Source organism: Amycolatopsis oliviviridis (assembly GCF_014654365.1).
GTDB lineage: Bacteria > Actinomycetota > Actinomycetes > Mycobacteriales > Pseudonocardiaceae > Amycolatopsis > Amycolatopsis oliviviridis.
Window position 1 is genome coordinate 519,043 of the sequence record NZ_BNAY01000001.1, and the last position, 56,584, is coordinate 575,626.

General features: G+C 69.4%; 54 protein-coding genes and 1 pseudogene (2 of these 55 running past the window's edge). 22 read left to right on the plus strand and 33 right to left on the minus strand.

Features of this window, described 5'->3' with window-relative positions; translation table 11 throughout:
• Nucleotides 1-157, minus strand: the 5' portion of a protein-coding gene (locus IE302_RS01910) for a metallophosphoesterase (protein ID WP_191251107.1). 1,964 nt of this gene lie to the left of the window's left edge; the window shows 157 of its 2,121 coding nt (coding positions 1-157); its start codon is at nt 155-157; its stop codon lies off the left edge, out of view.
• A gap of 190 nt (nt 158-347) precedes the next feature.
• Here IE302_RS01910 and IE302_RS01915 point away from each other — a divergent pair, with 190 nt between their 5' ends.
• Both IE302_RS01915 and IE302_RS01920 read left to right on the plus strand, forming a co-directional pair.
• Complete coding sequence (locus IE302_RS01915) at nt 348-1,247, plus strand: helix-turn-helix domain-containing protein (protein ID WP_191251109.1); 900 nt, start codon at nt 348-350, stop codon at nt 1,245-1,247.
• Between the two features lie 71 nt (nt 1,248-1,318).
• Nucleotides 1,319-2,968, plus strand: a complete 1,650-nt coding sequence (locus tag IE302_RS01920; RefSeq protein WP_191251111.1) for a choice-of-anchor A family protein — start codon at nt 1,319-1,321, stop codon at nt 2,966-2,968.
• Here the strand turns inward: IE302_RS01920 and IE302_RS01925 are convergent.
• Together IE302_RS01925 and IE302_RS01930 are read right to left on the minus strand one after the other, a co-directional pair.
• Complete coding sequence (locus IE302_RS01925; RefSeq protein ID WP_191251114.1) at nt 2,943-3,839, minus strand: DUF2268 domain-containing putative Zn-dependent protease; 897 nt, start codon at nt 3,837-3,839, stop codon at nt 2,943-2,945. The two genes, IE302_RS01920 and IE302_RS01925, sit on opposite strands and share 26 nt — an antisense overlap.
• A 110-nt stretch (nt 3,840-3,949) precedes the next feature.
• The gene (locus IE302_RS01930) at nt 3,950-5,335 is read right to left on the minus strand and encodes an alpha/beta fold hydrolase (RefSeq protein ID WP_191251116.1); all 1,386 of its coding nucleotides are present in this window, start codon (nt 5,333-5,335) and stop codon (nt 3,950-3,952) included.
• Between the two features lie 132 nt (nt 5,336-5,467).
• On the opposite strand from IE302_RS01930, the gene IE302_RS01935 reads away from it, so the two are divergent.
• Entirely contained in the window at nt 5,468-6,361 is an 894-nt protein-coding gene (locus IE302_RS01935; RefSeq protein WP_191251118.1) for a helix-turn-helix domain-containing protein, read from the plus strand.
• 7 nt (nt 6,362-6,368) lie between these two features.
• On the opposite strand, the gene IE302_RS01940 is transcribed toward IE302_RS01935, so the two are convergent.
• Both IE302_RS01940 and IE302_RS01945 read right to left on the minus strand, forming a co-directional pair.
• On the minus strand, nt 6,369-7,040 hold the full coding sequence (locus tag IE302_RS01940) for a GntR family transcriptional regulator (protein WP_191251120.1): 672 nt from the start codon (nt 7,038-7,040) through the stop codon (nt 6,369-6,371).
• Complete coding sequence (locus IE302_RS01945; RefSeq protein ID WP_191251122.1) at nt 7,037-8,470, minus strand: aldehyde dehydrogenase family protein; 1,434 nt, start codon at nt 8,468-8,470, stop codon at nt 7,037-7,039. The genes IE302_RS01940 and IE302_RS01945 overlap by 4 nt, the downstream gene beginning before the upstream one ends.
• Before the next feature lie 138 nt (nt 8,471-8,608).
• On the opposite strand from IE302_RS01945, the gene IE302_RS01950 reads away from it, so the two are divergent.
• Nucleotides 8,609-10,054 (plus strand): GMC family oxidoreductase, encoded by a 1,446-nt coding sequence (locus IE302_RS01950; RefSeq protein WP_191251124.1) that lies wholly within the window; start codon nt 8,609-8,611, stop codon nt 10,052-10,054.
• Here the strand turns inward: IE302_RS01950 and IE302_RS01955 are convergent.
• The 3 genes from IE302_RS01955 to IE302_RS01965 are packed head-to-tail and all read right to left on the minus strand — an operon-like array spanning nt 10,038 to nt 13,030.
• Entirely contained in the window at nt 10,038-10,961 is a 924-nt protein-coding gene (locus tag IE302_RS01955; protein WP_191251126.1) for an alpha/beta hydrolase, read from the minus strand. The two genes, IE302_RS01950 and IE302_RS01955, sit on opposite strands and share 17 nt — an antisense overlap.
• Nucleotides 10,958-11,917, minus strand: a complete 960-nt coding sequence (locus IE302_RS01960; protein ID WP_191251128.1) for an aldo/keto reductase — start codon at nt 11,915-11,917, stop codon at nt 10,958-10,960. Before IE302_RS01960 ends, IE302_RS01955 begins: the two co-directional genes overlap by 4 nt.
• 9 nt (nt 11,918-11,926) lie before the next feature.
• Nucleotides 11,927-13,030, minus strand: coding sequence for a zinc-binding dehydrogenase (locus tag IE302_RS01965; RefSeq protein ID WP_191251130.1), 1,104 nt, complete (start codon nt 13,028-13,030; stop codon nt 11,927-11,929).
• A 50-nt stretch (nt 13,031-13,080) separates the two neighbouring features.
• On the opposite strand from IE302_RS01965, the gene IE302_RS01970 reads away from it, so the two are divergent.
• Nucleotides 13,081-14,460, plus strand: a complete 1,380-nt coding sequence (locus IE302_RS01970; protein WP_191251132.1) for an amidohydrolase — start codon at nt 13,081-13,083, stop codon at nt 14,458-14,460.
• Here IE302_RS01970 and IE302_RS01975 read toward each other — a convergent pair.
• Complete coding sequence (locus IE302_RS01975) at nt 14,377-15,093, minus strand: SDR family NAD(P)-dependent oxidoreductase (RefSeq protein ID WP_191253032.1); 717 nt, start codon at nt 15,091-15,093, stop codon at nt 14,377-14,379. The genes IE302_RS01970 and IE302_RS01975 overlap by 84 nt on opposite strands.
• A gap of 69 nt (nt 15,094-15,162) precedes the next feature.
• Between IE302_RS01975 and IE302_RS01980 the strand changes: the two genes are divergently transcribed.
• A complete protein-coding gene (locus IE302_RS01980; protein ID WP_191251133.1) occupies nt 15,163-16,104 on the plus strand; it encodes an aldo/keto reductase in 942 nt (313 codons plus the stop codon).
• Nucleotides 16,105-16,287: 183 nt separating this feature from the next.
• On the opposite strand, the gene IE302_RS01985 is transcribed toward IE302_RS01980, so the two are convergent.
• Genes IE302_RS01985 through IE302_RS02005 form a run of 5 tightly spaced genes read right to left on the minus strand, consistent with a single transcriptional unit; the run spans nt 16,288 to nt 22,212 of the window.
• Nucleotides 16,288-16,980 (minus strand): alpha/beta fold hydrolase, encoded by a 693-nt coding sequence (locus IE302_RS01985; protein WP_229907551.1) that lies wholly within the window; start codon nt 16,978-16,980, stop codon nt 16,288-16,290.
• A gap of 36 nt (nt 16,981-17,016) precedes the next feature.
• Nucleotides 17,017-17,937, minus strand: a complete 921-nt coding sequence (locus IE302_RS01990) for an ABC transporter permease (RefSeq protein WP_191251135.1) — start codon at nt 17,935-17,937, stop codon at nt 17,017-17,019.
• Nucleotides 17,934-18,878, minus strand: a complete 945-nt coding sequence (locus IE302_RS01995) for an ABC transporter permease (RefSeq protein ID WP_020636398.1) — start codon at nt 18,876-18,878, stop codon at nt 17,934-17,936. Before IE302_RS01995 ends, IE302_RS01990 begins: the two co-directional genes overlap by 4 nt.
• Complete coding sequence (locus tag IE302_RS02000; protein ID WP_191251137.1) at nt 18,875-20,455, minus strand: ABC transporter substrate-binding protein; 1,581 nt, start codon at nt 20,453-20,455, stop codon at nt 18,875-18,877. The genes IE302_RS01995 and IE302_RS02000 overlap by 4 nt, the downstream gene beginning before the upstream one ends.
• Nucleotides 20,452-22,212, minus strand: coding sequence for a dipeptide ABC transporter ATP-binding protein (locus tag IE302_RS02005; protein WP_191251139.1), 1,761 nt, complete (start codon nt 22,210-22,212; stop codon nt 20,452-20,454). Before IE302_RS02005 ends, IE302_RS02000 begins: the two co-directional genes overlap by 4 nt.
• Nucleotides 22,213-22,446: 234 nt before the next feature.
• On the opposite strand from IE302_RS02005, the gene IE302_RS02010 reads away from it, so the two are divergent.
• Both IE302_RS02010 and IE302_RS02015 read left to right on the plus strand, forming a co-directional pair.
• On the plus strand, nt 22,447-23,433 hold the full coding sequence (locus IE302_RS02010) for a methyltransferase (RefSeq protein ID WP_191251141.1): 987 nt from the start codon (nt 22,447-22,449) through the stop codon (nt 23,431-23,433).
• The gene (locus IE302_RS02015) at nt 23,430-24,365 is read left to right on the plus strand and encodes an alpha/beta hydrolase (RefSeq protein ID WP_191251142.1); all 936 of its coding nucleotides are present in this window, start codon (nt 23,430-23,432) and stop codon (nt 24,363-24,365) included. The genes IE302_RS02010 and IE302_RS02015 overlap by 4 nt, the downstream gene beginning before the upstream one ends.
• A 200-nt stretch (nt 24,366-24,565) precedes the next feature.
• Here IE302_RS02015 and IE302_RS02020 read toward each other — a convergent pair whose 3' ends face one another.
• The 4 genes from IE302_RS02020 to IE302_RS02035 are packed head-to-tail and all read right to left on the minus strand — an operon-like array spanning nt 24,566 to nt 29,500.
• Nucleotides 24,566-25,153: a TetR/AcrR family transcriptional regulator gene (locus tag IE302_RS02020; protein WP_191251144.1), complete on the minus strand. Its 588-nt coding sequence runs from the start codon at nt 25,151-25,153 to the stop codon at nt 24,566-24,568.
• A 41-nt stretch (nt 25,154-25,194) separates the two neighbouring features.
• Nucleotides 25,195-26,829 (minus strand): amidohydrolase, encoded by a 1,635-nt coding sequence (locus IE302_RS02025; protein WP_191251146.1) that lies wholly within the window; start codon nt 26,827-26,829, stop codon nt 25,195-25,197.
• A 3-nt stretch (nt 26,830-26,832) separates the two neighbouring features.
• Nucleotides 26,833-27,624, minus strand: a complete 792-nt coding sequence (locus IE302_RS02030; protein ID WP_191251148.1) for a molybdenum cofactor biosynthesis F family protein — start codon at nt 27,622-27,624, stop codon at nt 26,833-26,835.
• A 10-nt stretch (nt 27,625-27,634) separates the two neighbouring features.
• A complete protein-coding gene (locus IE302_RS02035) occupies nt 27,635-29,500 on the minus strand; it encodes a primary-amine oxidase (RefSeq protein WP_191251150.1) in 1,866 nt (621 codons plus the stop codon).
• Between the two features lie 122 nt (nt 29,501-29,622).
• On the opposite strand from IE302_RS02035, the gene IE302_RS02040 reads away from it, so the two are divergent.
• On the plus strand, nt 29,623-30,342 hold the full coding sequence (locus IE302_RS02040) for an SDR family NAD(P)-dependent oxidoreductase (protein WP_191251151.1): 720 nt from the start codon (nt 29,623-29,625) through the stop codon (nt 30,340-30,342).
• Nucleotides 30,343-30,356: 14 nt separating this feature from the next.
• Nucleotides 30,357-31,154: an SDR family NAD(P)-dependent oxidoreductase gene (locus tag IE302_RS02045; RefSeq protein ID WP_191251153.1), complete on the plus strand. Its 798-nt coding sequence runs from the start codon at nt 30,357-30,359 to the stop codon at nt 31,152-31,154.
• A 61-nt stretch (nt 31,155-31,215) separates the two neighbouring features.
• On the opposite strand, the gene IE302_RS02050 is transcribed toward IE302_RS02045, so the two are convergent.
• The 9 genes from IE302_RS02050 to IE302_RS02090 form a co-directional block, all read right to left on the minus strand.
• Entirely contained in the window at nt 31,216-31,911 is a 696-nt protein-coding gene (locus tag IE302_RS02050; protein WP_191251155.1) for an ABC transporter ATP-binding protein, read from the minus strand.
• The gene (locus tag IE302_RS02055; RefSeq protein ID WP_191251157.1) at nt 31,908-33,623 is read right to left on the minus strand and encodes a branched-chain amino acid ABC transporter ATP-binding protein/permease; all 1,716 of its coding nucleotides are present in this window, start codon (nt 33,621-33,623) and stop codon (nt 31,908-31,910) included. Before IE302_RS02055 ends, IE302_RS02050 begins: the two co-directional genes overlap by 4 nt.
• On the minus strand, nt 33,610-34,470 hold the full coding sequence (locus IE302_RS02060) for an ABC transporter permease subunit (RefSeq protein WP_191251159.1): 861 nt from the start codon (nt 34,468-34,470) through the stop codon (nt 33,610-33,612). The genes IE302_RS02055 and IE302_RS02060 overlap by 14 nt, the downstream gene beginning before the upstream one ends.
• A gap of 12 nt (nt 34,471-34,482) precedes the next feature.
• Complete coding sequence (locus tag IE302_RS02065) at nt 34,483-35,661, minus strand: ABC transporter substrate-binding protein (protein WP_191251161.1); 1,179 nt, start codon at nt 35,659-35,661, stop codon at nt 34,483-34,485.
• Nucleotides 35,658-36,050: a nuclear transport factor 2 family protein gene (locus tag IE302_RS02070; RefSeq protein ID WP_191251163.1), complete on the minus strand. Its 393-nt coding sequence runs from the start codon at nt 36,048-36,050 to the stop codon at nt 35,658-35,660. Before IE302_RS02070 ends, IE302_RS02065 begins: the two co-directional genes overlap by 4 nt.
• Nucleotides 36,051-36,097: 47 nt before the next feature.
• Nucleotides 36,098-36,865: a MoaF C-terminal domain-containing protein gene (locus IE302_RS02075; protein ID WP_191251165.1), complete on the minus strand. Its 768-nt coding sequence runs from the start codon at nt 36,863-36,865 to the stop codon at nt 36,098-36,100.
• Nucleotides 36,866-36,905: 40 nt separating this feature from the next.
• A complete protein-coding gene (locus IE302_RS02080) occupies nt 36,906-37,904 on the minus strand; it encodes an AraC-like ligand-binding domain-containing protein (RefSeq protein WP_191251167.1) in 999 nt (332 codons plus the stop codon).
• A 72-nt stretch (nt 37,905-37,976) separates the two neighbouring features.
• Complete coding sequence (locus IE302_RS02085; RefSeq protein WP_191251169.1) at nt 37,977-38,462, minus strand: hypothetical protein; 486 nt, start codon at nt 38,460-38,462, stop codon at nt 37,977-37,979.
• A gap of 10 nt (nt 38,463-38,472) precedes the next feature.
• On the minus strand, nt 38,473-39,618 hold the full coding sequence (locus IE302_RS02090) for a glycoside hydrolase family 113 protein (RefSeq protein WP_191251171.1): 1,146 nt from the start codon (nt 39,616-39,618) through the stop codon (nt 38,473-38,475).
• Between the two features lie 39 nt (nt 39,619-39,657).
• Here IE302_RS02090 and IE302_RS02095 point away from each other — a divergent pair, with 39 nt between their 5' ends.
• A complete protein-coding gene (locus tag IE302_RS02095; RefSeq protein WP_191251173.1) occupies nt 39,658-40,302 on the plus strand; it encodes a TetR/AcrR family transcriptional regulator in 645 nt (214 codons plus the stop codon).
• Here the strand turns inward: IE302_RS02095 and IE302_RS02100 are convergent.
• The gene (locus tag IE302_RS02100) at nt 40,230-41,204 is read right to left on the minus strand and encodes an LLM class flavin-dependent oxidoreductase (RefSeq protein ID WP_191251175.1); all 975 of its coding nucleotides are present in this window, start codon (nt 41,202-41,204) and stop codon (nt 40,230-40,232) included. The two genes, IE302_RS02095 and IE302_RS02100, sit on opposite strands and share 73 nt — an antisense overlap.
• Nucleotides 41,205-41,513: 309 nt before the next feature.
• A complete protein-coding gene (locus IE302_RS02105; RefSeq protein ID WP_191251176.1) occupies nt 41,514-42,848 on the minus strand; it encodes a cytochrome P450 in 1,335 nt (444 codons plus the stop codon).
• A gap of 128 nt (nt 42,849-42,976) precedes the next feature.
• On the opposite strand from IE302_RS02105, the gene IE302_RS02110 reads away from it, so the two are divergent.
• The 4 genes from IE302_RS02110 to IE302_RS02125 all read left to right on the plus strand — a co-directional run bounded on the left by IE302_RS02110 (nt 42,977) and on the right by IE302_RS02125 (nt 48,129).
• Nucleotides 42,977-44,257, plus strand: a complete 1,281-nt coding sequence (locus IE302_RS02110) for a hemolysin family protein (RefSeq protein ID WP_191251178.1) — start codon at nt 42,977-42,979, stop codon at nt 44,255-44,257.
• A gap of 64 nt (nt 44,258-44,321) precedes the next feature.
• The gene (gene ilvD / locus IE302_RS02115; RefSeq protein WP_191251180.1) at nt 44,322-46,001 is read left to right on the plus strand and encodes a dihydroxy-acid dehydratase; all 1,680 of its coding nucleotides are present in this window, start codon (nt 44,322-44,324) and stop codon (nt 45,999-46,001) included.
• A 50-nt stretch (nt 46,002-46,051) separates the two neighbouring features.
• Nucleotides 46,052-46,804: an NPP1 family protein gene (locus tag IE302_RS02120; RefSeq protein ID WP_191251182.1), complete on the plus strand. Its 753-nt coding sequence runs from the start codon at nt 46,052-46,054 to the stop codon at nt 46,802-46,804.
• 176 nt (nt 46,805-46,980) lie between these two features.
• Nucleotides 46,981-48,129, plus strand: a complete 1,149-nt coding sequence (locus IE302_RS02125; RefSeq protein ID WP_191251184.1) for a PucR family transcriptional regulator — start codon at nt 46,981-46,983, stop codon at nt 48,127-48,129.
• A gap of 3 nt (nt 48,130-48,132) precedes the next feature.
• Here IE302_RS02125 and IE302_RS02130 read toward each other — a convergent pair whose 3' ends face one another.
• The gene (locus IE302_RS02130; RefSeq protein WP_191251186.1) at nt 48,133-50,445 is read right to left on the minus strand and encodes an ATP-binding protein; all 2,313 of its coding nucleotides are present in this window, start codon (nt 50,443-50,445) and stop codon (nt 48,133-48,135) included.
• A gap of 90 nt (nt 50,446-50,535) precedes the next feature.
• On the minus strand, nt 50,536-50,769 hold the full coding sequence (locus tag IE302_RS02135; RefSeq protein ID WP_191251188.1) for a hypothetical protein: 234 nt from the start codon (nt 50,767-50,769) through the stop codon (nt 50,536-50,538).
• Nucleotides 50,770-50,950: 181 nt separating this feature from the next.
• On the opposite strand from IE302_RS02135, the gene IE302_RS02140 reads away from it, so the two are divergent.
• From IE302_RS02140 to IE302_RS02165, 6 genes are all read left to right on the plus strand, one after another.
• Nucleotides 50,951-52,135, plus strand: a complete 1,185-nt coding sequence (locus tag IE302_RS02140; protein ID WP_191251190.1) for a sensor histidine kinase — start codon at nt 50,951-50,953, stop codon at nt 52,133-52,135.
• Complete coding sequence (locus IE302_RS02145; protein WP_191251192.1) at nt 52,136-52,807, plus strand: response regulator; 672 nt, start codon at nt 52,136-52,138, stop codon at nt 52,805-52,807. It begins immediately after the preceding gene.
• Between the two features lie 84 nt (nt 52,808-52,891).
• A complete protein-coding gene (locus IE302_RS02150; RefSeq protein WP_191251194.1) occupies nt 52,892-53,467 on the plus strand; it encodes a dihydrofolate reductase family protein in 576 nt (191 codons plus the stop codon).
• Nucleotides 53,468-53,541: 74 nt separating this feature from the next.
• A complete protein-coding gene (locus IE302_RS02155; RefSeq protein WP_191251196.1) occupies nt 53,542-54,366 on the plus strand; it encodes an ABC transporter ATP-binding protein in 825 nt (274 codons plus the stop codon).
• Nucleotides 54,367-54,497: 131 nt separating this feature from the next.
• Complete coding sequence (locus tag IE302_RS02160; RefSeq protein WP_191251197.1) at nt 54,498-55,022, plus strand: DUF4232 domain-containing protein; 525 nt, start codon at nt 54,498-54,500, stop codon at nt 55,020-55,022.
• Nucleotides 55,023-55,047: 25 nt separating this feature from the next.
• Complete coding sequence (locus tag IE302_RS02165; RefSeq protein ID WP_191251199.1) at nt 55,048-55,599, plus strand: DUF4232 domain-containing protein; 552 nt, start codon at nt 55,048-55,050, stop codon at nt 55,597-55,599.
• Between the two features lie 7 nt (nt 55,600-55,606).
• On the opposite strand, the pseudogene IE302_RS02170 reads toward IE302_RS02165, so the two are convergent.
• Nucleotides 55,607-55,990 (minus strand): annotated as a pseudogene (locus tag IE302_RS02170) (ATP-binding protein); the annotation flags it as partial.
• 194 nt (nt 55,991-56,184) lie between these two features.
• Between IE302_RS02170 and IE302_RS02175 the strand changes: the two are divergent.
• On the plus strand, nt 56,185-56,535 hold the full coding sequence (locus IE302_RS02175) for an STAS domain-containing protein (protein WP_191253036.1): 351 nt from the start codon (nt 56,185-56,187) through the stop codon (nt 56,533-56,535).
• Nucleotides 56,536-56,543: 8 nt separating this feature from the next.
• Here the strand turns inward: IE302_RS02175 and IE302_RS02180 are convergent, their stop codons facing one another.
• Nucleotides 56,544-56,584: the 3' end of an STAS domain-containing protein gene (locus tag IE302_RS02180; protein WP_191251203.1), read on the minus strand. It continues 418 nt past the right edge of the window; 41 of the gene's 459 nt are visible here — the last part of the coding sequence; its start codon lies off the right edge, out of view; it ends in the stop codon at nt 56,544-56,546.

The window sequence follows — 56,584 nt, forward strand, 5'->3', positions numbered from 1 at the left end:
GTTGCGGAACCTGATCGGCCACTTCGGGAACGGCGGGCGGTGCGGCTTCGCCCGGCTGTGGCTGGGCGGCGACCAGGAAGGCCCCGGCCGCCAGAGCGGAGGTCGCGACGGCGAGCGTCCGGTGGCGCCATCGTCGCTGTCTTGTCGCTGAGCACATGGGAATCCTCTTCCGGCTATGAAGGGAGGACGATCAATTCGGGAATATGCAGGGAATCCCGGGATTCCTCCGACCCTAATCACGGCCGGGCCGTCGTCAACGAAAAGCCGTTCGGGACGCTGGACAACTCTGAACGGACCAGGGTTCACCCGACGAAAGTCGGGCGTTTCGGGCGGTACGCTACGCCTTCATGACGAGCACCGTTCCGGCGGAATTCGGAGCCGCTCTGCGCGCCGCGATCGAGCGCAGCGGGCTGAGTCTCAACGAGATCAGCCGTCGTCTGCGCGCCAGGGAGACGCCGGTCAGCATCAGCGCGCTCAGTTACTGGCAGAACGGGGAGAACCGGCCCGAGCGGGCCAGTTCGCTCGCCGCCGTCACCGCGCTGGAAGCCATTCTCGGTCAGCGGCCCGAAACGTTCACCGGCCTGCTGGGACCGCGGCGGCCACGCGGCAAGGTGAACCACCGATCAGTGGCCTACGACCAGGTGTGGCGCCATCCGGAGACGTTCGCGCGCGCGTTGGCCAAAGTGGATGCGACGCCGGAGGATCTCGACACTCCACACCGGATCTCGCAGTACGTGTCGTTCCGGGTCGACGGCGGCGGTCACGAAGAGTCGATGCGGGTCCGGCGGCTGATCCGCGCCGATCACGACGGCACTCACCGGTTCCTGTTCGTGATCCGTTGCTCCAGTCTCACCAGGGAACCGGTGGTGCTGTTCACCGAGGGCTGCAGCCCTTCGCGGTTCCGCGCGGACGTCCCGTCGTCCACCTGCGCCTTCGAATTCATGTTGGATCGGACCCTGTCCGCGGGAGAGCTGGCTTTCGTGGCGTTCGGCGTCCGGTTCCCGCCGGGACAGACCGGGATGCACACTCAGATGGCCATCTTCCGGCCCGCGAGAGATCTCGCGTTGAGCATCGAGTTCGAACCGGACCGCCTGCCCCGGCGATGCGTCGCGTTCTTCCAGCCGCGCTGCGCCGCACCGCTGGAAGAACGCGGAGAGACGACCTTCGACCAGGGAAACTCCACTTTTCAGTTCATCACCCTCGACCCGCTTCCCGGGCAATACGGAATTCGGTGGAGCTGGACCTGAAACCACCCGGTCGGGGGTATTTCCGGATTCCGATTGTGTTCATCCGGTCGATGGGCATGAGAATCGCCCACATGCGTGCAAGGCGATTCGCGTCCATTTCTGCCGGTGCCGCCGCCGCGGTGTGCGTGGCGGCCCTGGTGGTCACCGATGGCGCGGTCGCCGCCCCCTTGCCGGGCGGACTGGGACCGTGCGTCGGTTCGGCCTGTCCCGGCAAGTACCCGCCGGTGAACAATCAGGACTACGCCGGCCGGGACAACGGCATCAACGTCTATGTCGGCGGTGAATTCCAGGTACGCGAAGCGGCGGCGGAAGCCGAAGGCCGAGTCGTCGTCCTCGGTGATTTCGACATGGCGAAACGAGCGGGTGCGTCCGCCATCTACAACGTCGGCATCGCCGGTGTCGGATCACGGGTCCCGCCGCCGGACGGCGCGGACTTCCTGACCACCGGGGGCAACGTCAGCGTCGCGGCCGACCAGCGGCTGCTCGCCGACGGCGGCGTCGTCCGGCACGCGGGAACCGTCACCGGGACGGTGACCGGCACGCTCGAAAAAGACCCCGACGCGGCGAAACCCTACGTGGGCCTGCGCGAGGATCTTCGGGTGGCGAGCAAGTGCTACGCCAGGGAAGGCACCACGCCGCGCCCGGCCACGGGCACGGCACGCAACGAGGGATACCGCACCCTGTTCACCGGGGACGGGAAATCCGCGTTGCAGGTGTTCAACGTCGACTTCGACCTGGCGTCGGCCACTGGCGGCATGCAGGGCATCGAATTCGAAGGCATCCCGGCCGGGGCGACGATCCTGGTCAACATGGTGGGCGCAGCCCGGACGATCAACACCTACACCGGTGACCTCAACGACCAGGACCCGCTGAACAAACTGCGGGAACGGCTGCTGTGGAACTTCCCGGACGCCACCAAGGTGAAGATCGCCGGTGGCGCCCAGTTCCAGGGAAGCGTGCTGATCGGCGAGCCGGGCAGCACCGCGACCGTCACCGCGTCCGGCATGAACGGCCGCTTCTTCACCACGGGTTCGCTGGTCCACAGCTCCGAGGCAGGCGGTGGTGGCGGGCAGGAGTTCCACGCCTACCCGTTCACCGGCGACCTGCCCGAATGCGGCAGCACGCCGACCACGACACCGAGCAGCTCGACCTCGACCTCCACGTCATCTTCGTCGTCGTCCAGTTCGACGAGCCCGACCACGACCAGCAGCTCGCCGACGAGCAGCAGTTCGACCACGACCAGCAGCAGCTCGACTTCGCCGACGTCGACTTCCAGCTCGCCGACCTCGACCACGTCCACGTCCACCACTCCGACGTCGACCACGTCGTCGAGCCAGACGAGCAGTTCGACGTCCAGCAGCACCACGTCGAGCAGCAGCTCGTCCAGCCCGACGTCGTCGAGCAATACCTCGTCGAGTTCCACCTCCAGCAGCAGCGCCACCACGTCGTCGAGCCCGACCAGTTCGAGCAGCGCGTCGTCGAGCAGCACTTCGCCGACCACCAGCAGTTCCTCGAGCACCACGCCGGGACCTGGAGTGACCACGTACACGACACCGGGGCAGCCGGGGGCGAGCACTCCGGGCGGCGGGCCGACCGACAGCGGCCCGCTGGCCTCCACCGGTAGCGACATCCGCGGACTGCTGGTCTCCGGCGGGTTCCTGCTGCTCCTCGGCGGCGCGCTGGTGGCCCTCACGATCAGGTCGAGGCGCCGAGAGTCCTGAGCGCGGTGTCGATGACGTCGCGGCGGTCCGCCAGCAGGGCCTCCGCGGCGGTGCGGCCCGTCGCGGCCAGGTAGGCGTCGACGAGGCGGTTGCCGACCGCGTACCCGGCGCCGGTCGGCAAGCCGACGGGAGTGGCGCCGTAGCGAGCGGCGGTCTCGTCGCCGTGCACCCAGGCCGTGAAGTTCCGCATGCCGGTGATCTCCAGCCCGGAGACGACCTTTACGAACACGGCGTCGTCATGCAGATGCGGCACGCCGATGCGGGCGTAGCCGAGTTCGTCGCCGTACAACTGACGGGCGAACGCGTCGGCCAGCCCTTCGGACACGATCTGCTCGCCGACGGTGACCGTCGCCGGATCCCAGATCACCCCGCCGGGGCTGTAGCGGAGGTTGTGGTTCAGTTCGTGGACCGCCGTGGCCTCCAGACGTGCCAGGTTCTCCGGATACGGCCAGAAGTTGAGGTGGATGTAGCCGGACACACTGCCGTTCGCCGTCATCCCCAGGTTCGGGCCCATGAAATGCCCGTCGCCCGGATCACCCAGCACGGTGAGGACGGTGATGTCCGGGACCGCGAGCCCGGGTGTCGCCGCGAGCTGCGCGGTGACAGCGTCGTCGAGCGCTCTCCGGATACGGTTCCAGGCGTCGGCTTCGTGCAGGGCTTCCAGCGCTTCGAGGCAGCGTTCCTCGTCGCGGTCGAGCGGGAACCCGGAACTCATCGCGTGCATCGCGACGAGGTCGACGTCGCCGGGGAAGTAGTGGTACATGCCGGCGGCGGGTTCGGCCATCGCCTTGAACAGGGCGGCGCGGTCCGCCTGCGGCGCGCGCAGGATCTCGCGCATCGCGGGGTAGGTGTCGAGGACCTTGATCGTCATGAGAGTGACGGTAAAGCCTCCAGTAGGGGGAGACTCAAGTCCTGGCGTCACGTGTCGTCCACTCGATCACGTGAAAGCACCGGCTCGGCCGAAATCGGGAGACCGAGGCTTCACCCGGCGAGGAACTCCGCCACCGCCTTCCGCCCGGCGTCACCCGGCTCGCGGTTCTGGATGGAATGCGCCGCCCCTTCGACGATCACGACCTTCCCCCGCGGCGCCGTCTTCGCTTCCTCGTAGGCCCATTCCATCGGCGTCGACAGGTCGTGGTCGCCGTTGAGCAGCAGCACCGGGACGTCCGGGAGCTTCCCGACCGGATTCGAACTCGGCGGCACGACAGGCCACGGCAAGCAGGTCTGGACGAACCCGACCCCGGTCGCGACTGCCGCGGTGAACGGCCACGTGTCCCGGGCGCTCAAGCGTTTTCCGGCCAGTTTCAGCAACGGCTCGCGGGCGAAGGCCGGTGTTCCGGCGTCGCCCCAAGGGAAACGCATGTCCGTGCACAGTGTGGCCGCGTGCAGGCCCGAACTGTACGAAGTGAGCGGATCCCCGCCCGACGCGAGATTCCGTAGTAGTGAGTCGAGTTTCGCGGTGTCGCCGTCGCGCGCGGCGCGCAGAGCGGTGATCAGATCGGTCCCCAGCGCCGAAGGGTTCCGATAAGTCGGGTCGACGAACTCGTAGGTGACGATCATGTCGAACAGCGCGACACCGGCCGCGGTGTCCCGGTTCCGGACCAGCCACGCGAGGTCCTCGGCCGGGTCGGATCCGCACGCGGGCGGCTTGGCGCACGCGTCGCGCAGCACTCGCGCGGTCGCCTTCAGTCCCTGGAGGTATAACGACTGGTCGATCGTCGCGTGGTGCGGGAGAACGGAATCGAGGATCACCTTGGAAACGTTGCCCGGATGCGCGACGGCGTACCGCGCGGCGGTTAGGGAGCCGTAGGAAACCCCGTCCACCACCATTTTCCGCGCTCCGAGTGCCCGGCGGAGCAGGTCGAGGTCGGCGACCGTCGAGTCGCTGCCGTAGAACCGCGCCTTGTCGCCGAGCGCCGCGGCACAGGCGGTGACCGCCTCGCGGGTCGGCGGTTCGATGTCGGAACTGCCGACCTGAGCCTGTAGTTCCGGGCAGTCGATGGCGTTCGCGCCGGTGCCCCGCTGGTCGATCATCACCAGCCGGTGACCGGCGAACACTTCCGGCATCCGGTCGAAAAGGCCGGTGCTGAACGGGACGCCGGGCTGCCCCGGGCCGCCGGTGAGGAACAGCAGCACCTCTCGGGGCGCGTCCGCGTTGTTCGCGGTGGCGACCTGGAGTTTCAGCGTGCCGCGGGTGCGGCCGCGATGGTCGAGCGGAACGGTCAACGTCGAGCAGGTGAACCGCGCGTCGTGCGCGCAAGGCCGAGGCTCCTCGAGCCGTGGGCCCGCGGCGACGGCGGTGGCCGGTCCGGCGAGTCCGGCCGACAGGGCGACGATCGCGGCGAGGACGAGCGTTTTCGATCGCATGGACCGATTCTGACCAGGTCCGTTCGGCGCCACGCGAGGTTTCACCCAAGTTGCTCCGGTCGGACGACCCTGAGGCGGAACCCGGGAAAAGCCCGGATGGCCAGAGCGCCACCCGCCCCTAACGTCGTGATCATGATCCGACGGATACTGCTGACGCTGCTCGCCGGCGCGGCGGTCTTGCTGGTGCCCTGGACGGTCTACCTCGCGCATACGCTGCCCGACCGGTACGACACCGGCCAGTGGCGCGCGGCCTGGGTCGGCTTCGACATCGCCCTCCTGCTCTGCTTCGCGGCCGGCGCGTGGCTGGGGTCGCGCCGCCGCCGGGCGGCCGTGCCGCTGCTGTCCGCGACGGCCGCGATGCTGTGCTGCGACGCGTGGTTCGACGTCATGCTCGGCTGGACGTCGGCCGAACGGTGGACGAGCGTCGCCCTCGCCGTCTTCGTCGAGATCCCGGTCGCCGTCCTGCTGGCCCTCGCCGCGCGGCGGCTGCTGAGCGGAGCGATGCCGAGGAGAACGGTGAACCTGCGCGACATCGCCATGCGCGAGGACCCGCGATACCACCGGGTGACGCGGGAGCTTCCCGGCGGCGCCGAGGAGATCGCACGCCGGACGGGGCTCGACCGGACCGAGGTCACCGCATGCCTGAAAACGTTGCAGGAAACCGGATTCGTGCGCAGGAACCGGCAAGGGACCTGGACGTCGATCCCGCAGGACCTGCGTGAGCCGAGTCCGGACGACTACGACGGCGCGGACCGGGCGCGGGTCACCGCGTTCCTCGACGCGAAATACGCGAACGAAGTCGCACTGCTGTCCTGGGCCGCGGCGCACCGCGACGAGTTCGGCCCGTGGTCGACGGCTCAGCGGACTTCGACGCGGCTGACCGAAGAGGAATTCCGCGAACTGGACACCGAGTACCGCGAGCTGATCGCGCGGTACTGCCAACGCCGTCGGCGTCCGGCGGCGGACGAGAAGGAACTCTCGGTGCGCTTCTACGCGTTCCCGCCGCCGGAGACCGTGCCGTCCTAGGACCGGACTAGGGGTGCCGCCAGGCCAGGAACGTCTCCAAGGTGGTCAACCGGTGCTCGCGCACGGCCAGTTCGATCTCCCCGGCGGGCGCGTTCCGGTCGAACAGGTCGAGGATCTTCTGGTGCTCCTGCACGGATTCGTGCGCCCGGCCGGGGACGAAGCTGAACGTCGACGTGCGCAGCCCCGCCAGCCGGTTCCAGCCGCGGTTGACCAGGTCGAGCACCTGCGGATTGGGACAGGTGCCGAACAGGACGCGATGGAAGTCGCGGTTCAGCGCGGTGAACCGCGACGGCTCGAAGTTGTCCAGGCAGGCGGTCAGCTCCGCGTTGAGCCCTTTGGCCTCGTCGAGCACCTCGCCGGGCAAGGACGGCGCCGCCAGCGCGGCGGCGTAGCCCTCGACCAGTGCGAGCGTCTGCATCGTGTGCTGGTAGTCGCTCTCGTCGACCATCGCGACCTGCGCGCCGATGTTGTGCTCGTAGGTGACCAGCCCTTCGGCCTCCAGCCGCCGGACCGCCTCCCGGACGGGCACGGTGCTGACCCCGAGTTCCTGCGCGATCTGCCCGAACACCAGCCGGTAGCCGGGGGAGAAGGTGCCGTCGTCGATCCGCGCCTTGATCCAGTGGTAGGCGATCTGCGACTTGCTCTTCGCGGTCGAGTTCACCGCGTCGCCTGCGGTCACGAGTAGTGCAGCCAGACTGATTTGATCTCGGTGTACGCGTCGATCGCCCACGGGCCCATCTCGCGCCCCCAGCCCGACGCCTTGTACCCGCCCCACGGCGCGGCCATGTCCGGGATCGGCGGCATGTTGACGAACACCGCGCCCGCCCGGATGCCGTTCGCGAACCGCTGCGCGACGCCGAGATCGCGCGTCCACACGGTGGCCGCGAGCCCGTATTCGGTGTCGTTGGCGCGGGCCAGCAGTTCGTCCTGATCGTCGTAGGCGGTGACGGCGAGGACCGGGCCGAAGATCTCTTCGCGCATGATCGTCATGTCGTCGGCGACGCCGGCGAACAGCGTCGGCGAGTAGAAGTAGCCGTCGCGGTCGACGGCCTGGCCGCCGGTGACGAGGTCCGCGCCCTGTTCGCGACCGGTCGAGACGAGGAAGTCCACGTGCTCGCGGTGCTTCGCGGACACCAGCGGCCCGAGCTGGGTGGACTCGTCCAGGCCCGGTCCGAGCTTGAGACCCTCCAGCCCCGCGGCCAGCTTGGCGACGAACTCCTGTTCGCGCTTGCGGTCCACGAAGAACCGGGTGTACGCCGCACAGACCTGCCCGCTGTTCAGCGTCGCGCCCGCGAGGTTGCCCGCGACGGCGGCGTCGATGTCGGCGTCGCGTGCGATGATGCTGGGCGCCTTGCCGCCGAGTTCGAGGGTGAGCCGTTTGAGGTTCGACTCCGCGCTGGCGGCCGTGATCAGCTTCCCGACCGCGGTCGACCCGGTGTAGGACAGGTGGTCGACGTCGCCGTGCCCGCTCAGGAGCGCGCCCACCGAGCCGTCACCGGTGACCAGGTTGACCACGCCCGGCGGGAACCCGGCCTCTTCCACCAGCTCGACCAGCCGGATGCTGGTCAGCGGGGTGACCTCGCTGGGTTTGATCACCACGGTGTTGCCGGTGGCCAGCGCGGGCGCGAGCTTCCACACCAGGATCATCAGCGGGAAGTTCCACGGCGTGATCAGCGCGTTCACCCCGACCGGCTCGCGGCGGGTGTAGTGCAGCGTGTCCGGGAAGGACACCGGGTTGGTGGTGCCCTGGATCTTGGTCACCCAGCCCGCGAAGTACCGCAGGTGCTCGGCCGCGCCGGTGACGCTGACCTGCCGGGAGATCCCGATCGGCTGGCCCTGGTCCCGCGTTTCGAGCGCGGCGAGCTCCTCGTGGTGCGCGTCGACCAGCGCCGCCAGCTCGAACAGCAGCGCGGCCCGCTGGACCGGCAGCAGTCCCGCCCAGGCGGGGTCGTTCAGCGCCTTCCGGGCGGCACCGACGGCGGCGTCCACGTCGGCGGACGACGCGGTCCCTACTTCCTCGATCACCTGGCCCGTGGCCGGATCGTACGTCGGCAGCGACCCGCCTCCGGCGGCGGTCCACTGTCCGTCGATGAACAGGCGTGTGGCCATGGCTAGCTCCTCCTCGACCGGTGTGTGATCGAGTATCGGGCGCCACGCGGTCCCCGGTCTTGCCCGCCAGGGCACGCCGATTGTCGGCCAGCGAACCGAATCCGCCGGACCTCGTCACGGCTTGCGAGGGTGGGGGACATGGACGTCATCGTGGTGGGAGCGGGTTCGGCCGGTTCGGTGGTCGCCAGGAGACTGGCCGACTCCGGGGCATGGGTCACCCTGCTCGAAGCGGGCGGGCCGGACACCAACCCGGCCATCCACGACCCTTCGCGGGCCGGGGAGCTGTGGCACGGCCCGGAGGACTGGGACTACTACACCGTGCCGCAGCCGCACGCGGCGAACCGGCGGCTGCATCTGCCGCGCGGCAAGGTGCTCGGCGGGTCGCATTCACTCAACGCGATGATCTGGGTGCGCGGCGCCCCGGCCGACTACGACGGCTGGGACCTGCCCGGCTGGCGGTGGGACGACGTGCGCCCGGTCTTCGAGCGGATCGAGAAGGATCTGCTCGACGTCGTGCCGAACGAGCCGCTGCACCCGATCCAGCAGTCCATTGTGGACGCTGCCGTGCAGATCGGCCTGCCGTTCAACCCGGACTACAACGGCGACGAGCTCGACGGCGTCTCGGTGCAGCGCGTCACCACGCGGGGCGGCCAACGGCTCAACACCTGGCTCGCCTACGGGCAGCCCGCCATCGACCGGATGACCGTCCACACGGGAGCGCTCGTGCACCAGCTGCTCTTCGAGGGCGACCGGGTGACCGGCGTGCTGGCCGAAGTGGACGGCGAACTGCGGAAGGTCTTCGCCGACGAGGTCGTGCTCGCCGCCGGCGCGCTGGCCTCACCGGCGATCCTGCTGCGCAGCGGTGTCGGGCCAGTCGACGAACTGGAGGTGCACGGCATCGACGTCGTCGCCGAACTGCCGGGGGTCGGGAAGAACCTGCACGACCATCTGCTCTCGCCGGTCATCTTCGCGACCGATCGCCGTCAGGTCGACCCGCCCGCGCCCGGCCGTTCGGTCACGCAGACGCATCTGTTCTGGCGCAGCCGTCCCGGGCTGAGGGTGCCCGACACTCAGCCGATCCACTTCAGCGTGCCGATGTACGAGGAGTGGATGACCGGTCCGGAGACCGGGTTCTCACTGATGGCGGGCATGGTCACGCCGCGCAGCCGCGGCAGTCTCCGGCTTTCGGGGCCGAGCCCGCTCGACGAGCCGCTGATCGACCTCGCCGCTCTGGAGGACCCGGCCGACTTCGAGAGCCTGGTCGCGTCGGTGGAGCAGTGCCGGGAAATCGGCCGCGCGTCCGCGCTGGCCGACGACTGGGGCGCCCGCGAGCTCTACCCGGGGCCGGACGCCGACGTCCGCGAGTACGTCCGGCGGACCGCCATCACCTACCACCATCAGGTCGGGACCTGCCGGATGGGCACCGACGCCGAATCCGTGGTCGGCCCGGACCTCACCGTGCACGGGCTGAGCGGGCTCCGCATCGCCGACGCGTCGGTGCTGCCGCGGGTGACCACGGGCAACACCAACGCGCCGGCGGTGCTGGTCGGCGAGCAGGCCGCTCGGTTCATGCTCGGCCGATAGTGCGGCGCAGCCAGGAGGCCCGGGTGGCGCGTGCGGCCCGGGCCACCTCGCTGTCCGGGGCGAACCGGTCGAAACCGTGGTACGCACCAGACCAGACGTGCAGTTCAGTGGGCACACCCGCCTGCCAGAGCCGACGCGCGTAGTCGACGTCCTCGTCGCGGAAGATCTCGGCCGCGCCGACCTCGATGAAGGCGGGCGGGAGCCCGGTGAGGTCTTCCGCGGTCGCCGGGACCGCGTACGGCGAGGTCTGTCCATTCAGGAGGGACCGCCAGCCGAACTCGTTGGCCTCCCGTCCCCAGACGCCGCGTTCGGCGAATTCCAGGGTGGACGCGGAGTCGTTGCGGCTGTCGATCATCGGGCACAGCAGCAGCTGACCGGCCAGTGCCGGTCCGCCGCGATCCCTGGCCAGCAGGGCGATTCCCGCGCTGAGCCCACCACCCGCGCTACCGCCGCCGACGACCAGCCGGGCGGGGTCGAAGCCGAGTTCGGCGGCGTTCTCGACCATCCAGGTCAGGCCCGCGTAGCAGTCCTCCAGCGGCGCCGGATGCGGATGTTCGGGCGCGAGCCGGTAGTCCACGGTCACCGCGACGAAGCCGAATTCTTCGACCAGCGCGACCATCCGCGGCAGATCGGCGAACCGGTCGTCCAGCACCATGCCGCCGCCGTGGATGTTGTAGAACCCCGGCGCTTCCCGGGCTTCCCGGGGCTTGACGACGGTCACGACGACGTCGGTGCCGGGAACCGTCCGGTCTTCCCAGACGAGATCCCGGTCGCCGATCGCCTCGGCACAGGTCAGGTTCATCTCGGCCATGGCCTGCCGCATGCCCGCCAGCGATTCCGCGCTCAACGGCGGCCCGGACGGCAAATCCTTGAGCGCCTCGGCGAGTTCGGGGTCGAAGGCCGTCACGGTCCCTCCGGGTCGACGATGTCACGGTCCGCCCAGTGCGGCTCGACCAGCGCGCGGAGTTCTTCCGCGCCCACACGCTCGACGAGGTCCACCGCGCCCAGGTTGTCCTTCAGCTGCTCGGTGCTCGTCGCGCCGAAGAGCGTGGTCGTGTTGGCCGGGTGGGTGAGGGTGAAGGCCAGGCACAGCTGGGCGGGCGTCGCGTCCAGTTCGGTCGCGATCTTCGCCAGCTCCGGGGCGGAGGCGGCGATGCGCTCGCGGATGTCGCCGGGGTCGCGGCCGACCTGACGAGCGCCGCTGTTCTTGCCCAGCAGGACACCGCCTTCGAAGATGTCCGAAGACTGGAGCGTCACCCCGAGTTCGCCGAACACCTTCTTGAAGGGCTCACCGTCCGGAATGGACCGGCGGGCGACGCTGTATTTCAGCTGCGCGATGGCGGGGCCGGGTACGTTTTCCGCCGCGGCGAAGTCGTGCAGGGCCTGGATCGTGGTGGCCGACCAGTTGTTGACGCCCCAGTGGAGGATGAGCCCGGCCTCGCGGAGTTCGTTCAGATCCAGCACCAGGCGGTGCAGATCGGTGTCGTCACGCCGGAGATCGCCCAGCACCACCAGATCGGCGTGCTCGACGCCCGCGCGGAACAGCGCGTTGTCCAGCTGGTCGCGGAGGTTGTGCTCCGGGTAACCCTCCAGCCAGAGCTTGGCCGAAAGCAGGTAGTCCTCGCGCCGGAGCCCGGCCGCGCGGACCATGGCGGAGAACAGCACGTCGGTGTAGACCGGGGTGGCACCGGGGAATCCGTAGACCCCGACGTCGAAGAGCGTGATTCCGGAATCGACCGCGGTACGGACGAGGTTCACCGCCTCGCGGAAGTCCATCCGGTCGTAGGTGTGCCAGGAGCCGAGCGAGAGCACGCCGGTGAGCGGGCCGTCGCGGCCGATGCGGCGCTGGGGGATGACGGGCATTCGAGTCTCCTAGGGAAGGCGGGGATCGATGACGGCTTTGAGTTCGCCGAGCCGCGACATCGACTCGACGCTCTTGGACGCTTCGGAGAGCCCGACGGGCGCGCTGAACAGGTCGTCCCAGGGCATCCGATCGGCGAAGGCGCGGAAGAAGTCCACTGAGCGGTGGTAGTCGGCGATATCGCCGTTGAGCGAGCCGACGACCGTGAGTTCCTTGCCCATGACGGTGCCGAGCGCCACGGGGGCGGGCAGGGGACCGGTGGAGCCGACGACGGCGATCGTGCCGCGCTGGGCGGCGAAGGCCACGGCCTCTTCACCGATGGTCGGCCCGCCGGCGAAGTCGAAGACGTGGTCGGCGCCGTGGCCGCCGGTGAGTTCCTTGACCCGTTCGACACGGTCTTCGACGGTGCCGTCGACCGGGATCGTCGCCGTCGCCCCGAAACGTTCGGCGGTCTCCAACCGGTCGGCGGGGCCGCCGATGGTGATCACGTCGCCCGCGCCGGAGATCCGCGCGACGGCGGTGGCGAACACGCCCAGTGCGCCGGCGCCCTGGACCACGACCGTCGCACCGGGACGGATCCCGCCGGAGCGTGAAACGGCCCGCAGTACGGTTTTGCCCGCGCAACCGGACATCGAGGCCCAGGTGTCCTTGACGTCGTCCGGCAGGAGGAGTTTGGCCGCGCCGGGTGTCACGTAACAGTACCGGACGAGGCCGCCGGTGGCGTACGGGAAGACGTCGGAACGCTGGAGAAAGCCGTATCCGCGCTTCTCGCAGGCGACCGGTTCGCGCAGGATCGTGCAGCCGTAACACTTTCCGCAGGTCGACTCGGACCAGCCGATGCGGTCGCCCTCGGTGATCTCGCGGCCGAGGGTGTCGGTGGTCCCCGGTCCGACGGCCACCACCTCGCCGACCATTTCGTGACCCAGCACCATCGGGAGCATGCCGGGGAAGGTCATCTGGCCGGACCAGATGTGCACGTCGGTGCCGCACAAGGTGGTGCAGGTGATCCGGACCAGCGCGGCGCCTGGTTCCGGCTCTTCCGGTAGCGGTAGTTCCCGCAAGGTGAGCGCGGAGCCGTGTTCGGTGAGCACCGCCGCTTCGGTTCTGTTGACCATCTTTTTAGTCTACAGTCGTAGGAGAAAAAGTCCAGATCCTGGAGGAAACCATGCCGTCGCAACGTATTCGCCCCGCTTCACTCGTGGTTCGCGGCGGTCCCGTGCTCACCTTCGACCCGGCGGGCACCGTCGTACAGGCGATGGCCGTGCGCGACGACCGGATCGTCGCCGTCGGCGACGTCGCTTTGGATCACATCGGCCCGGACACCCAGGTGATCGACCTGGCGGGGAGAACCGTCCTTCCCGGCATCAACGACGCCCACCTTCACGCGACGTGGCTGGGTGCCCGGTGGCCGCATACGCTCATCGGCGGTGCCGGATTCACCGGGGGAGAAGAGAAAACGGTGCGGACCGCCGACGAACGGCGGACCGCGATCCTGCGCGCGGGCGATCTGTGCGCGTCGCTCGGCATCACCAGCTACACCGAGCCCGGCCTGGGGCCGGGGGAGAAGGGCTGCTTCGGCGCCGAGGTCCTGGAGGAGTACGCGGCGCTGGCCTCGGAAGGTCTTCTTCGCGCGAGGGTGACCGCGTTGCGGCTGTTCGGCCTGCTCGATGGCGCGAGCTCCCTGGAGGGCTTCCGGAGTGGGCTGGCCACGCCGTCACCGGAGGCGGATCCGTTGTGGCTCACCGTGCCCGGGGTCAAGATCTTCGCCGACGGCATCCCGCCGATGCGGTCCGCGTGGACGCATCATTGCTACGCCGACGGTTCGCACGGCGCGCTCCTCGTCGACGGTGACGACGACCCGGACCGCGCGGGCAACCTCGCCGAGATGATCCGCCTCGCCCATGACGCGGGAATGACGGTCGCCGTGCACGCCACGGGCGACCGCAGTATCGAGGCCTCTCTCGGGTCGCTTCGCCAGGGCGATCACCTGGTCCACGGGGATCTGGTGACGGCGGAGCAGCTGGCGCGGATGGCTTCCTCGGGAGTCGGCCTGACCACGCAGCCCGCGATCGCGGTGGCGATGCGGGGAATGCTGACGGACGCGCTCGGTGCCGAGGTCGGCGCCCGCGCCTGGCCGCTGGCGCAGATGCTGGACTCGGGTGTCCCGCTGACCTTGAGCAGTGACGCGCCGGTGGTCACCCCGGACTGGCGGGTGCACATCGCCGCGGCCGCCGCGATGCTGGAGGCGTCCGAAATGGACTCGGAGCTGATGGCCCGGTTGCTGCGCTGCTACACGGTCGCGGCCGCCGAACAGGACGGCGGGGCGGACTGGAAGGGCTCGCTGACCGTGGGCCGGGTCGCCGACTTCTGTGTGCTGGCGGCGAATCCGCTGGAGGTCGCGTTCGCGGACCTGCCGGACGTCGGTGTCGAACTCACCGTGTCCGGCGGCCGCGTCGTGTACTCAGGTGAGCAGTTGCCCGCCGTCGACCTGGAGGCTCACCCCGGTGAGATGGCCGGCGTCGGCGGAGGCGAGGAACAGGACTGACGGCACCACGTCGGCGACGGAGGCGATGGTTCCCAAGGGAATCCTCGCCTCCCACGCCGCGCGGGCCGCGGTGTCCGAGGCGAACCCGGCGGTCATCGGGGTCAGCACCGGGCCGGGGGCGACGGCGTTGACCCGGATTCCGTGCGGCGCCAGTTCGAGCGCGGCCGAGCGGGTGAGCGCCTCGACCGCGGCCTTGGTGGCTTCGTAATGACCGAGCCCGGGAGTCGGCTGCCGGGCGCCGATGGAGGTGATGTTGACGATGGCACCCCGGGTCCCGGCCGCCAGCATCTGCGCGCCGACCGCACGCGTCATCAGGAAGGTGCCGCGGAAATTCACCCGCATGCACAGGTCGAAGACGCCGATGTCCAGTCCCACCAATGGTCCGCCGCCCCCGGCGAGGCCGGCGTTGTTGACCAGGACGTCCACCGCGCCGAACCGTTCGGTGATCAGCGACAGCGCCGCGTCGACCGAACCGGGGTCGGAGATGTCGAGTTCCACGTGCTCCGCGCCGAGTTCGCCTGCCAGCTCGTGGGCCGCGCGCGCGTCTACGTCGGCGATGACCACGCGGTCGCCCGCGGACTGGAAGGCTTCGGCGACTCCGCGGCCGATGCCGCTGGCACCGCCGGTCACCACTACGAGTCTCTTGTTCATTCTACGATCGTAGACTAAAACTGGTTTCTGTTGCCAGAGAAAGGAAAACTCGTGCACGAGAAGCAGAACGGACTGGGCTTCGCCACTTCGGCACTGGGCCTGGGATCCTGGAACACCTGGGACCGCATGGAGTTCGACGACGCGGTGCGCCTGATCCGGTACGCGATCGACGCCGGGGTCACGCTGTTCGACGTCGCTCACTACAACATGGGGCCGCATTCCGAGCAGTCGCGCACGGACCTCCTCTTCGGCGAGGCCGTCCGGGCGGCCGGGATCCAGCGCGACGAATACCAGCTGTGCGGGAAACTCTGGCTCTGGGACTACCCCAACACCGGTTTCGCCGAGCAGCTCGCCACCTCGTTCGACCGCGTCGGCGTCGACCGCGCGGAAGCCGTCGTCGTCGGTGATTACTTCGAACGGCCGGACATCCCGCGGATCGTCACCGAGGTGGCCGAACAGATCCGGCTCGGACGGTTCGATGTCTGGGGTGTCAACAACTGGCACGCCTCGGATCTCGACCGCGCGCTGGAGTTCGCTGCCGCCGAAGGACTTCCGGCGCCGGCCTTCGCTCAGCTGAAGTACAGCGTCGCACGGCGTTCCATGGCGGAGGGCCCGTTCTATGGCGCGCACTTCGAGTCGGGACGGCTGACCTTGCAGGCTTCGGACATCTTCGAGGGTGGGGTACTGCTCGGCAAGACGCCGGAACGGAAGATCGGCGCGGACATGGGTGGGATCCGGGAGTCGATCCGGGACGCGGCGTCGCGCGTCGCTGCTGTGGCAGGGGATTTCGGAGTGAGTCCTTCGCAGCTGTCCGTCGCGTTTTGCCTCGCTTACGAGCCGGTGGCGAACGTCCTGTTCGGGGTGAGCCGGATGGCTCAGCTGGAGGACAACCTGGGCGCTGTCGCGTTGGCCGCTTTTCGTGGTGCGGAGGTGCGGGCGGCTCTGGAGGATCTCTGGCTGGACCGTTCGGTCGCCGCCGATGGGACCTTCTGACTGGCTTCGGGATGTCATGAAAGGGGCGTTCAGGACAGAAAACGTCTTGAACGCCCCTTTCATGACATCGGCGCAGGTGCGACAACCGGACGCGCGCCGAACCGGCCGGAACGCTATGAACGGTCCGTTCCTTGCCAAATTTGCAAGGAAAGGACCGTTCATAGCGCGCGTCGGGGCAAGTCGCTAGCCGAGGAACTCCAGCACGGCCGCCTTGAACTCCGCACTCCGCAGAGCTCCACCGTGGTCCCCGGGCACCCGCACGAGATCCGCGCCGGAAACCAGGTCCACCAAGGTCTCGATGCCCTGGCTCACCGGATCGTCCACCCCGGCCACGAACCGGGTCGGAACGGAGACAGCACCGGCGACAGGCGCGAAAGGTTCCCCGCGCAGGTCTTCGATGCACCGGGCGAGCGCGGCGGGATTCCGGCCCGGCGCGGTGATCATGTGCGCGATCATGCCGGTGAGCGGATCCGACGGCACCTTGCCGCCGTCGGCGTACGCCAGCGCGGCCGCGACGTCGACGGCGCCGAACGGTTCGAACGGGCTCACGCCCGCGAGCACGAGCCGCCGGACCGGTGCCCGCGCGGGCAGTTCCCAGGACAGCCGCGCGCCGAGGGAGTACCCGACGACGTCCACTTCGGACAGTCCGATGACGAGCCGGGACAGTTCGGTGGTGATCGCGGCGGCTCCCAGCGAGCCCGACGGGGCCGGGCTGGAGCCGTGCGCGGGCAGGTCGGGAACGAGGACCTCACGACCCGCGGCGGTGAGCGCGGCAGGCCATCCCGTGGTGATCCAGTCGGTGTGCCCGTCGGAGGCGAATCCGTGCACCAGCAGCACGGGCGGTCCCGAGACGGTCTCGGGAGCGAATCGGCGCACGGCCAGAGAAGTAGTGGCAGACAACGGGATCCTTTCTCAGCTGCCGGAGGGGCGGCGGGTGCGCAGACGCTGCATTTCGCTCAGCGTCCGCGCGCGGGCGTCGACGGCGATCCGCAGCGACGATCCGATGAGGTTCAGCAGGAACACGCACACCATGATCGTCACGCCGGGCGCGATCACCAGCCAGGGCGCCTGCACCAGGTACGACCGGCCTTCGGCGATCATGTTGCCCCAGGTCGGGGTCGGGGGAGCGATGCCGAGACCGAGGAAGCTCATCGCGCCGTCCACCAGCATCGCCGCCGCGGACAGGATCACGACCTGCACCAGCGCCAGCGGCAGCACGTTCGGGAACACGTGCACGACGAGGATCTTCCACTTGCTCATCCCCGACACCCGGGCCGCGCCGATGTAGGCCCGGCCGGCGATGCCGAGCACGCGGCTGCGGATGACGCGGGCGGTGAACGGGGTGAAGATCACCGTCAGCGCGATCAGCTCGGTCCAGATGCTCGCGCCGAGCGAGATCGCCAGCGCCATCGCGAGGATGATCGCCGGGAACGACATCCAGGCGTCCATCACCCGCATCAGCACCGCGTCGGCCGCGCGGAAGAAGCCGCTGATCAGCCCGATCACCAGGCCGGTGAAGGCCGCGCACAGGGTGATCAGGGCGGACAGCCCGAGCGACGCCCGGCCGCCCGAGACCAGCCGGGCGAGCACGTCGCGGCCGAAGGAGTCCGTGCCGAGGAGATGCGCACCCGACGGCGGCAGCAGCCGGTTCACCGGGTCGGTCGCGCTGACACTCGGCAGGAAGAACGGCAGGACGACCACGACCAGCACGATCAGCGCCAGTATCGCGGTGGTGATCACCAGCATCCGGTTGCGGCGGAACGTCTTCGCCGCGCGACCGGCCGGGGGTTTCTCCCGCACGGACGACGTCTTTTCGATCAGTGCCACGCTCACGAGACACGCACCTTCGGGTCGAGCAGCGCGTACGACAGGTCCACCAGCAGGTTGACCAGTACGAACAGCACCGCGACGAACAGCGTCACACCCTGGATCAGCGGGAAGTCGCGGGTGGACACCGCGCCCATCAGCAGATGGCCCAGGCCGGGCACGACGAAGATGGACTCGATGATCACGATCCCGCCGACCAGCATGGCGAAGTTGCTGCCCAGCTGGGTGATCAGCGGCATCAGCGCGTTCGGCAGGACGTGCTTGGTCATGACCTGCCGCTCGGACAGCCCCTTCACCCGCGCGGTGCGCAGATACGCCAGCGGCAGCTCGCCGAGCAGGCTTTCGCGCAGGGTGAGCACGAACAACGCGGTCTGCCCGATGACCAGCACGGTCAGCGGCAGCACCAGCGCGGGTACCGCCGTCGCCGGATCGGTGAACAGGTTCTCGTAGCCGCTGGACGGGAACCAGCGCAGCGTCACCGAGAACACCAGCACGAGCATCAGCGAGATCCAGAAGTCCGGCATCGCCATGCCGAGCGCGGACAGCCGGTCCAGCGCGCGTGCCACCGGGTTGCGCGGCGACACCGCCTGCCACGAGGTGATCGCGACCGACAGGAAGAAGCTGATCACCGTGGACAGCACGGCCAGGGTCAGCGTCGGCAGGATGTGGTCGGCGACCACACCGAGCACCGGTGCGTGATAGGTGATCGACGTGCCGAAGTCGCCGTGCAGCACGTTCCCGGCCCAGCTGAGGTACTGCTCCCACAAGGGCCCGTTCAGCCCCATGCTCTCCCGCAGGGCGTCCACATCGGACGGTCGCGCGGTCGGGCCGAGGATGGCCTGCGCCGGGTCGCCGGGGATCAGCCGGATGACGAAGAACATCATCGTCCCGACGATCACCAGGATGATCACCAGATCGCGCAGCCTGCGCAGCAGCAGACCGGTCATGACGCCAGCCAGGTGTTCCAGAAGACGCGGTAGAAGTCGCCGTAGCCCTTGAGCTTGGGGGAGTAGGCCGCGTACAGCCGGGACTGGCTCAGGGTGATCACCGACAGCTGCTTCCAGGTGAACGCCTGCAGCTTGTCCACGACCGCTTTCGCCTGCTCAGGTGTCGTCGAGGCGTTGTACTCCGCCATCAGCCCGTCCAGCTCGGGCGACGCGGAACCGTTCAGCGTGCCCAGGGTGAGCGCGGGCATCTGCGCGGGCGAGGTCAGCGCCGAGTCGAAGAACAGCGTGGTGATGTCCCAGCCGCCCGGTTCCTTGGTCAGCGTGCCGAGCATGGTGGCGAAGTCGAAGGTGTCGATCTTGGTGTTGATGCCTATCTTCGACAGGCTGTCCTGGATCAGCACGGCCCACTTGCCGAACTCCGGGTACGAGTTCGTGGTGACGATCCGGATCGTCGCGCCGGCGGTGATCCCGGCCTCGGCCAGCAGCTGCTTGGCCTTCTCCGGGTCGTGCTTCTTGTAGACCTCGTCGCCCGCGGTGGAATAGAACTGCTTGTTGTCCGGTGAGGCGAAGGCGCCGGTCTCCAGGGTGAGGTCCTTGCTGCCACCGGTGGCCGCGTTGATGGCGGGCTTGTCCAGCAGCAGGTTCAGCGCCTCGCGGGCCCGGGGGTCGGCGAACTTCGAACCGGTGTTGAAGTTCGGGATCACCACGTTGTCGTTGCCACCGGGCAGGTTGTGCACGACCACGGCCGGGTTGTTGCGCAGCGTCTCGTACTGGTCGTTCGTGGGCATGATGTGGTCCCACTGCCCGGTCTGCAGGCCGTTGATCAGCGCGTCCTGGTCGGAGACCACCTTGTAGGTCACGGTGTCCAGGTACGCGTGCTTGGCGCCCGCCTGCCCGCCCCAGTCCTCCTCGGACCGGGACTTGTAGCCGGTGTAGCGCTCCAGCACCAGCTCACGGCCGATGTCCCAGCTCTTCAGCTTGTACGGCCCGGTCCCGATCGCCTTGTCCTGGGCGAAACCGGTGGGCGCGGCCCCGGCGATGTTCTTCGCCTCGTAGATCTCCGTGCCGGCGCCGGCGAGCTCGTTGATCAGCGGGTACCGCGGCTGCTTGAGCTTGATGGTCACCGTCGCCGGATCGGTCGGCGTGATCGCCTCGATGTCCGGGGTGACCAGCTGGCCGGTGCGGTGGACCTGCTGCCAGCGCTTCAGGCTCGCCACGACGTCCTCGGACGTCAGCGGGTTGCCGTCGTGGAAGGTGACGCCCTGGCGCAGCTTGAAGGTGTAGGTGAGCCTGTCCGGGCTGGTGGTGTAGTCCTCGACCAGCATGGGCCGGGAGGTGAAGCTCCGGTCCACCTCGAACAGCTTCTCGTACATCATGTTGCCGATGTGGGCGGTCACCTGGCCGGGGTTCGCGACCATGTCGAGCGACTGCGGGTCGGTGGGCACGGCGACGTTGAGGTTGCCGCCGGGCTTCGGGGGCCCGTCGGCGGCGCCACCGCCTGCCTGCCCTCCCATACACGAGCTGAGCAGCAGGACGGTCGCCAGGCCGAGGGCGGCCGAGGTCAGGGTTCGTCTCATGGGTTCCGCACTCCAGTGTGGGGGTGGGCGGGCAGTTCGGGATTCGCCGCGAGGAGGCGGCGGGTGTAGTCGTGCCGGGCGTGGAGCCGGATCTCGTCCGGGTCGCCGATTTCGATCAGTTCGCCCCGGTACATCACGCCGACGCGGTCGGCGACCGAGAGCACCAGGCTGAGGTTGTGCGTGATGAACAGGAAGCTGAGCGCGCGGGTGCGCCGCAGTTCGAGCAGCAGGTTCATCACCTGGCCCTGCACCGAGACGTCGAGCGCGGAGGTGGGCTCGTCGGCGACGATGAGGTCGGGTTCCGCGGCGATCGCGCGGGCGATCGAGACGCGCTGACGCTGCCCGCCGGACAGCTGCGACGGCAGCTTCTTCGCCGTGTCCGAGGGGAGACCGACCTCGTCGATCAGCTCGGTGACCCGGCGGTCCAGTTCGGCGCCGCGGAGGCCGGTGAGCTCCCGCAGCGGTTCGGCGATGATCCGGGCGGCGGAGTGCCGGGGATCGAGCGAACTCTGCGGATCCTGGAAGATGAGCTGCGCGCGGCGGCGGAACGCGCGCTCGTCGCCGTCGAGCCCGGACGGCGTGCACCGGTGCTCACCGAAGGCGATGGTGCCCGAAGTGGGCGGTTCCAGCGCGCTCACCAGACGGCCGAGCGTGGTCTTGCCCGAACCGGATTCCCCGACCAGGCCGAAGAACTCACCGGGCGCGATCTCCAGCGAGACGTCCTTGACCGCGTGCACCTCGGGTTCGCGGCTCAGCGAGAACCGGCCGCGGCGTCCGTACACTTTGGACACCGAGTCGATGACGAGCGCGGTGCCCTCGCCGGCGTTCTCCGCTTTCGCGCCGTTGAGCTTCCTCGTCTCGGTCGCGACCGCCGAGTCGCCGTTCATCGCGGCTTCGAGCAGCGCTTCGGAGATGGTGGGGAAGCCCTCGCGCCTGCTCACGCCGAGCTTCGGGACACAGTCGAGCAACGCCTTGGTGTAGGGATGCTTCGGCGAGTGCAGAATGTCCTCTTTGGACCCGAGTTCGACCAGTTCGCCTCGGTACATCACGGCGATCCGGTCGGCGACCTGCGCGGCGACGCCCATGTCGTGCGTGATGAAGACGCACGCGGTGCCGTGGTCGCGGCGGACGCGGTCGAACAGGGTGAGGATCTCCGCCTGCGTGGTCACGTCGAGGGCCGTGGTCGGCTCGTCGGCGATCAGCAGGCCCGGGTCGGCCATCAGTGCCAGCGCGATCATCACGCGCTGCTGCATTCCGCCCGACATCTGGTGCGGGTACAGCGAAAGCACCCGGTCGGTGTCGGTGAGGCCGACTTCCTTCAGCAGGCCGCGGGCCTTCGCCTCGGCCTCGCGGTGCAACGGCGTACCCTTGCGCGCTGCCTGGCGAGGCAGGGAACCGGGCTTGCGATAGGCCTCGATCAGCTGCTTGCCGACCCGTTGACTCGGATTGAGCGAATCCAATGCCTCCTGGAAGATCATCCCGATCCGCGGGCCGCGGTAGGCGCGCATCTCGTCGGCGGAGAGGCGCGTGAGGTCCACGTCGTCGACGGTGATCTCACCGCGGGTGAACACCGGCGCGACGAACTCCAGCAACCGGATGATCGACAAGGCCGTCACCGTTTTACCGCTGCCGGATTCGCCGACCACGCAGAGTGTCCGGCCTTGTTCGAGGTCGAACGAAAGTTCGCGCACCAGTTCGCGTTCGGTTTCGTCGGCGATCACGCCGACGGTCAGTTCTCGTAATTCGAGCAGGGTCATGAATCCCCTTTCCCGTGCCCGCCCGAAGCGGACCGCACAGCCGGGGAACGGGCCTCCGGCGGGGGTAGTTCTACGCATGTTGACACTGGGCGAGTGCGCTGTCAATGGGTATATTCTACGAATGTAGGAAGTTGATATCCGGCAGGTTTTTCCTGGTGGTGGGCGAAAACTTGCACTGGATTCTTTTGTCTACGCCTGTAGACTCTCGGCCGAAACGAGCTAAGGAGGGCACCCGTGAGCGGGTCGACCAAGACTGCCGGTCCCGAGCGGATCGTGGACATCGCCGTGGGCTACATGGCGGCCAAGCAACTCTTCGCGGCGAGCCGGATCGGCCTGTTCACCGCGCTCGCCGACGGGCCGCTGACGGCCGCGGAGCTGGCGGGGAAGACCGGGAAACCGGAGAAGATCACCAGGATCCTCGGTGACGCCATGTCATCGCTCGGCCTGCTGTCCCGTGTGGACGGACAGTACGAACTGGCCGCCGATGCGGCCGAGTACCTCGGCGGCGGGGACCTGGACCTGGCGCCGTTCCTGACCTTCCTGGACTCGATCAGCTACCCGCATTGGTTGCAGTTCGGTCACACGGCGGATACCGGCGAACCCGGCGAACTGGAGATGGACGACGCGCGCTGGGGCACGTTCATGTCCGGCGTGATGACCTACAACGCCCTGCACGCCAAGATGATGGCCGGCGCGTTCGATTTCGGCTCCCATCGAAAGCTTCTCGACCTCGGCGGGCTTTCGAGCGCGTTCGCGGTCGAAGCGATGAAGGCCAACGAGGAACTGCACACGACGTTCGTCTTCGACCCGGGCTTCACCGAGTCGGTCACCACCGCGGCCGCCCTGGCGGGGCTCGCGGACCGGGCGACCGTCGTCGGGGCGGAGACCCCCACCGCGCGTCCGGAAGGCGAGTTCGACCTGGTGATGGTCAACCACGTCGTCCATCGTTTCGACGCGAAGCAGAACGCGGAGATCCTGCGCAACGCCCGCGCGGCCGCGTCGCCAGGCGCCACCTTGCTGCTGCTCGACTTCTTCCTGGACGACGACGCGGTCCAGCGGCCGATCGACGCGCTGCACGCGGGGGAGTACCTGGTGATCGACGGGACCGTCGTCTATCCGGAGGCCGAGGTCCGGGAATGGCTGAGCGACGCGGGCTGGCGGGTCACCGACCGGCTCGCGCTGCCCGGCAGCCCCCGGGTGCTCGTCGCGGAAGCGGTGTGACCGTGACGCTCGATCCCGCGGTCAAGGAACTCCTGGCCCGCAGTGCTCCGTCGGAGGTCCCCACCGGGCCGCTGACGGCCCCTGAATTGCGCGCCGCTTTCGCTGCTTCGTGGCGGCGTCCCGAGACGGTCGAAGAGGTCGCCTCGGTCACCGACCACGTCCTGCCCTCCGGGGTGCGCGTGCGGGTCTACCTGCCCGACGCCGCCGCGCCGGTGCCGGCGTTCGTCTGGATACACGGTGGTGGCTGGACGATCGGCTCGATCGACGAGAACGAGGTCGCCTCGCGCGCGGTGTGCAACGCGGCCAAGGTCGCCGTCGTCGCGGTGGACTACCGGCTCGCGCCCGAGAACCCGTACCCGGCTGCCCCGGCCGACTGCTATTCCGTCGTCGAATGGCTCGCCGCGGGGGGAGCCGGGGAGGCCGTCGACGCGGGGCGGATCGCGACCGGCGGGGAGAGCGCCGGCGGCAACCTGTCGACGGTGGTCTCGATGATGTCCCGCGACCGGAACGGCCCGCCGCTGGCCGCGCAGGTGCTGATCTGCCCGGTCTACGGGCATCCGGACGACGGTTTCCGGTCCTATGTGGACTACGCCGAGGGGTACGGCATGACGGCCGGGGCGATGCGGTTCTTCTTCGAGCAGTACGTGTCGGACCCGGCGCAGCTGAACGATCCGTACCTGCTGCCGCTGCGCGCCGACGACCTGACCGGGCTCCCGCCCGCGCTGGTGCTGACGGCCGAGTACGACGTCCTGCGGGACGAGGGGGAGGAGTTCGCGCGGCGGTTGACCGACGCGGGGACGCAGGTCGAGATGACGCGGTACTCGGGACAGATCCATGGTTTCTATGGTCTGTACACGGATCTGCCCGCTTCGCCGCGCTCGCACAAGCACGTGGCGAGCTTCCTGACGCGGGTGTTCGACCGTCGCGTTTAGTCCTCTGAATGCGGTCGTGCCTGGCGCCGCCACGTTGTGAACGCCACTTTCGCAACCCTCAAGGTTGCGAAAGTGGCGTTCACAACGCCCCTCATGTCGGGTTGATGCGGGTGTTCGGCCGTCGCATTTCGTCCTCTGAATGCGGCTGTTCGCACTACGTACTACCGCATTCAGAGGACGAAATGCGGTAGTACGTAGTGTCAGGGGCGGGCGAGCCGCGCGAAGAACGAGTCCAGGTGCTGTTGCTGCAGGGCGATCGTCGAGAACTCCCCGGCGACCAGGCTCATCACGTTCGCCCCGGCGTTGATCAGCACGACCTCGTCGACCAGCTGCTCGTCGGGGGTCTCGGTGACGATGTCGCCGTCCTCGCGCCCCTCGGTGAGATACCGGTGCAGCAGGCCGCGCCACGAGCGGATGTGCTCGAGGTACTTGTCCTGCAGTTTCGGATTCGTCAGCGACAGCTGCCAGAAGGTGAGCAGGACGCGCCCCGCGGCGATGCGGTCCTCGTCGATCGGCATCGACGAGACGCACAGCTCGCGGAGCGCGGTCAGCCCGCGTAATTCGTCCAGTTCCACGTACTCGCGCATCATGCCGAGCGCACGTTCGTAGGTGGCCTGGATGATGTCTTCCTTGCTCGGGAAGTACAGCTTGAGCGCACCGTTGGCGAAGCCGGCGGCCGCCGCGATCTCGCGCATGGTGGCGGCCTCGATCCCGCCCTGGGTGATCAAATCCCAGGTGACGTCGACGATGTGACTGCGCCGCTCGTCGTGATCGATGATCTTCGGCATCGGCAGACCTCCCGCACTGGTTCTTCTACCAGTGTAGGAGATCAGTCGCACAGATACACGCGGTGCCCGGCGAACCACGTTTGCGTCACCTTTGTCTTGACGAGTGCCGACGGATCGGTTTTGAACGGATCGCGGTCCAGGACGACGAAATCGGCCGACTTCCCCGGGGCGAGCGAGCCCGTGACGTCGCCCAGTCCCATCGCGCGGGCGGCGGCGAGGGTGAAGACCTCGACGGCCTCGGCCAGGGTGATCGCCTGCTCCGGCCACAGCGCCCCGGGGAACGTGCCTGTCGGGTCCTGGCGGGTGACGAGGCCGTGAATGCCCTCCCACGCGTTCGGGGACTCGCTGACCGGCCAGTCCGAACCGCCCGCGACCAGCGCGCCCTCGTCCAGCAGCGACCGGTTCGGCTGCATCCGCCCGGCCCGCTCACCGGGCAGCACCTCGGCGATGGCCGCCGGGATGACCCCGGGGACCCACAGGAACGGTGAGATGTCCGCGGCGACCCCCAGTGAGGCGAAGCGCGGGAGGTCATCGGGGTGGACGAACTGGCCGTGCGCGACCTGGAACCGCGCTTCGGCGAACCCCTCGGCGCGGATCTTCTCGACCGCGTCCAGCGTGGCGCGCACCGACGCGTCCCCGGTGCAGTGCACCTTGGCCGAGAGCCCCGCCTCGGCCGCGATCCGCAGCCAGCCCGTGAGCTCGTCGCCCGGCATGGTGGTGGCGCCGTGGTGACAGGCACCGTGCGCGGCGTCCGGCAGGTACGGCTCCAGGAAGGCGGCGGTGCGGGTCGGCGGGACGCCGTCGAGGAAGATCTTCACGAAGTCGGGCCGGTGGTGCTCGCTGCGGTACTGCCCGGCGACCTCCAGCAACGGCGCGCCGATCGGGTCGAAACCGAAGATCGGGTCGTTGATCAGCAGCGACGACACGACCCACGCGTGCAGTTCGCCCGAGTCGTCGAGCGTCTTCAGCGCGCCCAGGATGTCCGCGGAGACGCCGGCGTCCTGGAACGCGGTGACCCCGTACGAATGCAGCGTGCCGATACCGTGCCGCGACGCCGCCACATGCTGCTCGGCGGTGAGCGTCCGTGTCTCGCTGAGCGCCCGCTCGACGGCGACACCCGCCGCTTCGAGCAGGACGCCGACGGGCTCGCCGGTCGAAGGATCGCGGACGATCTCGCCGCCCGCCGGATCGGGTGTCGACGCGGTGACGCCGGCCAGCTCCAGGGCACGGCTGCTCACCCAGCGGTTGTGCCTGCTGTCGTCCGACAGCATGACCGGCCGCCCGCCGGCGGCCTCGTCGAGCGCGTGCCGGGCCGAGGTCGTCGAGAGGGTGCTGACCAGGGTGGACGCCCAGGCGCCGCCGACCACCCATTCGTCCGGCTCGAGTGCCGCGGCCTGCGAACGGACCGCCGCGAGGATGTCGTCAAGACCCGCGTCGAGGCCGAAGGTGAGCTCGAACAGGGCCGCGCGCCCGGCGAGGGCGTGGTGGTTGTGCACGTCGACCAGGCCGGGCATGACGAACGCGCCGCCGAGGTCGACGACCTCGGTGTTCGGGCCGCGTTCGATGTCCTCCAGGGAAAGCACCCGGCCGTCTTTGACCGCCAGCGACGACGCCCAGGGCCGGGCACCGTCCACTGTGTACACCGTGGCGTTGGTGAGGATGAGGTCGGCGGTCAAGGCTCAGCTCCCGGCGGGGTCGTACGCCTCGGGGTGCACGGTGGTGCTCAGCAGCTTGCCGTGCGCGCCGAAGGTGAAGTGGGTCGGAGTGCTCCCGGAGGCGTCCAGTCCGAAAAGGACACCGTGCGAGCGCAGCCGTTTCGCGTCACGGTGATCGGCGACGGTCACCGAGGCGCACGGGATCACCTTCTCCCGCCAGGCGAAGACGTAGATGCCCGGCCGCAGTTCGTAGACCGAGTTCTCGTCGGTGTCCGCGAGTCCCCTCTCCGGTCCGGCCAGGCACTGCCAGGTGTACCAGTGCGGGCTGAGGTACACGTGCTCATAGGCGTGCTCCGTGCTGTATACCCACAGAACGCGGCGCCCGACCAGCGACGTGGTCGGCGCGAGCGACTCCCCGCTGGGCTCGATGCCGCCGATCGTGGCGGCGAGGAAGGTCTGCGTGACCCGCGGCGATGTTTCACCGATCTTGCTCAGTACGAGCAGCGCGCGGCCGCGGCGCAGGTCGAGCAGGAGGGTGAACGCCTCTTCCTGCCGTGCCTGCGGATGGAACTGGACGTAGTACAGGTCGTCGTCGACCAGGAACGTCTCGCAGCGGTCGGTGCCGGTGCCGTGGTAGGTCCATTCGATCCGGGTACCGGAGAAACCCGCGGTGAACGTGGTGCCGTCTTCGCAGGCGAGCTCGAAGGCGCGGCCGTGCAGGTCGCCGACGGTGGGGGCCTTGTTCGCGTCGAAACCGGGGGCGAGGCCGTCCAGTGGCAGCCAGGTGGACGTGTCGGACAGGGTCAGTTCGGGCATCGCAGGAGTCCTAGTGATCGTGGGCGGAACAGTGATCGTCGGCAGCGCCCGAAGGCAGGTCGAGGGCCGGGTTTCGGTCCAGGAACCCATAGGGGCGCAGGGAAAAACCGGAGTAGTCGACCGGCATGACCGGCCAGTCCTCCGGGCGCGGGATGTGAGTCGGGCCGAACACGTGCCACAGCACGAGATCGGTGTCGGTGAGGTCCCGGTCGGCGGCGGTCCAGGCTGGCAGGCCCGCGCCGCCCGGGTGGGCGTTCGGCCGTTCGCCTGCCGGGTAGCGTTCGCCGGCGCGGTACGGCGTCGCCCACAGGTGCCGGGTGGCGAACGTCGCCCGCTGGTGGACGGTCGATTCCGGCTGCGCCATCAACGTCGCGGACGGCCGGGGGACGAGCTGGTACGCCGTGGGCCTGCCGAGCCGGTTGGTCCGCTCCGCGCTGCGGATCTCCCAGACCCGCGCCTTGGCCGGGTCCGCGTGCCGCCGGGCCTCCAGCTCGGTCCGCAGCGGGGTTTCCTTCCAGGTGAAAGCGTTCCCGTACGGGTTCCGCTCACCCATCGGCACCCGTTCGACGTCGACCTCGACGAGCGAGTTGCGTTCGCCGTCGATCGCCACGTCGAGCCGGGCGCAGAACAGGTGCTGGTGCACCGGTGCGAACAGGCCGGGCGCGATCTCGTTGGCGTGCGGGTGTTCCGTGCCTGAAGGCGCGGCACCGGCGAACACGATGCCGGTGGCCTTCGCCTCCAGCTCCACGGTGCCATCGAGGTAGAGATACCAGAAGAACCCGTAGTCGTAGTTGCCGATGGTGGAGATCGACGAGATCACCAGCCGCCGCGACCGGCGGACCTCTGCGCGGCCGTCGAGATCCGTGTGCTTCCACAGGATCCCGTAGTCCTCCTCGTGCATGCAGATCGCGCGCGGGATCTCGACCGGGTGGCCGTGGTCGTCGGCGACGTACGCGGGGAAGTAGTGGATGACGCCGAGGCAGTCACACCCCAGCCGCAGGTCGTTGCCGTTCTTGCCGAGCAGGTACTCACCCGCGTCGAAGTAGCTGATCCAGAACCGGCCGGGCGCGGTGTCCCCGTACGGCACCACCATCTCCGGTACCGACGCACGGTGCAGCACCGACCGGTCCTGGAAGCTGATCTGGTGCAGCGTCAGACCTTCGCGGGCGTTGAAGCCGACGCGGAGTTTCCAGCCTTCCCAGGTGACCTCGTTGCCGTCGACGAGGAAACTCGGCCCCTCGGGCTGGGTGATCTCGATCGGCTTGAGGGTGGTGCGTGCCGGGACGTCGCCGTAGCGGCCGTGCTCCGGCGGGACGGGCACGTCGCCCTCGTCCTCGACCCTGATGACCCGCTGTTCGGTCAGGTCGATGTGCACGATCAGGCCCTCGACCGGATGCGCCCACGGGCTGTCGGACTCGTCGTCGCGCAGGAACGTCAGCGAGCGGATGACGCGGCCGGTCTCGTCGGGCCTGCCGAAGAACCCGGGTGCCAGGGGAGCGCAGAAGGCGTGCTCGATCCGGTCGGCCAGCCCACGCCGTTCCATCGCGGCCCGCCAGTCCGGCGAGGCCTTGGTGATCGACGCGGCGAGGTCGTATTCCTCGAACAGGTACGCGGGCTGGCCTTCGCCGCAGTCCTCGGAGGAGACCACTTCGCGTTTCGCCAGCGAAACGACCACGTCGCGAGCTTGCCCGGTCGCGGTGTCCAGGAGCGTGTACTGGACACGGCGATCAGGGGCGGCGTCGCCCTTGTCCGGCTCCACCGGCAGGACCGCCGGGAACCGCGTGGTCGCGGTCAACTGGCCCTCGTCGGCCAGGATCGCCCGGCCTGCGGTGAGTTCGTCGGCGGTCAACGGGTCGAGCGGATGCGGCCTGGTCATGCTTCGCAGTCTTGCCGGTCGGTCCTTTCCTGGAAAGACCACGCGGCCGTCATGCGGCTGTCGACAAGAAGGATGCACGGATGGCCAACCGCCGCGAAAGGTCCGGACCGCAGGATGACGCCATGGGACTGGAGCTTGCGGGCAAGGCCGTGCTGGTGACCGGCGCGGCGTCCGGTATCGGCCTTGCCTGCGTCCAGGCGTTCCTGGCGGAGGGCGCGCGGGTCGGCGCCCTCGACCGGGCACCCGTGCCGATTCTCGCGGACGGTCTCCTGGCGGTCCACGCCGACGTGACCGACGAGCCGTCGATGGCCGCCGCGGTCGACGCCGTGGCGAGCCGGTTCGGCGGGCTCGACGTCGTGGTCGGCTGCGCCGGGATCTCCGGTCCGGTGGGGACACCGGCCATCGAAACCTCGGCCGACGACTTCGCCGCGCTGATGGCGGTCAACGTCACCGGCCAGTTCCTGCTGGTCAAGCACACCGCGCCCTGGCTCACCGCGTCGAACGGCTCGGTCGTGCTGCTGGCCAGCGACTCGGCGTTCACCAGCGCGCCCGGCATGGTGCCCTACTGCGCTTCGAAGGGCGCCGTGGTCGCGATGACCAGGGCGCTCGCGGTCGATCTGCCCGGCGTCCGGGTGAACTGCGTGTGCCCGTCGGTGGTCGACACCCCGATGGCGCGCGGTGATCTGGGCGAGGTGCTCGACGATCCCGCGTTCCCGGTGCAGGCTCCTGAAGAAGTCGCCTGGCAGGTGCTCCATCTCGCGTCCGCGCGTTCGCGGGCGGTCAACGGCCAGGCCGTGCTCGCCGATTTCGGCGTCTCGGCCCGCTCTGGTTTTCCCGCTTAGAAAGGACTCCGCAAGTGAAGAAGGTTGTCGCGATCACGGGTGGCGGTACCGGTATCGGTGCCGCGGTCGCCCGCCGGTACGCCGACGAGGGCGCCCAGGTGGTGGTGCTCGGGCGACGGCTCGAACCGCTGGAGAAGGTGGCCGCCGAAACCGGCGCGCACGTCATCGCGTGCGACGCCAGCGATCGCGAAGCCGCCGAAAGCGCGGCGGCGGAGATCGTCGGCAAGTTCGGCCGGATCGACGTCGTGGTGGCCAACGCCGGCGGGCACGGTCTCTCGTCGGTGACCGACACTGGCGACGAGGAATGGGAACTGGCCCTGCGGTCGAACCTGTCCAGCGCCTTCGTGTTCTGCCGGGCGACGCTGCCCACGCTCGTCGAAACCGGCGGTCAGGTGGTCATCGTGTCGTCGCTGGCCGGGTTGTTCGCCGGGCCGAACGTCGCCGGGTACACCGTCGCCAAGCACGCGCTGATCGGGCTGACGCGCTCGATCGCCCGCGACTACGGGCCGAAGGGCGTCCGCGCGAACGCGGTCTGCCCCGGCTGGGTGCGCACCCCGATGGCGGACGGCGAGATGGACCAGTTCGCCGAGGCCGCGGGCTTCGACGGTGGTCACGACGAGGGCTACCGTCGCGTCACCGCCGAGGTCCCGCTGCGCCGTCCCGCCGAGCCGGAGGAGATCGCGTCGATCGTGCGGTTCCTGGGCTCTTCGGAGTCGTCGTACATCACCGGCGCGGTGATCGTGGCGGACGGCGGCGCGCACGCCGTCGACCTGCCGACCCTGGCCTTCGAACGCGCGGGCATGGGTTCTTAGCCATAGCGCGTGAAGGCCCCCTTCCCTCGGCTCAGCCGAGGGAAGGGGGCCTTCACGCGCTTCAGGACTCGCCGAGGTAGGCCGCGTGCAGGGTGCCGGGGGAGTCCAGCAGTTCCTGCGCGGAACCCGCATAGGTGACGCGCCCCGAAGAGACCACCAGCGCATTGCTCGCCACCCCGAGGGCGAGGTGCGTGAACTGCTCGACCAGCAGGATCGCCGCCCCCTCCTCGGCGAACCGGGTCACCATCGGCAGCAGCCGGGTGAACACCACGGGCGCGAGGCCCAGCGACATCTCGTCGATCAGCAGGAACGACGGCCGCGCGGCGAAGGCGCGGGCCAGCACCACCATCTGCTGCTCGCCACCGCTGAGCAGCGCGGCCGGCGAGTCACGACGTTTCTCCAGCTCCGGGAACAGTTCGAACAGTTCGTCGGCCCGCGTGCGGGTGCGCGCGGTGAGCATCAGGTTCTCCAGCACCGTCAGCCCGCCGAACACGGCCCGCCCCTGCTCGATATGCGCCAGACCCCGCCGGGCGCGGGAGACCCTCGACTGCTTCGTGATCTCGTCCGGTCCGATGTGGACGGTCCCCGACGCGGCGGGCACCACGCCGGAGACGGCCTCCAGCAGACTGGTCTTCCCGGCGCCGTTGGGCCCGACGAGCGCGGTGATCCGCCCCGGTTCCAGGGTGAGGTCGACGTCCCGGATCACCGGCCCGGCACCGCGGGTGACCGTCAGCCCCGCTATCCGCAACGCGTTCACAGCATCTCCGTTTCACCCATGTACGCCTTGAGCACGGCCGGATCCGCGAGCACCTCGGCCTGCGGACCGGAGGCCAGCACACGGCCGAAGTCGAGGACGGTGATCGTGTCGCAGACCGAACGCACCAGGTCGAGGTCGTGCTCGATGAGCAGCACCGACACCCCGAACCGCGCGGGAACCTGCCGCAGCCGTTCCCCGAACGCGACGTGCTCTTCGTGCGGGAGCCCGGCGGCCGGCTCGTCGAGGAGCAGAACCCGCGGCCGCGCCAGCAGATGCCCTACGACCTCGACCAGCCTGCGCGCGCCGACGTCCACTTGCGACAGCGGGGTGCGGGCGGCGGGACAGCCGAAGAAGTCCAGGGCCTCGCCGATCTCGTCGGCGGTGAGCCGTCGGCGAGCGAGGAACTTCAGGTACGCCCCGACAGTCAGTCCCGGCGGGACGCGGTCCTGCTGGAACGTCCGGCGCAGCCCGGCGCGGGCCCGGGTCGACGGCGACCCGGTCAGGGGCTTTCCGCCGAGTTCCACCGCGCCCTCGGCGTTCGGCAGGAAGCCGCTGATCGCGTCGACCAGCGTCGACTTGCCCGCGCCGTTGGGCCCGATGACGCCGAGCACCCCGTGCTCCGGGACCGCGATGTCCACTGAGGACAGTGCGGCCACGTGCCCGAAGTTCACGCTCAGCCCGCGCACGGTGAGCACCGGCGGACCGGGCGCCTTGGGCTCGATTTCCGCGGTCCCGGCGGCGAGGTCGAGTTTCGCCGGTTCCTTCTTCGACCGCCGATACCACACCTGCCGCACCGTGGTGCCCAGGTTCCCGCCGCCGGCCAGCGCCTGGACGCCGAGGACACCGAACACCACGAAACCCCAGTCCTGCGGGATTCCCCAGCGCTTGAGCAGTTCCGGCACCCCGACCCACAGCACCGCGCCGAACACGGCCATGTCGATCAGATGCGCGCCCGACATGATCGCCAGCACGTACAGCGCCAGCGACTGGATCGCGGTGAAACTGGCCGGGAACGCGAGCCCGACCTGCCCGGTGAGCAGACCGCCGCTGATCCCGCCGAGGGTGGCGCTCACCGCGAACGCGGTCAGCTTCGACGTCCGCACGCTCGTGCCCGCGGCCGCCGTCCCGCGTTCGGAGAACGCCACCGCCTGCCACGCGCTGCCCCAGCGGCCCCGGCGCAGGAAGTACACGGCCAGGCAGCACAGCACCAGCACCACGACGGCGAGCTGGAAATAGCTCCGGTCGTCGGAGAAGGCGTCCGGCCGTTCGACCGAGATCCCGCCGGAGACACCGGGGAACTGGAGCTGGACCAGCGCCAGGTCGGCCGCGGCGGCGAGCCCCAGCGTGACGACGGCGAGGTTGATCCCGCGCAGCCGCAACGCCGGGAGACCGACGAGCACGCCGACCACCCCGGCGGCGAGACCGCCGAGGACGAGCCAGGTGAGGAACCCGCCCGGCGCCTGCGCCTCGTTCAGCGCGGACACCACCCAGGCGCCGACGGCACCGAACGTCAGCTGGCACAGGGAGATCATCCCCGCGCTGCCGGTGACCACGCCCAGCCCGAGCAGCGAGATCCCGGCGACGACGGCGCTCATGCCCAGGTAGACGAAGTACCCGTCGAGCCCGACGCTCAGGCCGTAGCCCACCGCGATCGCCACGATGGCGACCACGAACGGGATCCCGGTGCGTATCCCGCGTTCAGCGAGCCGCATCCCACACCTCCTTGCGCTGCGACCAGAGCAGCAGCGCGACGATCACGACGAACGGCAGGAAGTACCGCACCACCGAAAGGCCGTCGACCTGGGCGGCCGCGCCCTGGATCAGGCCGAGGCCCAGCCCGCCGCCGACCGCGAGGTCCAGCCGGCGGAAACCGCCGAGCAGGGCCGCCGCGGCCGCCGGGACGACCAGCATCGCCAGCGACGTCGCGTCGTTGGACTGCGACGGCGCGACGATCGAGATGACCAGCGTGCTGACCACCCCGGTGACCGCCCAGACCGCCACGCTGAGCCGTTTCGCCGGGATGCCCAGCAGTTCCGCCGTCGTCGGGCGTTCGGACAGCGCCCTGAGCTGGACCCCCGCCGGGGTCCGGCTCAGCACCAGCCTGCTGGCGACCGCCACGAGGACCGCCAGCGCCACGGTGACCACGGTGACCTGGCTGATCACCACGCCGCCGACGGTGACCGCCGGGCCGTCGAGGATCGGATGGAACGGCTGCGGTTTGTTGCCGAACAGGATGAACGACAACGAGATCAGCAGGAGCAGCACCGCGACGGTGACCGCCGAGCGGGTGCCGGTGTCCGCCTCGGCGAGCCAGGTGGACACGATCCAGCCGAGCAGCGCGCTGAGCAGCCCGCCGAGCAGGATCCCCGCGACGGTGGCGAGCCACATCGGCAGGCCCAGGTCGACGGCCAGGAACACCGCCACGTAGCAGCCGAACATCCCGGTGGCCGACTGGGCGAAGTTCACCACCCGCACCAACCGCGACATCAGTGTCAGGCACACCGCCAATACCGCGTACAGTCCGCCGGCGGCCAGGCCTGCCAGCGCTCCCTGCAGCATCGAATCCTCCTGTTACTTCTTGGGAATCCGCAGCCAGTCGTTCGCCGCGAGCTCCCACTTGTTGGTGCCGGAGGCGAGCTTGATCGGCCAGCCCGCGGTGTTGTCGTGGTGCGTCTGGCCCGGCCCGAAGACGTACGGCGTACCGACCATCGGATCCGTGATCGGCTGCATCTCGCGCAGCGCCTTGGTCACCGACTCGCGGGTGACGTCACCCTTGATCCCCTTGACGACGTCGAGGAAGTACTTCGCCGCCAGGTAACCGCCCTGGCTGAACGAGGTCAGCGGGATGTTGTTCTTGGTCATCAGGTCGTGCCAGTCCTTGTTCTGCGGGCTGGCCGTGTCGGTGAACGGGTAGAACTCGGCGGGCACGTACACCCCGGCGCCGGCGTTGGTGATGGCCTTGGCGTAGTTCTCGCTGTAGACGCTGGTCAGCAGCAGCCAGGTGACGTCGTTCCAGCCCTGCGCCGCGGCGGCCTTGAGCTGGCCGATGGAATCCGGCTCGACCGGGTTCACCGTGATCGCCTTGCACCCGGCGTTGCGGGCCTTGACGATGTAGGAGGTGTAGTCGGAACCGCCGTAGGGCACGGTGGAGTCGAGGTACTTGAGCTTCTTGCCGGTGATGGCCGACCACTCGTCGATGGCCGCCTGGTACGACGGCAGCGTGTTGCCCGCGATCTCCAGCAGCGCGCAGATGTCGTTCAGCTTCAGCGTTTCCGAGCCGTAGAGCAGGGTCAGCGTCATGTCGTGGTAGGGACCGACGTTGGCCGGGGCGATGTTGGGGCTGGAGAAGCACGCCGGGTCGACGCCGATGCCCTGGATGGACAGGATCTTCTGCTGCTCGTAGTACTTGTTGTTGATCTCGCACTCGATGAGGCTGGAGGAACCGACCAGCGCCACCGCCTCGTCGCGCCCGACGACCTCACGGGCCGCGGCCGCCGCGGCGGCCGGGTCGCCCTTGTCGTCGAGGGCCTTGTACTGGATCTGTCTTCCGTTCACGCCGCCGCTCGCGTTGGCCGCGTCGAAGACCGCCTTGGCCGCCTGGGAAGCCTCGGGGAAAGTGGCGGCGCCGCTCAGCGCGTTGACCGAGCCGACCACGATCGGCCCGCCGGCCCCGCTGTCGGCACCCGCACAGCCCGCCGTCGCGAGCAGGACGGCGGCGGAGAGGGCGACCAGGCGCCGCGCGGGCTTCACCGGTTCTCCATGGCCGCGACGACGGGCACCGAGTCGACGATCTGCTCGAACGAGACGACCTTGCCGCCTTCGAACTTCCACACGTGCGCGACGCGGGCGGTGAACGAGCGCCCGGTCTCGCGGTGCTTGGCCTGGTAGGTGCCGAGACCGATCACCGCGTCACCGGCGTCGAGGAGATCTCCGAGAGTGAAGGTGTAGCCGTCCCAGTCCTTCGCGATCGCGCCGAAGACGTTGTCCCGGACCTCCTCCGGACCCGTGTAGGTGCCGGCGTAAGGGAAACCGGCCGCCTCCGTCCACGTGGTCTCGGGACCGAGCGGGGCCAGCATGCCCGCCAGATCGCCCCGGTCGCTCGCGGCATAGTGCGCGGCGATGATGTCTAGATTGGACATTCGAGCTCCCTGCTGTCTTTGGTGAACCGCGGCTGCGCTTGTGGGGGTCAGACCGGTTGAGCGTCGGGGTAGGAGACCGAGCCGAGCGGGTAGATGTGCCCGCCCGCGCGGGAATGTTCCGACCGGCCGTCGCCGGTCAGGCCGAGGAAGACGCCGGTGGTCTTCAGCGCGTAGCCGAGGTCGTGCAGCCACACGCTCGCCACGGCGATGCGGAATTCGCGGAAGCAGAACAGGTAGAGCCCGTCCTGGAACTTCCACACCGTCGACAGGTCCATGTCCCCGTGGCCGCGCTGCACGCCTTCGAGGCATTGCCAGGCATAGCGCTGCGAAGACACGTACACGTGCTCGTAAAGGTGTTCCGGGCTGTAGCGGTAGACGTTGCGCTTGCCGATCAGGTCGCGCGACGGCCCCGGTACCTCACCGGCCGGCGTGCCCGCGTCGGTGGTGCCGGCCCAGAACGTCTGGGAGACACGGGGAACGCCCTCGACGTCCTCGGCGCCGATGACCGAACGGACGGCGAGCGCACGATGTGTCGTCGTGGAGAAGACGACGGTGAGCGCTTCACCTTCCACGCTGGTAAGGGGGAGATTGACGAAGAAAACGTCTTCCCGGACGGCGACCGCGTCGTACGGATCCTTGATGCCGTTGCAGGTGACGGTTTCCGCGTCCTCGAACCGCAGCGCGAGCGTCGTCCCGTCGTCGAGGGTGACGGTGAGCTCGCGTCCCGACAGGTCCGCGTTGGGCAGGCGGTAGGTGGCTATTCCGGCGGCGAACTCGTCATAAGTACGCCACTGTTCCTCGGGTGCATCGGACATGCGGTCATCGTTCAGGCGACCGCCCGGGAAGGGCCAGCCGTCACGCGCTGGGCGGCAACAACCGGTCGCTCACGGTCAAGCCGCGGCGCAGTTCGCTCGGCGAGCAACCGAATTCCGTCTTGAACACGCGGCTGAAATGCGGCGCGTCGACGAAACCCCACTTCGCCGCGATGGCCGCGACGGGCCGTGAAGCGTGCACAGGGTCGAGTAGTTCACGGCGGCAGTGCTCCAGGCGCCGGGTGCGGATCCAGCTCGAGACGGTCGTGCCTTGTTCGTGGAAGAGGCCGTGCAGATGCCGGGTGGAGATGTAGTGCTCGGCGGCGATCTGCGCCGGGCCGAGGTCGGTGGAGGAGAGGTTCGTGTCGATGAAGGCGAGGACCCGGCGCATCAGCTCGTGGTGTGGCCCGGCCGTCGCGCGCGCGAGATCGAGCTCGCTGGCGAACAGCGTGGCGAGCAGGTCGACCGCCGTATGCGCGAGCCGGACGCCCGCCGGCCCGCCGAGCTGGTCGAGGTTGCTGCCGAGCTGCGCGAGGAAGGGCACCACCACGTTGCCCATGCCGCGCTTGCCCGACATCGGGACGGCGGTCAGCTGGCCGACCAGGTCGCGGGGGAGATCGATGAGCCGCTGCGGGAACATCACCACCAGCGTGCGGAAATCCTCTTCGAACGCGAGGGAATACGGACGGTGCGTGTCGTACAACGCCACGTCACCGGGGCGCAGCATCGCTTCGCGGTTGTCCTGGATCAGCAGCCCGGTCCCGGACAGGATCAGGCTCAGTTTGTAATAGTGCCTGTCCGCCCTGGCGATGAGCTCGGGCGTCCGCTCGACGACGTGCGCCGAGGCGGTCACCTCGGTCAGCTGGACGTCGTCGGCGCCGCACGAGCGGATGCGGCCGCGGAAGTGGTCCCGGTGTTCGCTCGTCACGTGCAGTGGCACGAAGGAGTGCGACACCACCGTGCGGAAATCCGTGAAATCTCGCGCGACCGTGGTGGTGGTCGGGTCGGCGGTGGCGGTGGTCACGAGGTCACCTCGCAGCATCGGGGGGTGAATTTCATATACGATAAGCGATACGATGCTGCCGGGCAATGATCGCGACCAGGTCGTGTCCGGTCAGTCGGCGAGGCGGAAGAGGAGGGTCCGAGGGTCCACGTCGACGGGTACCACCGTGCCCGTTTCGTAGCGGCCGACGTCCTCGCTGAGCACTCGCGCGCTGAACGGTGTCATGCCCGGACCGGTGACGACGAGGTCGACGTCGTCCGCCGGGGTGCTCACCTCGCCGACCCAGATCCGTGTGCTGGAAACGACTTCCGCCTTCGCCCGGACACCGGTCCGGTCGAGTGCGCGGTGGGTCTCGCGGGCCCGGGCTTTCTGCCACAGGTGAGAGGCGACGACACCCGCTCCGCCGATCGTGAACACCACACCCATGGCGACGACGACCAGGCGGTCGTCGTCGCCGGGCTCGAAGTGGGTGCTGATCCAGAGCAGGGCTGGGCCGATCAGGACCAGTACGGTCATGAAGAAGCCCATCAGGCATCCGATCATGGTGAAGGCGGGCAGCTCCGGGGCTTCCTTGCCCTGGCGCTCCGGAGTCTTCACGAGGGCGACGTTACTGACCGGTTTCCGTGGCCGGTCCGGTAAAAATGCCCGCTTGTCCGCGGTTGTGCCGGGCCAGCGCCACGAAAGATCGCTTGGGCTCGAACCGGTACGGTGACTCTTCGTCGTGGTGCCGTCGGCGCAGGGTTTTCACCAATCCGTACGACGCCATGTCGTAGTCGTACTCCGGCCGGGTCGGATGATGCGGCAGGCCCGGCGCGATGAACGTGTACACGTGCGCGCCTTCGATCCCCGCCGCGCCGAACACGCGCAGCAGGCGCGCGAGGTGATCGGCCTGTTCGCGCTCGTCCCGCACAGGGCCGGGCTTGACCCGCGGTGGCTCCTGGCCGTAGTCGACGATGTCCCAGCCCATCCCGCCCGCCTGAGCGGCGCCGGTGTAGGTGCACGCGCCGAATTCCAGCACCACCACGGGCTTGTTCCACCGCCGGTACTGGGCGAGGTCCTTTGTGTACTCCGCGTCGGTGGCGAAGTACGGGTAATAGTCGATTCCGACGATGTCGAAGAGATTCCAGTCGACCTGCTCCGCGCCGCCGATCGAGGCGTAGGTGATCCGGCCGCGGAAGTTCCGGCGCGCGACGTCGGCCGCCCGCGCGAGGAAATCGGCCAGCCGTTCCATGATCTTCGGCCATTCCTCCGGCGGGATCTCGCCGATGTTCGCGATCCGCTCCTGGAAGGTCGCGCCCGGCACGATGCCCGGGGTGAAGAGAAGGTGCTCGCAACCGGCGACGAACTTGACGTCGTCACCGTGGCGCAGCCGTTCGGCCTGGCGGGCGGATTCGGCCAGATGTGCGAGGACCTCGTCCTGCGGGTGGTCGTAGAGCCTGGGCTGGACGTACACCTCCATTCCGCGCTTCAATGCGGCGGTCGTCGTTTCGGCGAGCCTGCCGATCTCGGTGCCGAACGCGGTGATGGAGGGACAGCGAAGGACTTCGGCGATCACACGGAGCTCCTGCTCCAGCTGCCGGCGGCTCCAGCGCACCCGGCTCAGCGGATCGCCCGCCGCGTGCAGGACCCCGGTGTCGTAGGCGACCCCTCCCCGGAGCCGCGGTCTGCCGGCCGCCTCGGCCATACCTCCGCCGAGACCCGCGACCGCCACCGCTCCCGCGACGGATTTCAAGAACGTCTTGCGAGTGATCATGACTTCCCCCGTGCTAGTCGCTCAACTAGGCTACTGTTCATGCAACCAGAAAATGAGTCGAGCGACCAGGGGAGGCGTTCGTTCATCGAAGAGGCCCGGCGCGGGCAGATCGTCTCGGCGGCCATCGAGACCATCGCCGAGATCGGCTACGCGAAGGCGTCCTTCGTGCAGATCGCGCGGCGGGCGGGGGTCAGCCCGGGACTGATCACGTACCACTTCGCCAAACGCGAAGAGCTGATGAAGCAGGTCATGCAGACGGTGCACGCGTCGATGGACAAGGCGCTGAGCGAGCGGGCCGAGGGGGCCGAGAGTCACGCCGCCGCGGTGCGTTCCCTGATCGAGGGCTTCGTGTTCTATTTCGCGGAGCGGCCGAAGGAGATCATCGCCATCGGTCAGATCGCTTCGGCGTCAAGGGATGCCGAGGCCGCGCGGAGCTGGTTCGAGCGGCAGAGCGCGAAGACGCTGGCCGAAATGGAGGACATGTTCCGCGAGGGACAGCGGCTCGGGGAGCTCCGGGAGTTCTCCCCGCGAGTGATGGCCGTGTCGGTCATCGCCGCGATGGAGGCGGCCCCGGCTGAACTGCTGGCGAGGCCCGACACCGATGTGGCCGCCTACGCGCGAGAGCTGGCCGACCTGTTCGAGCACGCCATGAGCCCGCCGGCGAGCGAGGCGAGGAGTTCGTAGGAGCGGCGGCGGTCGGCGTGATGGTAAAGCGGCGTCGTCACCATGATTTCGGCGGCGCCGGTCCGGTCGAGGATCGTTTGCAGTTTCGCCGTGAGGGTCTCCGTGCTTCCGGTGAGGACGGCGTCGGATCGTTTCGCGATTTCCGCGCGATCATCGGCGGTGTAAGGAAAGTCCGCCGCTTCCTCGGGGCTGGGCAGCTGGATGCGGTTCCCTCGGATCCGGCTGAGCACCTTCAGCCGCGTCGAGCCCGCGAGCCACTCGGCGCGTTCGTCGTCCTCGGCGGCGATGACGGACACGGAGACCAGGTCGCCCTTGATCGGCGCTTCGGGGGACAGGTGATGCGCGAAGGCGTACTTGATGCCACGTTCGGCGGCGAGCGCCGCGCTTTCGGGGGAGCGGCCCAGTAGCCAGAGTTCCGGCACATTGCCGCCGAGGATGGGGATCGCCTTGACTTCGGCGTCTTCCCGGGGGTTCAGGTAATCCCGGAGTTCGTCGAGCTGAGCGCCGAAGTCTTTCGTCCTTTGTGGACTCAAGGCGGCGGAGGCGGCCTTCGAGCCGCCCGGCGCGCGTCCGATGCCGAGGTCGATCCGGTCCGGATGCAGAGCGGAGAGGGTCCCGAACTGCTCCGCGACCACGAGCGGCGCGTGATTCGGCAGCAGTACCCCGCCCGCGCCGACCCGCAGGCGTCGCGTGGCGTTCGCGAGGTGGGAGATGAGGACGGCGGGCGCCGAACTGGCGACGCCGCGCATGCCGTGGTGCTCGGGGACCCAGTAGCGGTGGTAGCCGAGGTCTTCCGCGAGGCGTGCGAGGTCGACGGTGTTGAGCAGCGCCTGGCGCGGGGTCGAGCCCTGGACGATGGGGGAGGTGTCCAGGACCGAAAGCTTCGGTGCTACGGAAGACATTCGGCCACCTCTCGTGAGAGGTAAGGCTGGTTCTCTTGGCAGGCAAGGCACAGGTGTCGTGCTCGCTCGCCGGTGGGCAGGCGTCGGATGTTGTGAAAGCCACTTTCGCAACCTTCAACGTTGCGAAAGTGGCTTTCACAACGCCGCCGACCCGCCAGGCCGCGCCGAGCGCCACACCGGGGACACTCACCGTCTCGAGCGTGGCGCTCGCGACATACTGACCTGACGTCACGCAGGACCGCCGATCCGCGCCACGAAAACGCCACGTTCGTCTTACCCCTCAATAGAACAGTCCTTACCACTCACGAGTCAGGTGAGCGCGGCGGGAAGCGTTTCGAAACCGCGCAGGATCCGGGTCTGCCGCCGCCGCGCGCCGTCGAGCAGACGCAGCTCGGGGAACCGCTCGAAGATCGACCGCAGCCCGATCTCGCCTTCCATCCGGGCCAGCGAAGCGCCGAGGCAGTAATGCCGCCCGGCGCCGAACGACACGTGGTCCCGCGCGTTCTCCCGCTCGACGTCGAAAGCGGAAGGGGCGTCGAAGATCTCCGGATCCCGGTTCGCGCCGGCGAGCACCGTGCTGACGATCGAACCGCGGCCGATGTGCTTCCCGCCGATCTCGGTGTCGCGTGCGCACAGCCTGCCGGTGAGCAGGACCGGCGGGTCGTAGCGGAGGATCTCGTCGGCCGCGTTGCTCCACAGCTCCGGATTCCCGCGCAGTTTCGCGAGCTGGTCCGGATGCCGGGTGAGCAGGGCGATGCCGTTGCCGAGCAGGTTGACGGTCGTTTCGAAGCCGGCCGCCAGCACCAGTCCCGCGGTGGCCTTGAGTTCCCGCTCGGTCAGGCCGACGCCGTCCTCGCGGGCGGCGATCAGCTTGCTGAGCAGGTTGTCACCGGGATTCGCCCGCAGCTTCTCCAAGTGCACGATGAGCCAGGAGTCGAACTCGGCCAGGGTGGCTTCCACCGTGCGGAAGGTCCGCCACGGCAGTCCGAGGTCGAGACTCGGGGCCGCGGCACCCCCCAGTGCGAGCACCTTGTCGCGTTCCTCGGGCGGGACGCCAAGGATCTGGCTGATCACGGTGACCGGCAGGAGTCCGCAGTACTGCTCGATGAGGTCGACGGGGTTCGCCGGATCGAGGCTGTCGAGCAGTTCGTCGGCGATCGCCTGCGTGCGCTGCCGCAGTTGCTCGACGGCGCGGGCGGTGAAGACGCGCGTGACCAGCTTCCGGTAGCGCGTGTGGTCGGGTGGTTCGCTGGCCAGCAGCGAGGGCGGCTGGATCGGGTGGATCAGCCCGGACTCGGACCAGGCGACGAGCCGGTTGAGCACCGCGTTCTCCGGGACGAACCGCACGGTCTTGAACGCGTCGCTGGTGAGGATCTCCTTGCAGGCCGAATGCCGCGTGGTCACGTGCCCGACCCGGGTGGTGGCGACGGCGCCGTGCGCGCGGATCTCGTCGAACAACCCGGTCAGGTCCGCGCCGCCGCTCGCCTCGACGGACAGCCTGCCCTGGAGGTCGCCCCTGCGGGCCGCGGCCCGCAGGGCGACCCGGGGGATCGCGTGGCCGATGCTCCAGCGGGCGACCGGTTTGGCGATCTCCTCCGCTCGGCGCAGGAAGGTCCGTGCGGGAGCGGGCTTGAGTGCGAACATCAGGACTCCGTCCGTGCGGCTTCCCTCGAAGGTATCGGAACTACCCGTCAGTAGCCAACGTCCGCGACATCTGCGGCTTCGCGTTCCCCTAGGTACTGTTCTGACTTCGGGCAAGCCGGGGAGTGCTTGTGGGCGGCTACGGATTCGACATCGCGCTGGTCGCGGTGCTGGTGGTGCTCAACGCGGTGTTCGCGGGCAGCGAGATGGCGCTGATCTCGTTGCGTGAAGGGCAGCTGCGGGCATTGGAACGGGACGGCCGGGCGTCCGCCCGGACGCTGGTGCGGCTGGCGCGCGACCCGAATCGCTTCCTGGCGACGATCCAGATCGGGATCACGCTCGCCGGGTTCCTCGCTTCGGCGACGGCGGCCGTGTCCCTCGCGCAACCGTTGGTGCCGCTGCTGGGCTTCCTCGGCAACGCCGCCGGAGCGGTGGCCGTCGCGCTGGTGACCATGGTCCTCACGTTCCTGACCCTGGTTCTCGGGGAACTGGCGCCGAAGCGGCTGGCGATGCAGAACGCGCTGCGGTGGGCGCTGCTCGTGGCACGTCCGCTGAACCTGTTGTCGGCGATCTCCAGGCCCGTGGTGTGGGCGCTGAGCGCGTCGACGAACTTCGTCGTGCGGGCACTGGGCGGACGGGCCGAAGCCGATCCGGACCAGATGTCGCCTGAGGAACTCCGGGAACTGGTCTCGGCACAACGTGGCCTGAACGCCGAGCAGCGCATGATCATCAACGGCGCCTTGGAGATCCACGAACGACGGCTGCGGGAAGTGCTCGTCCCGCGCCGCGCGGTGCTGACGCTCGCGGCCGAGCAGGACATCGGGTCGGCGCGACGGCAGCTGGCCGAGTCCGGCTTCTCCCGGGCGCCGGTCGCTCGCGGCGGGCATCTGGACGACGTCGTCGGCGTCGTGCACCTGCGTGATCTGCTCGGCGACCACGAAGACCTCGCCGAGGTCGTCCGGCCGGCGGTGGTGTACCCCGATTCACTGCGGGTCTCGGACGCGCTGCGGAGTTTCAAGGCCGAGCGGGAGCAGATGGCGCTGGTGGTCGACGAACACGGCGCCGTCGCGGGCATGGTCACGCTGGAGGATCTGCTGGAGGAGATCGTCGGCGAGATCTACGACGAGACCGACCGCGACGTGCTGGCCGTCCGCGACGGCACCGACGGTTCCCTGGTGCTGCCCGGCACCTTCCCGGTGCACGACCTCGTCGACGTCGGGGTGGAGCTGCGGGACGCGCCGCCGGGGGAGTACGCGACCATCGCGGGATTGATCCTCGTGATCCTCGGCCGGATCCCGGAAAAGCCCGGCGACCGGGTGGTGGTCTCGGGCTGGACGGCCGAAGTGCTCGGCGTCGAGCACCATGCGATCACGCGCGTGGCGCTGCGCCGTGGTTCGAAACCGGAGCGATGAAGTTGCGCCGGGCGCGCCGGGTTGGCAGCGTGCCCGGTGTCCCACCACGAAGAAAGGTGCTCCGATGCCGCAGGACCAGCCGGATTTGAAACCTCGTTCACGTGACGTGACCGACGGCCTGGAGCGCGCGGCGGCCCGCGGGATGCTCCGCGCGGTCGGGATGGGCGACGACGACTTCGCCAAACCACAGATCGGGGTGGCGTCGTCGTGGAACGAGATCACCCCGTGCAACCTGTCGCTCGACCGGCTGGCCAAGGCGGTCAAGAACGGGGTGCACGCGGGCGGCGGCTACCCGCTCGAGTTCGGCACGATCTCGGTGTCCGACGGCATTTCCATGGGGCACGAGGGCATGCACTTCTCGCTGGTCTCGCGGGAGGTGATCGCCGACTCGGTCGAGACGGTGATGATGGCCGAGCGGCTGGACGGCTCCGTGCTGCTGGCCGGCTGTGACAAGTCGCTGCCGGGCATGCTGATGGCCGCGGCCCGGCTCGATCTCGCGTCCGTTTTCCTTTACGCGGGCTCGATCATGCCCGGTCAGGTCGACGGCCAGGACGTCACGATCATCGACGCCTTCGAAGCCGTCGGCGCCTGCCTGGCGGGCAAGATCACCCGCGCCGAGGTCGACAAGATCGAGCGCGCGATCTGCCCCGGCGAAGGCGCCTGCGGCGGTATGTACACCGCCAACACGATGGCGTCGGTGGCCGAAGCGCTCGGCATGTCACTGCCCGGCTCGGCCGCCCCGCCCGCCGTCGACCGGCGCCGCGACGGGTTCGCCCACCGATCGGGGGAAGCCGTCGTCGGCATGCTCCGTCAGGGCATCACCGCGCGGCAGATCATGACCATGGAGGCGTTCGAGAACGCGATCGCGGTCGTGATGGCGCTGGGCGGTTCGACCAACGCCGTCCTCCACCTGCTCGCGATCGCGCGCGAGGCGGAGGTCGATCTGCGCATCGACGACTTCAACCGCATCGGCGACAAGGTCCCGCACCTCGGCGACCTGAAGCCGTTCGGGAAGTACGTGATGAACGACGTCGACAAGGTCGGCGGCATCCCCGTGGTGATGAAGGCGCTGCTCGACGCCGGGCTCATGCACGGCGACGTGCTCACCGTGACCGGGAAGACCATGGCCGAGAACCTCGAAGGCATCGCGCCGGCGGGAGTCGACGGCGAGATCATCCGGCCGCTCGACCGCCCGATCCACAAGACCGGCGGGCTGACCATCCTCAAAGGATCGCTGGCGCCGGAAGGCGCGGTCGTGAAGTCGGCGGGCTTCGACGAATCGACCTTCACCGGCACCGCGCGGGTGTTCGACGGCGAACGCGCCGCCCTCGACGCGCTCGCCGAGGGCCGGATCGTCGCCGGGGACGTCGTCGTCATCCGGTACGAGGGTCCGAAGGGCGGGCCGGGGATGCGCGAGATGCTCGCCATCACCGGCGCGATTAAGGGCGCCGGACTCGGGAAGGACGTTCTGCTGATCACCGACGGCCGGTTCAGCGGCGGCACGACCGGACTCTGCGTCGGCCACATCGCGCCGGAAGCCGTCGACGCCGGGCCGATCGCGTTCGTGCGCGACGGGGACCCGATCACGCTCGACGTCGCGAACCGGACCCTCGAAGTCGAGATCGACGACATCGAGGCGCGCCGGGAGGGCTGGGCTCCCAAGCCTCCGGCGTACACGCGCGGTGTCCTCGGCAAGTACGCCAAGGTCGTCCGGAGCGCTGCACACGGTGCCGTCTGCGAGTAAGCCGACCAACGAAGGTTCCGTGTTGAATCAAGCCGTGAATAAATAACCGCATGCGACGGTTCAGCACGGTCTTCCTCGGCACGCTCACCGCCCTGATACTCGCGACAGGAACAGCCTCGGCGGCCCCGCCGCAGGCACTGGACTGGTCCGCGCCCTGGCCCGACCGGACCTACGAACCCGCCTTCGACTACGACGGCGACGGTTGTTACCCGACCCCGGCCATCGGCCGTGACGGCACCCTCGCGCCCGGGCTCGCGCTGGGTGGTGACGTCAACGGCCAGTGCCGGGATCTGTCCGATCTGGACAACACCAACGCCTACTCGCGGGTGAAGTGCAACAACGGCTGGTGCGCTTACCTGTACGCGCTCTACTTCGAGAAGGATCAGGCCGCGCTGGGCCCGGGGAGCGCCGGTCACCGGCACGACTGGGAGCACGTCGTCGTCTGGGTCGAGGGCGAGTGGGGGAGGTACGTGTCGACGTCGGCGCACGGCAAGTACACGACCCGCCAGCGCGACCAGGTCCCGTGGGACGAGACGGGCAAGCACCCCAAGGTGATCTACCACAAGGACGGGATCGGCACGCACTGCTTCCGGCACGCGAACTTCGGCGAGGAGCCGGAGAACCACAAGAAGCAGTGGCAGTACCCGACGCTGGTCGGCTGGGACGGCTACCCGCCGGGGCTGCGCGACAAGCTGACCGGGCACGACTTCGGCAGCGCCCAGCTGGGGATCCGGGACTCGTCGTTCAACGGCGAACTCGCCAAGGCGAAACCGGCGGGGATCCCGTTCGACCCGAACGCCTGACGCCGCCTCACTGAACGCCGTGGGCTGAAGGGGCCCTTCGGCCCGCGGAGGTGGCCGCCACGAACGGGTGATGCGTACGCGGGATAGAGGCGAGTACGTAATTCACCCGATGTGCCCGCTACCGCGGAGTAGCAGACTCGGCGCCCCGACGATTCCCGCTGCTCCGGAGGTCGACGATGACCGCGTCCCACGCCCCAGCCCGCCCTGCCCCGGCACCTTCGGCCCCGGGGCGCTCCGCCGCGCTCGTGATCGCCCGCGTGGTCGTCGACGGCATCCGGCACTCGCTGCCCGAGCACGCGCCGATGTTCGACGCGCGGGCCGTCGAGTTCGTCGCGCTGGTGCTGGAGCACGACGGGATGAACTCGGCGCCGGGGATCGCCACGGGTGCGGACGCCTTCCGGCAGGTCGGTGTCGCCGAGTACGCCGCGGGCAAGGAGCTGGCCCGGCTCTCCCGGGCCTACCACTCGGCGGGCCGCGGCGCCCTGCCCGTGCTGGCGTCGCTGTCACGGCAGCCCGGGGCCGGATCGGCCCTGATGGACACCGGGGTGGAGGCCCTGCTCCGCTGCGCCGACGTGCTGATCCGGTTGTCCACCGCCGCCTACCGCGCCGCGCACACGCCGTCGATGGCCGAGGTACGCCGGGACCTGCTGAGGGAGATCCTGAGCGGCCGCCCGCCCGTGAAATGGGCGGGACTCGCGGCCGAAGCGGGCTGGGTGCCGCCCGCGCGGGTGGTCGCCGTCGCCGCCGAGCCCGGCGCGGTCCGCGCCTCGTTCGGCCCGGAGGTGCTCGCGGATCTCAGCGGCGAGTATCCGCACCTCCTCGTGCCCGACGACGTCGAGATCGGCACGGTCCTGGCAGGGGCGCGGGCGGCGGTCGGGCCGGCGGTCGCGCCCGCCGACGCGGCGTCGTCGCTGCGGTGGGCCCGGCGGACGCTGGAACTGGTCCGGCGCGAGGTGATCGAGGACGGCCCCCTCGTGCGCTGGTCGGACCACCTGACCACGCACTGGCTGTTCGCCGACGAAGTGCTCACCACCGCGCTCGTCAGGCGCAGCCTGGCGCCGATCGCCGATCTGCCGTCGAACGAGCGCACCAAACTCGCCGAGACCCTCGAAGCGATGCTCGCCGCCCGCGGCGGGGCGCCCGAGATCGCGAACAACCTGGGCGTCCACCCGCAGACGGTCCGCAACCGCCTGCGCCGTCTCCGGGTCCTGTTCGGGTCGCGGCTCGACGATCCGCAGGAGCGGCTGGACCTGCGGATCGCCCTGCGCGCGGACCTGCTCACCCCCGAGCAGGCGGGGCCCGCCACCCCGATCAGGGCGGCGTGAGCCTCAGGCGGAATCCGCGGACCGGGTGACCCAGGTGGCGACCTGGACCCGGTTCGAGTAGCCGAGTTTGGTCAGGATGTGGTCGATGTGGGTGTCCACCGTGCGGCGGGCGATGCCGAGCCGGTCGGCGATCTCCTGGTTCGTCAGCCCCTCGGCGACCACGTGCGCGATCTCGGTCTCGCGTTTGGTGAGCACCTGCGCGGCCTGTTTCCGAGGTCCGGGGGAGCGTTCTTCCAAGGCGTACGCGATGGCGTCGCCGATGGGCATCGCGGCGCCGTCGGCGAACTCCTTGATCGCGACCTCCCAGCCCAGCGCGGCGGTCACGGTGTCGGTGTCGGTCTGGAGCGGTTCGGTGAACGCCTCGTACCGGGTCGGCCAGGCGCCCACCGTGCGCCAGACGTCCATCGCGGCGCCCTGCAGGATCGCGGCGCGGTTGGGACGTCCGGTGCGGGCCGCGCAGCCTGCCAGGACGGTGAGCGTGAACCCGACGACGACGCGGTCGTCGACCCGTTCGTGCAGGCGCAGGACCTGCTCGCAGCACCGGCTCGCGACCGAGAGGTCACCTTGCAGGTACTCGGCGGCGGCCCGCGACCACAGCGCCCAGCCCCGCCAGAAGACCTCGCCACGCCGTTCACAGCGCTCGACGGCTTCGGCGAGCACCGCCCGGCCGCGGTCGATGTCACCGTCCAGCCAGACGGCCAGCCCGTGGTTGTAGCTCGCCCAGAGGTCCGCGCCCTCGTCGCCGTGGGCGCGGAACAGGTCGATGGCCGTGCCGAACAGGCGCGACGCCTCGGGCATGTCGTTGCCGATCAGCGCGGCGTAGGCACGGACGTGGAGCACGTACGCGGCGGCGAGTTCGTCCCCGCTCGTCTCGGCTTCGGCAGCTGCCCTGTCCAGCATGCACCGATAGGCGGCCATGTCTCCCTGCACCAGCGCCAGGAAACCGGACAGCCACAGCCCGTGTGCCCGCTCCGGGACACCGGCCGCCGCGACCTCGTCGAGCCGCCGCACCCACATCCGGCCTTCGGTGTTCAGCCCGCGGACGATCCAGAACTCCTTGACGTCACGCAGCATCCGCAGGCCGACGACCGCGTCCTCGGGGGTGCCGGTGCAGTGGTCGAGGGCGACGCGCAGGTTCGCGTGCTCCCGCCGCAACCGGCCGATCCAGCCGAGCTGATCGGTCTCCAGCCACTCGGTGGCGTACCGGCCCGCGAGTTCGGCGAACCAGTCCCGGTGCCGTTTCCGCAGGTCCGCGGTCCCGTCCGCCTCGCGGAGCCGGTCGACGCCGTACTCCCGCACCGACTCCAGCATCCGGTACCGCACGCCGCCCGGATACTCCTCGCGCAGCAGGATGGACTTGTCGAGCAGCCCGTCGACGACTTCGAGGACCTGTTCGCGAGGCAGCTCGCCGCCGGAACAGACCTGCTCGGCGGCGTCGAGGTCGAAGCTTCCGGAGAACACCGACGCGCGCGCCCACAGCAGGCGCTCGGGTCCGGTGCACAGGTCGTGGCTCCAGTCGATCAGGGCCCGCATGGTCTCGTGTCGCTCCGGCCGTCCGCGCCGGTCCTTCGTGAGCACGGAGAACTGCTTGTCGAGCCGGTCGGCCAGCTGGCGGAGGGACAACGCCCGCGCGCGGACGGCGGCCAGTTCGATGGCCAGCGGCAGCCCGTCGAGCCTGCGGCACAGCCGGATCAGCGGTTCGGTGTCGGATTCGGTGAGCCGGAACGACGGCGCGACCGCGGTCGCGCGGTCCACGAACAGCCGCACCGATTCGTCGTTCACCGCGCGTTCGAAGGAATCGCCCTGCTCCGGGATCGCCAGCGGCGGCACCGGCAGGACCCGTTCGCCCGCGACGCCGAGGGATTGCCTGCTCGTGGCCAGCACGGTCACCTGGGGACAGGCCCGGACCACGGTGTCGGCGAACCAGGCGCAGCTGTCGACCAGATGCTCGCAGTTGTCCAGTACCAGCAGCAACCGGCTCGCCTGAAGCGCTTCGACGACGACCTCGATGGCCGGTTTCGCGGAACGGTCGCCGAAGCCGAGGACGTTCGCCACGGTCGGCACCAGCAGCGCCGGTTCTCGCAGTTCCGCCAGCGACACGAACACGACCTCGTCGGCGGTGGCCTCCCGGTGGGCCGCCGCGACCCGCCACGCCAGCCTTGTCTTGCCCACGCCGCCCGGTCCGGTGAGCGTGACCAGCGAAGACGCTTCCAGCAGGCGCCGTGCCTCGCCGGTCTCGGCGTCGCGGCCCACGTAGCTGGTCACCTCGGTGGGATCCGCCGACCACCCCGAAAGCGAGCCAACTCCGTCCGCCATGCACTCTCCCCGCGATCGCCCGGATCCGCGATCTCCGTCCGATGTAGACGGAAATCGCCCGGCTGCGGATCCTAGCGGACCGGCGGACTCCTAGCGGGACACTTGGTTCCCGCGGTCGTGCGCCCAGCCCGCCAGCACGACTCCCGCCGCCGCGAGCAGCAGGAACACGATCAACCTGCCGCCCCAGTCACCGGGTACCCAGTCGAAAGTCCCCCACAACTGGGTCGCGGAATGATCGAAGAGACTGCGGATGGCGGCCTGCCCGAAGACGGCGACGGCCACCATCCCGAAGATCTGTACCCCCAGATAGCCGCCCTTGCCCATACTCCCTACCTCCTGTTTCCCCAGTGATGAGTCCAGGATTTCCCGTACGCGCCGCGGGCGCATCGGCACTGCGTCGCTCGCCGCGTTCGACCAAAGTCGATCCCGGCCGCGACCGAGGTCGAGGCCGGGATCGTCCCGTGTCCGGCTGCGCGGCCCCGGGCGGGTCGACCATGATGGGCCCGTGATCACCGACGCCGGCGCCCAGCCGCCCCTCCGTCCGTGGGGTGAGGCCTGGCGCCTGCTCGCCGCGGCCGCGATGGGCGTGGTGCTCTGGATCGTCACGGCGTCGCAACTGCCGGTGGGCGCGTCGGGACCGAGGGTCGAGTGGATGATCACCGGTGATCCGGCGCTGGCGCTCCTCTGCTTGATCGCCCTGCTGTGGCGCCGTCGCTTCCCGGTCACGGTGACGCTCGCGGTCATCCTCGCCTCGACGGCTTCGGTCCTGTCCGGTGGCGCGTCGTTGCTGGCGCTCTGTTCGCTGGCCGCCCGGCGGCGACCGGCCGAAACGACGGTCGCCGCAGTTTTGTCCGTGGTCACGGCGGTGCTGGGCGCCGACCTCTACCCGCACCGCGAGACGCCGGGGCCGGTGTGGCTGGTGATCAGCCTCCCCACCCTGATGGTGGGCATCACGGTGGCCATCGGCGCGGCGATCGGCGCGCGCCGCGAGGAGGTGCGCTCCCTGCGGCAGCAGGTCGAAAGCGCGGAGCGGGAGCAGGCCGCCCGCGCGGCCGAGGCGCGGATCGTGGAGCGGCACCGGATCGCCCGCGAGATGCACGACGTCCTCGCGCACCGGGTCTCGCTGGTCGCCATGCAGGCCGGGGTGCTGGGGCATCGCCCGGACTTGCCCGCCGACCAGGTCGCGGAGCTGGCCCGCGGGATCGCCGACGGCTCGCATCAGGCGCTGGAGGAGCTGCGCGACGTCCTCGGGGTGCTCCGGGCGAGCCCGGACGAGCTGGAACCGCCGCAACCCTCGCTCACCGACCTGCCCGCGCTCGTCGCGGACGCGCGGGCACTCGGGCTCGACGTCACCTTGACGACCACGACGGAGGGCGAGCCGCCCGTCGCGATCGCGAGGACCGTCTACCGGATCGTGCAGGAAGGGCTGACCAACGCGGGCAAACACGCGCCGGGAGCCCGGGTGGCGGTCACCGTCGAGGGGAAGGCAGGAGACGGCTTGCGAGCGACGATCCGGGATTCCGGCGCGGCGAGGAAGAGCGCGGGACCGCCCGTGTCGGGATTCGGGCTGCTCGGGCTGTCGGAGCGAGTGGAACTGGCGGGCGGAGAACTGGACCACCATCCGGACCCCGGCGGTGGATTCGTCCTCGCCGCGCGGTTGCCGTGGCCGGTCCGCGAAGGGAGCGAGTGAATGGAAGCCGACCGGGTACGGGTCGTGCTCGTCGACGACGAGCATCTGGTGCGGATGGCGTTGCGGCTGATCGTCGACGGCGAACCGGACCTCGTCGTGGTCGGCGAGGCGGCCGACGGCGACGCCGCGGTCACCGTGGTGGCCGAGCAGCGGCCAGACGTCGTCCTGATGGACGTCCGGATGCCCGGTCGCGACGGCCTGAGCGCGACCGAGGAGATCCTCCGGCTGCCGGAAGCGCCGCGGGTCCTGGTGCTCACCACGTTCGACTCGGACGAGATGGTGCTGGGCGCACTGCGCGTCGGCGCGCTCGGGTTCCTCCTCAAGGACACCCCGCCGCCGCGGATCCTGACGGCGATCCGGACCGTCGCGACCGGCGAACCCGCGCTGTCGCCCGCCGCCACGGCCAGGCTGATCGCCGCGGCGACCGGTCCGCGTTCCTCCGACGCGCGCCGGGCGTCGAGGGACACCGCGGTCGAGCTGCTGGCCACGCTGACCGATCGCGAACGCGAGACCGCGGGCGCCATCGCCGAGGGCTTGTCGAACACCGACGTGGCGCGGAGGCTCGACATCACCGTCGCGACGGTGAAGGCCCACACCAGCAGCATGCTTTCGAAACTCGGCGTCGAGAACCGCGTCCAGATCGCCCTTCTGGTCCGCGACGCGGAGGCCTGAAACATTTTCGGCACGATGTCGAATCCGCCGGTTCCCGCTCGACGCAGTGTCGAAAGCAGTTCGGAACCACCAAGGAGAAACCAGATGCGCACCCTGATCGCCACCGCGTTCGTCTCGCTCGACGGCGTCGTCGAAGGGCCCGGCGGGGAGCCGGGCTACCGCAACTCCGGCTGGACCTTCAACGGCATCGAGTTCGACGAAGCCGCCTACGAGCTCAAGAGCCGCGAGCAGGGCGAGGCCACGGCGATGATGATGGGCCGGGTCAGCTACCAGGCGTTCTCGCCGGTGTGGCCGGACATGACCGTCGAATTCGCCGGGTACAACGCGATGCCGAAGTACGTCGTTTCGACGACGCTGCGGGACCAGGACCTCGTCGGCAACTGGGGCGAGACCACGATCCTGCGGTCGCTGGACGACGTCGCGAAGCTCAAGGAGACCGAGGGCGGGCCGATCATCCTGCACGGCAGCGCGGAACTGAACCGGAACCTCAGCGACGCCGGCCTGATCGACCGTTACCACCTGCTGGTCTTCCCGGTCCTGCTCGGCGCGGGCAAGAAGCTGTTCAGCGACACCGACAAGGACAAGCAGAGCCTCAAACTGGTGGAGAGCGAGGCCTACGGCAACGGTGTCCAGAAGCTGGTCTACGACATCGTCCGATGATCGGACCCCGGACGGGACCAGGCCGCGTGCCCTGCGATCATGAAACGCGGTCAGGTCCGGTCCGAGGAGGTCCCGTGCACAAGCCCGTCTTCGTCCAGCCGAACCTCGACGGACCGGCGGTGGAGCTGTCCGGGGTCGAGGTGCACGTCGGCCGCGTGCCGCTGGTCTCGGACGTGGACTGGCGGGTGGACTACGGGCAGCGCTGGGTCGTCCTCGGCCGCAACGGCGCCGGGAAGTCGACGATCCTTTCGGTGGCCTCGACCCAGCGGTTCCCCAGCGCGGGCACGGCCGTCGTGCTCGGCCACCGCATGGGCGCGGTCGACCTGCGCGACGTCCGGACGCACATCGGCTTCGTCGGGGCCAACCAGCGGTTGCCCGACGCGGAGAACCACGACGCGCACACCGTCGTGCTCACCGGGTACAGCGGAAGCGTCCTGCCGCTGTGGGACCGCTACGACGACGCGATCCGGGACAGGGCGACGAAACTGCTCGAACTGGTCGGCTGCGCCGAACTGCGGGACCGGCCGGTGCGCGTGTGCTCGCAGGGCGAACGCGCCCGGGTCCGGCTGGCCAGGGCGCTCATGGCCGATCCGCTGCTGCTCCTGCTGGACGAGCCGTTCGCCGGTCTCGACCTGCCCGGCCGCGAGGACCTCCTGATGGCGCTGGAGAATCTGACGCTGGCGCAGCCGGAACTGGCCACGGTCACCGTGACGCATCATCTGGAGGAGATCCCGGCGACGGCCACGCACGCCCTGATGGTGCGCCGCGGCAAGGTCACCGGTGCGGGGCCGATCGACGAGGTCCTCACCGACGGAGGGCTTTCCGCCTGTTATGAACGGGACGTCGAGGTTCATCGCATCAACGGCCGCTGGGCCGCGCACGCGGTGCGACGTTCGTAAAGACGTCTGTCACTCCACGGGGTTGCTTTCGAGGGATCAACATCATCTCCACGCATCTTCCCGCCCTGGGTGGGCATCTTTCTCAGTGAGTTCGATCAACGTGAATCGATCACCGAGCGGGAGGAGATGTCATGAACGTCCAGGTGAAGCGAGTGGCCGCGGCGATCACGGTCGGGGGACTGGTGACCGGCGGGCTTCTGGTCGCGGGCGGTGCCGCCGGAGCGATGCCGAGCGACAAACTCTGCGGTGCCTCCGACGTCGACGTGACCGTGACGCCGGATCCGTCGCACTCCGCGGGCCATGAGGCCTACGTCCTGACCTACACCGCGACCTCGCCGACCACGAACTGCAAGCTCCAGGGCGCGCCGACCGCGCTGTCGTTCGTCGACGACGGGCAGCTGATCGACGACGTCGCCGTCGTGCCGGACGCCACCGCGGCGAACGCGGCACCGGTGAACCTGCGCGAGGGGCACCCGGCCGTGTCGCGCATCGTGCAGGCCTCCGCCGAGGCGCCGAATCCGCACACGCCGACGACGATCACCTTCGATCTGCCGACCGGGCCCGGCGGTGTTCCCGTCGTCGCGGACTGGCCCGCCGGTGAGCCGCTGAAGGGTGCCACCGTCCAGGTCACCGCCGTTTCCGCCGTCACTGCCTGAATCCCGCCGAGCGAAGGAGGAAACCATGTCCGGCGAACAGATCAAGCGTGTTTCCCTGGGCGTCGCGGTGCTGACCGGAACGCTCGCGCTCACGGCGGTCGTCCCGGCCGAAGCCGCCACCGCGCGGTGCGGGACGGCGGATCTCGCGGTGTCCCTGGGGGAGCCGAAACAGCTCGAAGAGGCGACGGGTCAGTACGACGTTCCGTTGACCTTCAAGAACATCTCGTCGCGCACCTGTGGTCTGCACGGGGTGCCCGGCGTGGACCTGGTCGGACCGGACGACCCGAACGGACCCGTCTACCACCTGCCTCGCGTGGACAACGGCGTACGCGTCAACGAGGTCCCGGCGGGGTCGACGGCGACCGCGACCGTCACCGTGCTCTCGCCGACGGAGGGCTCGGTGGGCAGCGGAGGCTCCACCTCCTGGACGCCGTCGAAGCTGGTGACCATCCCGCCGGGGCAGACCGAGGCGTTGACCGTGGACTGGCCGTCCGCTCTGCCGGTGCTCCGTCAGGACGCCGCCACGCGGCCGGGCAGCTGGGTCAACGGGATCCTCGCCGACCCGCTGAGGAGCTGACGGCGGGTCAGGCGGGAGGGCAGGGCCAGGCGAGCCGGACGATGGTGCCGGTGGGCGTGCTCGTCACCGAGGCTTCCGGCGCGAAAGCGCGGATGATCGGCAGCCCACGACCACCGTCCGGCCGGCGGCCGTCGCGCCAGCGGCCCTCGTCGGCGACGGTGATCTTGATGTGGCCGTCCTCGCGGGTGGCGGTGATGGTCATGACGTTGTCTTCGGTGCCGTCTGGATAAGCGTGTTTGACGACGTTCGTCATCGCTTCGTAGGCGGTGAGCTTGAGATCCTCGGCCAGTTCCCGGGGAAGACCGCGTTCGAGGGCCCAGTTCGCCAGGAGGTCGCGCAGCCTGGCCGCCTGGGCAGGGACGGCGGCGACCTCGAGGACCAGCTCGCCGGTGCTTTCACCGCTGTCACGCACCGGCTCGTCGATCGGCATCACGGGGCTCTCCTCGTCGTCCGCCGCGGTCCACGACCGCCGGATCCACCGTCCAGGCTAAGGCACCGCCGGGATCGGTACGCGTGTGCCGCGCGGTCGGGAGCCGCCATCCGATATCTTCGAGAGTCTTCGGGGTGCCGAATCGTGAGGGGTGGATGACGGTGACGAGCGGAGACGGCGACAACCGGGAAGTTCCGTTCTCGGTGACCGTCGCCAGGCCCGATGGCGCCGAGGTGGTCATCGCGGTGGCGGGCGAAATCGACCTGACGACGTCCGAGGATCTCAAGGAAACCTTCGAAGAAGCGCTGGAACCTGTGCCCGGCAAGGTCGTCGTCGACCTCGAAGGCGTGGAGTTCTGCGACTCCACCGGGCTGGCGACTTTGGTCAGGATCAACGACCGGTGCGCCACCCAGGGGGTCGACCTGAGCTTCCTGCCGTCGCCGACGATCCGGCGATTGGCGCTGAAGACGGGCCTTTCCACGCTTCTGCCGCTCGCCGGATCCTGAGCGACGGCTCAGGGGTTCGGCGTCGGCAAGGCTTTCGGGACTTCGCGGA

Coding starts and splice junctions, on each gene's coding strand:
- IE302_RS01915 (WP_191251109.1), top strand. CDS start 348: ATGACGAGCACCGTTCCGGCGGAATTCGGAGCCGCTCTGCGCGCCGCG.
- IE302_RS01920 (WP_191251111.1), top strand. CDS start 1,319: ATGCGTGCAAGGCGATTCGCGTCCATTTCTGCCGGTGCCGCCGCCGCG.
- IE302_RS01925 (WP_191251114.1), bottom strand. CDS start 3,839: ATGACGATCAAGGTCCTCGACACCTACCCCGCGATGCGCGAGATCCTG.
- IE302_RS01930 (WP_191251116.1), bottom strand. CDS start 5,335: ATGCGATCGAAAACGCTCGTCCTCGCCGCGATCGTCGCCCTGTCGGCC.
- IE302_RS01935 (WP_191251118.1), top strand. CDS start 5,468: ATGATCCGACGGATACTGCTGACGCTGCTCGCCGGCGCGGCGGTCTTG.
- IE302_RS01945 (WP_191251122.1), bottom strand. CDS start 8,470: ATGGCCACACGCCTGTTCATCGACGGACAGTGGACCGCCGCCGGAGGC.
- IE302_RS01950 (WP_191251124.1), top strand. CDS start 8,609: ATGGACGTCATCGTGGTGGGAGCGGGTTCGGCCGGTTCGGTGGTCGCC.
- IE302_RS01960 (WP_191251128.1), bottom strand. CDS start 11,917: ATGCCCGTCATCCCCCAGCGCCGCATCGGCCGCGACGGCCCGCTCACC.
- IE302_RS01965 (WP_191251130.1), bottom strand. CDS start 13,030: ATGGTCAACAGAACCGAAGCGGCGGTGCTCACCGAACACGGCTCCGCG.
- IE302_RS01970 (WP_191251132.1), top strand. CDS start 13,081: ATGCCGTCGCAACGTATTCGCCCCGCTTCACTCGTGGTTCGCGGCGGT.
- IE302_RS01995 (WP_020636398.1), bottom strand. CDS start 18,878: ATGACCGGTCTGCTGCTGCGCAGGCTGCGCGATCTGGTGATCATCCTG.
- IE302_RS02000 (WP_191251137.1), bottom strand. CDS start 20,455: ATGAGACGAACCCTGACCTCGGCCGCCCTCGGCCTGGCGACCGTCCTG.
- IE302_RS02005 (WP_191251139.1), bottom strand. CDS start 22,212: ATGACCCTGCTCGAATTACGAGAACTGACCGTCGGCGTGATCGCCGAC.
- IE302_RS02020 (WP_191251144.1), bottom strand. CDS start 25,153: ATGCCGAAGATCATCGATCACGACGAGCGGCGCAGTCACATCGTCGAC.
- IE302_RS02030 (WP_191251148.1), bottom strand. CDS start 27,624: ATGCCCGAACTGACCCTGTCCGACACGTCCACCTGGCTGCCACTGGAC.
- IE302_RS02035 (WP_191251150.1), bottom strand. CDS start 29,500: ATGACCAGGCCGCATCCGCTCGACCCGTTGACCGCCGACGAACTCACC.
- IE302_RS02040 (WP_191251151.1), top strand. CDS start 29,623: ATGGGACTGGAGCTTGCGGGCAAGGCCGTGCTGGTGACCGGCGCGGCG.
- IE302_RS02055 (WP_191251157.1), bottom strand. CDS start 33,623: ATGCGGCTCGCTGAACGCGGGATACGCACCGGGATCCCGTTCGTGGTC.
- IE302_RS02060 (WP_191251159.1), bottom strand. CDS start 34,470: ATGCTGCAGGGAGCGCTGGCAGGCCTGGCCGCCGGCGGACTGTACGCG.
- IE302_RS02070 (WP_191251163.1), bottom strand. CDS start 36,050: ATGTCCAATCTAGACATCATCGCCGCGCACTATGCCGCGAGCGACCGG.
- IE302_RS02075 (WP_191251165.1), bottom strand. CDS start 36,865: ATGTCCGATGCACCCGAGGAACAGTGGCGTACTTATGACGAGTTCGCC.
- IE302_RS02080 (WP_191251167.1), bottom strand. CDS start 37,904: ATGCTGCGAGGTGACCTCGTGACCACCGCCACCGCCGACCCGACCACC.
- IE302_RS02090 (WP_191251171.1), bottom strand. CDS start 39,618: ATGATCACTCGCAAGACGTTCTTGAAATCCGTCGCGGGAGCGGTGGCG.
- IE302_RS02095 (WP_191251173.1), top strand. CDS start 39,658: ATGCAACCAGAAAATGAGTCGAGCGACCAGGGGAGGCGTTCGTTCATC.
- IE302_RS02100 (WP_191251175.1), bottom strand. CDS start 41,204: ATGTCTTCCGTAGCACCGAAGCTTTCGGTCCTGGACACCTCCCCCATC.
- IE302_RS02105 (WP_191251176.1), bottom strand. CDS start 42,848: ATGTTCGCACTCAAGCCCGCTCCCGCACGGACCTTCCTGCGCCGAGCG.
- ilvD (WP_191251180.1), top strand. CDS start 44,322: ATGCCGCAGGACCAGCCGGATTTGAAACCTCGTTCACGTGACGTGACC.
- IE302_RS02120 (WP_191251182.1), top strand. CDS start 46,052: ATGCGACGGTTCAGCACGGTCTTCCTCGGCACGCTCACCGCCCTGATA.
- IE302_RS02125 (WP_191251184.1), top strand. CDS start 46,981: ATGACCGCGTCCCACGCCCCAGCCCGCCCTGCCCCGGCACCTTCGGCC.
- IE302_RS02130 (WP_191251186.1), bottom strand. CDS start 50,445: ATGGCGGACGGAGTTGGCTCGCTTTCGGGGTGGTCGGCGGATCCCACC.
- IE302_RS02135 (WP_191251188.1), bottom strand. CDS start 50,769: ATGGGCAAGGGCGGCTATCTGGGGGTACAGATCTTCGGGATGGTGGCC.
- IE302_RS02145 (WP_191251192.1), top strand. CDS start 52,136: ATGGAAGCCGACCGGGTACGGGTCGTGCTCGTCGACGACGAGCATCTG.
- IE302_RS02150 (WP_191251194.1), top strand. CDS start 52,892: ATGCGCACCCTGATCGCCACCGCGTTCGTCTCGCTCGACGGCGTCGTC.
- IE302_RS02160 (WP_191251197.1), top strand. CDS start 54,498: ATGAACGTCCAGGTGAAGCGAGTGGCCGCGGCGATCACGGTCGGGGGA.
- IE302_RS02165 (WP_191251199.1), top strand. CDS start 55,048: ATGTCCGGCGAACAGATCAAGCGTGTTTCCCTGGGCGTCGCGGTGCTG.
- IE302_RS02175 (WP_191253036.1), top strand. CDS start 56,185: ATGACGGTGACGAGCGGAGACGGCGACAACCGGGAAGTTCCGTTCTCG.